Below are 57671 nucleotides of genomic sequence, written 5' to 3'. Positions count from 1 at the left end.
ATTCATTATCGGCGTATGCATCAGTCGATAACGTGCGGCAGAATGCGCCGGTGCGAACCCCGGCAGCATAGCTTGCCGGGTGTGTTGATAGGTCGCCCATTGCCCGAATTCGTGGAGCGACGGGATGGTTACCGGTTCGCGGCGATCAAAACCAACCAGCGCGGTATCCACCAGTTCCTCTACTGCCATCACCTCGGGAAGCGTATTAATATCAGTGCCTGAGCACTCCCCAATCTCCGTGTACGTCACGTCAGGAAGCACAGCCTGAACGTAGACACCTCTGGGAGCCAGCTCAAGACTGAGTCCCTGAGACAGAAACAGCACGAATGCCTTGGTCGCGCCATAAACGGTCAACCCGAACTCCGGTGCCATGCCGATCACTGAGCCAATATTGATGATGGCTCCCCCACCTACCTCCGCCAGCCGTGGGGCAATCGCGCTGGTAAGCCGGACAAGCGCCGTCGTGTTGAGTGTGACCAACCGCTCGACATCGTCCGCCTCCTGTTCAATGAAGTTCCCACCGATATTCATCTCCGCGTTATTCACGAGGATCCCAATACGACTGTCTTCGCGCAGTCGCGCCTCCACCACAGCAAGATCGTCGGATCGGGTCAGATCAGCCGACAGAACATCGACAGTGATGCCATTCTTCTGGCTCAGATCGGTTGCCAGGGCATCCATGCGTACATGATCGCGAGCAACCAGCACCAGATCATGGCCACGGCTGGCGAAACGTTCGGCATAGACAGCGCCAATGCCGGATGAAGCGTCGGTAATGAGAACCGAAGGAGTCGTTGTCATACGTTTGCTCTTTTGTCAGGGCGATATAGATGATGATCATCATGCTTGCAATAGATGATGTATGACATATATTATAAATGTCAATCGACATTTATAATGTGAGGGTTAGCAACATGCACTACACCACGTTTGGCCGTAACACCGGTTTACGCGTATCCGAGCTGGCGCTCGGCACAGGCAACTTTGGTACCCGTTGGGGCTATGGTTCGGAAAAAGAAGAGGCAAAGCAGGTATTTGATCGTTATACCAATGCTGGCGGCAACTTTATCGATACGGCTGATGCCTATCAGTTCGGCCAGTCTGAGCAGATGGTCGGGGAGTTCATCGCCGCCGATCGCGATCACTTTGTCGTCGCGACGAAATACACCCTAAGCGCGATGCCGGACGCGGGCATCTCTCAAACCGGCAACAGCCGTAAGAACATGATTTCGTCGGTGGAAAACAGTCTTAAGCGACTGAAAACCGACCGTATTGATATACTGTGGGCACATTTTGACGACCAGTTAACCCCGCTGGAAGAGATCGTTCGCACCTTTGATGACCTGATCCGCGCAGGGAAAATCCAGTATGCCGGGCTATCCAATTTCCCGGCCTGGCGTATCGCCCGGGCAGACACGATGGCGGAACTGCGTGGCTGGTCGCGTATTGCCGGTATTCAGGTGGAATACAGCCTGGCACAGCGCACCGCTGAGCGGGAACTGCTGCCGATGGCGGAAGCGCTGGGGCTGGCGGCAACGCTTTGGTCTCCGCTGGGCGGCGGTCTGTTGACAGGAAAATACCGCCACAGCAGTGAAGGTCGCCTGCAGGGATTTGGCGGCAGGCTGGTGCACATCGAGCGGGATACCACGCTGCTGGATGAAGTCATCGCAGTGTCACAAGAACAACAGCGGCAACCGTTGCACATTGCCATTGCCTGGCTGCGGCAGAAAGCGGCCCATTCCAGCACCAGTCTGATCCCTATTTTGGGTTCCCGTACCCTGAATCAGTTGGATGATACTCTGGTGGCACTGGAGGTGACGCTAAGTGATGAACAGATGGCGCGCCTTGATAACGCCAGCGCCGTCTCACTCGGAACCCCGCACGATCAAATAGCAGGCAGTCTGCCCCGCGCTCAGGGCGGCGACACCGCGCGCATCGCCGCGCTACGACCGCCACGCGCCTGAGCCGTTTGATCATTATTGATGAAAGGCATCATCTATTGAGTCTGCTATTTTCATACACTAAGATGATGCCTGCCCGGTGATGAGGAGAAAGCAATGGCCCGTGTATCAAAACAGCAGATGGAGCGAAACCGCGAAGAAATCATCCACGTTTCTTCGCAGCTCTTTCGTGAACGCGGCCTGAACGGCGTCAGTGTGAATGACTTGATGGCGGCAGCGGGATTAACCCACGGTGGCTTCTATGGACACTTTGCTTCCAAGGATGAGCTAGTCGCAATTGCCAGCCGTAAGACGTTTGAAGACGTCAACATACAATGGCACGCAATCAGTCAACAGCCGGGGAAAAACAATCTGCACACACTGGTAGAAAGCTACCTGTCTGCCAGCCACCGTGATGACGTCAAGGACGGATGCGCAATCACCGCGTTAGCCAGTGATGTCGCTCGGGAAAGTGAAGAAAAACCAGTACGTGAGGTGTATCTCAATGGCGTGAAAGCCATGCTGGACAGGCTAGAGTCCCTTGCCGATACGCAAGACGACGAGCAGCGCAGGCAACAGGCGCTGACACAGACAGTCCTGTTAGTCGGCGCATTGATGCTGGCGCGCGCAACCGCCGGGGACCCGTTGTCGGATGAATTTCTCGCGGCGGCCAAAAAAGCGCTGCTGGGTGACGCGTAGCACGTCGCTCTGTCACCTCGCAGCTACCTCATACTCCTCATACTCCGCATCCAACAGCGTAAAATCATACTGTCGCTGCGAGGAGAGAATCACCCGCCGGTCTTTGGTGACGAAAATGGCTTCGATATGCGGTAACCGCGACAGGTACGCCAGCCCCTTTTCCACCCCCAGACCGTAAATCAGGGTGGTGTAGATGTCGCCGTCGATGGAGGCATCGGAAATGATGGTCACGCTGAACAATTCGTTATCCAGCGGGTAACCGGTTTTCGGGTCGAGAATATGGTGATACAGGCGGCCGTCGCACTCGAAATAACGCTCGTAAATGCCGGACGTCACCACCGATTTGTTCGCCACGTGAACCATGCCGATAAGCGCGCCGTTGTCGCCAAACGGTTTTTGCACGCCGACCGACCAGGCCGTCTGGCCGCCGTTCTGCGGTCTGCCAAGCGCCAGCACGTTGCCGCCCAGATTGATCAACGCATGATAGACATGATGCTGGTACAGGAATTGCCTGACGACATCGGCGATATACCCTTTGGCGATCGCCCCCAGATCGATTTCCATTCCTGTCTTTTCCAGCCATACCGAACGATGCTGCGCATTGAGCACGACGTGGTGCGGGTCGGTCAGCGCCAGTAACGCCCGCAATTCGTCAGCGGGTGGCACGCTGTGGCCCTGAAAGCCGATTTTCCAGCGTTTCACCACCGGTCCGATGGTGAAATTGAAGCAACTGTCGTCCAGCAGGCTGACCTCTCTGGCGCGCTTAATCAGATTGAACAGCGGCTGACTGACGACGACCGGGTGTTTACCTGCCGCATGGTTGATATCCATGACCTCGGAGTCGGCCCGGTTAACGGTCAACGCATCCTCCAGTTGTTTAATGCGACCAAACACCTGCGAGGCCAGATGTTCATTCGGCTCAAACAATTTGAGAAGAATCGGCGACCCCATGAGTACGGTGGAATAGGCGTAAACCCGATCGTCTGGCGGCATGGCGGATAACCCCGGAAGAGAAGCGAATCATGCCTGCGTCAGAAAGGCTTCTGACGCAGGCTGGCGTTAATTACAGCTGTACGTAGGATGCCGCGTTACGGCCCGCCTGAATACCAAAAACGATGATATCGGCGACGGCGTTGCCGCCGATGCGGTTGCCGCCGTGGATGCCGCCCACCACTTCACCGGCGGCGAAAGCGCCCCGGATTACCCGTTTCTTGTTATCCAGCACCGCGGTATCGGTGTTGATCACCACGCCGCCCATGGTGTGATGCACGCCGGGCGCGATGCGGATAGCGTAGAACGGCCCCTGATTGATGGGATGACGCAACGCGGTTTTACGGCCGAAGTCGTCGTCATGCTGTTTTTCGACAAACTGGTTATAGCGCTCCAGCGTCGCCAGCAAAGCGTGAGAGTCGATAGCCAGCTTGTCCGCCAGCTCGCGCGGAGAAGACCCACTCACCACAAAACCGCGAGACAGATACTCGTCCGCCGCCTTGTTTTTGGTTCTCACTTGCTCATCAAACAGGATATAGGCGTACTTCTCCGGCAGGTTGATGATCGCCGCCGATACCTTGTCGCGGGTTTCCATCTCGTTAAAGAAGCGATGCCCCTGCTGGTTCACCAGAATCGCGCCGCCGCCGCGAATGGATTCGGAGATCAGGTAAGACGTGGTTTGCTCGACCGTCGGGTGGATCTGAATTTCCCCCAGATCGACGGTATCGGCGCCCACTTTCTCCAGAATCGCGATACCGCTGCCGGTGGCGCCTTTATGGTTGGTGGTGACAAAGCCGTCCAGATCCGGGCGATACTTCACCACCATCTCACGGTTGGCGCTGAACCCGCCGGTGGCGACCACCACGCCTTTGGTGGCGATGATCAGCTGTTCATGGTCTTCGTTGAGCACCCGTACACCGGTAATCGCGCCGGCTTCATGGACGATATCAACTACCGACGTCTCCAGCATCACGTCGATATTGCGCTTGTTGATATTCTTCACCAGACCGCTGATCAGGAAGCCGCCGACCGCCGAGCCATCCGCCGGTCGATGGGTGCGATCCACGCTCATGCCGCCGGTAATGGTAATGTCGTTCAATTCGATGCCGCGCTCCGCCAGCCATTCGATCGCCATCGGCGCACCTTCCACGAATCGTTTCAGCAAATCGGGATTATTTTTTAGCTTACCGCCTTTCAGGGTCTCCTCGTAGAAGCGCTGCTTGTCGTCTACGATGCCTTTTATTTTCTGGAAGCGAGTTCCCGCCGCGTTCATGCCCACGGAAGCCTTGATGGTATTGCCGCCGATGCTCGACATCTTCTCGACAATCAGCACTTTGGCGCCGTCATCACACGCCTGAATCGCCGCGGCCAGACCGGCGCCGCCGCTGCCGATCACCACCACGTCGTAACGCTGCATATCCGCCGGGTCGCCGCCTTCCGCCATGATCGCCGCTTTGCAGGACTTGGCCAGCGCTTTGGACACCGCTTTTTTCACCGCTTCGCTTTGGGTAGTGGCGCCGGTGACCGCATCTACGTGCGGGCTGTTGGCGTCAAGAATGCGGGAACGGATAACCTCGAAGCTGCTGACGAAATCGGTATTCAGCTGCGGATTCGGCTCCAGCGTCACATCGGCGATGCGGTCCGTTTCCAGGCTGACGTTGATCACCAGTTCGCCGGCGTCGTCCTGCACTTTTTCCTGGAAGACGCCCGCCTTGAATTTTTTCGACGACAGGCTCATGTCGCGGATCATCGCTTCCACCAGCGAGAAACGCCACAGCGGTTCCGGGATGGTCAGGGCTTCACGTTGGGTGCTGTCGATAAACAGGTCGATCTTCTGCTGATTGATGAGGCGATCGGCCCAGTCCGGATAGGCGATACAGGCTTTCCCCACCGCCACCAGATCGTAACCGTGCTCCAGCGCCGCGTCGGCATCCGCTTTATTCACCACGCCGCCGACGCCGATAACCGGCACCTTCGCCAGCATGTCAGAGCGCATGGCGACATATTTGCCAATCAACGGGGTGGGATCGGTGGTATCGACGATGGACGAGCGCAGGGTGTACCCCATTGAGAAATGCAGATAATCCAGCCCGCGCGCCGCCAGTTTTTCCAGCAGGTACAGGGTGTCGTCAAACCGGATGCCCGGCTCTTCGATTTCCTCCGGCGAGAAACGATAGCCGATGATGAAAGACGCATCCGCATACTGACGCGCCATCTGGTGGGTGATTTCCAGCACGGCGAGCGGGAATCTGGCGCGGTTGTCGCGGCTGCCGCCCCATTCGTCGGTGCGCTGGTTGGAGTTCGGGGAGTAAAACTGCTGAATCAGGTAGGTATTGGCGCCGTGGATTTCCACGCCGTCGAAACCGGCTTCAATGGCCCGGCGCACCCCTTCGCCAAATTTGGCGATCATGGCTTCCACCTCTTCGCCCGTCAGCGCGATGGGAACCGCCGCCCCTTCCCGCGGCGCGGCGACGACGCTCGGCCCGACCGGCGACCGGCCGCCAATCAGTTTCGGCTCCACCATGCGGCCGCCGTGGTAAATCTGCAGGATGGCTTTCGAGCCTTTCTCCTTGATGGCCGACGCGACCTTCGCCAGCCCGGCGACCTTGTCGTCGTTGTCGATGCCTATCGCGCCCGGAAACGCCAGCCCTTTATCGTCGATAAAGCAGCACTCCACGATCACCGCGCCGATGCTGCCGGCACGCACCTGATAGTACTCCACCAGCTCTTTGGTGACGGTGCCGTCATAAAAGCCGGTACAGGTGGTCATGGGCGCCATCAGGAGACGATTTTTAAGCTCGACGCCATTGGGCAAGGTAAACGGACTGAGTACCTGGTTATTAACGCTCATAGTAGAGACTCCATAAATTACCAATGTTTTATATGCTTTAAATTTGTTATCGGTTTATTGTTTTTGATTTTGCTTAGCGGGCCGATGTCATAACGTTAATATGATTGCCTTTTTAGTTTATAAATAATCAAATTAGTTAATTAACTAATATTCCACTATTATGTCATCGCAATGTTTAAAGCGTGGTACAAGGGAAAATAATTTATTCACATTTATTTAAAATAAAGTAACGCTTTATTCACCTAAATAATATTCGTTCCCGACAGGCGTAATGGACGCAACCAGCATGGTTCCACACCCACAAAAACCTCATAAAAAACAAGGATAAGATGAGGATTATCAGTACGGTAAAAATATGACGAGTAGTACTTAAAAAATAAAACACCGGTTCATAATTATGCCCCGTAAAATAAAAACCCTCTTATGGGGATTAACATAAAATCATGAGGGTTCATATCCCGACGCTTTATTTTATCTGCCCTGTTCCCACAATAAAATGCCGACGCTACCGTGACACTTTTCCATAAAAACCCATCGACTAAGGCGAAATACCGTAGCCACGCATGAATACTTCTCGCAGATGGCTCCGACCCCGAAAGCCAGACTCACGAGCGATGATATCCGGCAACAGGCGGCTTTGCGCAACGCTCCATCGAAGGGCAGCGGTTCTATCTGGTGGCAACAAATACGGAAGGTGGCTGCCCGAATTGTTTGCTAAATGCCGTGCTGTAAGCACTGTGACTGTCGTAACCACTCGCCAGCGCCACCTGGGTGATCGGCATTCCTTGCATCAATAGCGTGAGTGATGACATTAACCGCAACTGCTGACGCCATCTGCCGAAGGTCATGCCAGTCGACTGGAGAAAGCGCCGGTGAAAGGTCTTATCGCCCATTGACAGCCGGTTAGCCCACTGTGTAGCGGTAGCGGCATCGCCGGGGTTATCCAACAGCGTTTGGCACACACGCAGCATCGGGTTGTTCTCCCCCATCGGCCACGGTAGATGCAGTGGAAGAACTGGCTGGGTATGCAGTTCTTCCACCAGCAGCGCACCGAGCAGACGCATGCGCCGGGAAGACGCAGTCGGGTCGTCGACTCGGCTCAACGCCATAATCAACTCACGCAGCAGACCCGAGACATGCACGACGCAGTCGACCGTCGGCAGACGATCGAAAACCTCCTCACGCACGAACAAACCGCATGCTTGCAGCGAAACGGGGACAACTAGCCGGTGTGCCACCCCCGGCCGCAACCAGACTGCCGCCGTGGGCGGCACCAGCCACTGACCACTTTCGGCTTCCACACGCAACAGGCCGCGATCCGCATAGATCACATGACCATACGGATGATGATGCAAAGGCACGACATGGCCTGCGGGGTAATGCACGGCGACACCAAATACTGGCAGACCACAGGCTTCGCCAGCACTCAGATCAAGCGCATGACCGCCGTCTTGGGGAGAAGAGAAACTCATGTCCGTGTATTTTGTCCAAACTGATAAAGGATTTGTCTATTTTTATGTAGATAGACTAAACGTGCAAGACCTAGAATCGGTGGTAAATCACTCAACAGGGTCTATTGCTCTCATGACTACACTTGCCCTCTCGCAACGACTACTACCGCTGATTTCCGGTCGGGGTCGGCGCGCGCGTGTTCGTGCCATGACCCATCCTGATTCCCCCTGACCCCGACCGTCGTCAGCTTGTCCCAGGCCAGGGGAGTCGGGTATCAACGATTCCTTTGGAGTGTTTTTCATGCTGATCGATCCTTCCCAGAAATACCGCCCGGCCCCGCTGGTCAATCTTGTCGATCGTCAATGGCCGTCACGTACCCTGACACAAGCCCCCATCTGGTTGTCCACCGACTTACGCGATGGCAATCAGGCGCTGTTTGAACCCATGAACCGCGAGCGCAAGCTGCGCTTGTTCCATGAACTGGTACGCCTTGGTTTCAAGGAAATTGAAGTGGGCTTTCCCGCCGCCTCGCGTACGGATTTCGAGATAGTGCGCCACCTGATTGACACAGAACAGATTCCCGAAGACGTCACCCCGATGGTCATGACGCAATTGCGCGAGGACCTGATCGCCGAAACGGTACGCTGTGTGGCTGGCGCACGGCGTGTCATCGTACATTTCTACAATGCCATTGCTCCCGTCTGGCGCGAAACCGTGTTCGGCATGAGCGTGCCGCAGATTATCGACATGGTGGAACGCCACATTGCGCTGTTCAAACGGCTAACGGCAGCCCACCCGGAAACCGAGTGGGTCTTGCAATACTCACCCGAGACCTTCTGCATGGCCGAGCTGGACGTTTCACTGTCCGTCTGCAACGCCGCCATTCACGCCTGGGATGCCGGGCCACAACGAACGATGATCATCAATCTGCCAACCACGGTTGAAGTTTCTACGCCTAACGTCTTCGCCGACCAAATCGAATGGATGGATCGGCGGCTGGCACGGCGTGAGCACATTGTGCTGTCGGTGCATCCACACAACGACAGGGGGACGGGCGTTGCCTGTGCCGAACAGGCTCTGCTGGCTGGTGCGCAGCGTGTCGAAGGTTGTCTGTTTGGCAATGGCGAGCGCAGCGGCAACGTCGATGTCGTCACGCTAGCGTTGAACCTGTATACGCAGGGTATTGCGCCGGGTTTGGATTTCTCTGACATTGCGGCGGTTGCTCGTGTCGCCGAAGAATGTACCGCGCTGCCCATTCACCCACGTCACCCGTATGTAGGCGACCTGGTCTTCACGGCCTTTTCCGGCTCGCATCAGGATGCCATCGCCAAGGGTTTCGCCGCACAATACTCACAACTCGCACAACAGGCCGACAGGCCGTGGTGCGTGCCGTATCTGCCGATTGACCCCAAGGACCTCGGGCGTACTTACGACAGCATCGTGCGCGTCAATAGCCAGTCGGGGAAAGGCGGTATCGCGTTCTTGCTACAACGCGACCACGGCATCGTCATGCCGCGTCGAATGCAGGTAGAGTTCAGCACTATCGTACAAGCGCTGGCCGACGCCAGCGAAACGGAACTGGCCAGCGAGCAAATATGGGCGCTGTTCGAACGCACATACCTTGTTCCGATGCAAGAACAACCCGGCTTTATCTATCGCCACCACCGCCTGTTCGATCATACCGACGGACAAGGTATCGCACTGGAACTGGTTCATACGGATAGCGACGTCAGGGTTGTCGAGGGAACAGGCAACGGCCCGATTGCCGCGACGGTGGCAGCGCTGGGCTTACCGCTACGCATAGACAGCTATGAAGAACGCAGCCTGGGCGCGGGCTCCAACGCGGTAGCACTGGCGATTGTCGAAGCGGCCATACCCGGTGTACCCGGTTCACGCTTTGGCGTAGGCCGACATACGAACATCACTACCGCGTCGATTCTGGCAGTACTGAGCGCAGCAGCCCGCTTCTCTGCGGACATGGCGGCAGTTGACTGACCGGGACACCGATGACCAGATGACGACCACATAGGGTACACCCCTATGTGGTCTTTACCGGTCTTTCAACGCGCGCCTATCGACAAGTATTACGGCGTCGGCAACAGAAACGCTTTGAACTGCGGCGTCATCATCGCCTCGAATCCCTTATCGGTTTTGGTAATTAAATAGACCGCCAAGCCCTGCTGCTCCGCCAGTTTCAACGCCTTTTCGGTGCCCAGCACCATCAGCCCGGTGTCCCAGCCGTCCGCCTCCAGCGCGGTTCTGGCAATCACGGTGGCGGAAACCAACTGATGCGTAATCGGCCGGCCGGTGGCCGGGTCAATGACATGGGAATAGCGTTTGCCGTCTTGCTCGAAATAGTTGCGATAGCTGCCGGAGGTACTGATACCGTAGCCTTGCAGATCGACGGCTGCCTGAATGGCGTTCTCCTTGTCGGTGGGTTTTTGAATCGCCACCCGCCAGGGCTGCCCCTGCCCGTTGACGCCGCGACTGGAAATCGCGCCGCCCACCGAAACCAGATAGTTGGTGATACCTTTGCGGGTCATCAGTTGCGCCAACAGGTCCGCGCCGTACCCCTCACCCAGCGTGGAGAGATCCACATACAGGCCCGGAAGATCTTTCTGCAACCATTCGCCCTGATGATCGCTGATTAGGCGAAGATGGTTCAGCCCGACTTTACGCCGCGCCTCATCAATCTGCTGCTGGCTGGGAATCGCTACCGGCTGCTTCTGCGGCCCAAATCCCCACAGGTTGACCAGCGGCCCCACGGTGATATCCATCGCCCCGCCCGTCGCCCGGCCGATACGCTGCGCGGCCAGAATGATATCCGCCATGCCATTGCTGATCGGCTGCGGGTCCGTGCCGGTGTCGCGGTTAAAGCGGGACAACACCGAGTCGTTACGATAGGTGGAAATCTCGTTGTTGGCCTGCTCCAGCAAGGCATCGATCTCCTGCTGTAATTGCTGACTTGTTTCCGGCAACGCCCCGCTGATCTTCACGCTGTAGAAGGTGCCCATGGTTTTGCCTTCAAACGTGGTAAACGGGCGAGAAACGTCCACTGTCGTTTCTTGCTTACAGGCGCTCAGTACGCTGATGAAACCGAGAAAAAGGACAGATTTGAGGGCGAAAGACGCCATGAGCCGCACTCCATGAATCACAATTGACGCGCTATTGATAGAGCAAGAGTGGGCGATTGAAAAGTGCTGATGGGAAAAAACCTGTCTGAACGCAAGAGATTCCGCCAAAAGTGATGTATTTCCCGGCAGGCAACGAAAACAGGGCGCGTCAGTTGACGCGCCCTGTTGATATCAGGCCAGGATTTATTGCGCTGCTTTCGGCGGCACCGGCTCTTTCTGGTGTTTGGCGAAGTTGTCGTTGAACTGTTTTTTCTGTTCCGGCGTCAACACGTTGTACATCTTGTTCTGGATTTCCAGACGTTTCAGCATATGCGCTTTGCCGGCTTCGGCCATTTTATTGACTACGCCTTCCGCCTTGGTTTTATCAAAGCTGTCGGCCGCAATCAGGCTGTGCCATTCAGTACGCGTCTCAGCCGAAGGCCGTTCGCGGTCCTTTTTGGCGTTCTCCATGATGTCGCGCATTTTCTGACGCTGCTCATCGGTCAGATTCAGCCCTTTAAACATCATGTCATGTTCCATGCCGCGCTCACCACGCTCGCCGTCATGATGTTTCATCATATGCGCGCCCTGATCCGGCGGGGTATTATCCTGAGCGTAGGAGAAGCCGACGCTACCCAGCGCCAGCGCAGAGGCAATCACAATCGCAGTTAATTTAGACATAAGACCTTCCTTCACGTTACGGTTTTAATTATTAACGCACCGGAATGCGTCAACCTTTGCGATGCAGTATAGGCCGGGGAATTTCAGTTAACCGGGGGCTAGGGTAAAGCTTTGCAAGGGAGATATTCACAATTGCGCCAATTGTGGAGAAAGCGGAAATATTCCGTAAGAGGCCGTTCAGGCGAAAGAGGAATAATAGCGATCCTCAACCGCCGCCGGCAACCTCGCCGGCGGCAGGAGCCATCAGGCAGCTTGCGTCTGGCGCAGGCGTTTTTCGCGGCGGATTTTGCGCTCTTCCATCATCGCCACCATCGCCATCAGGCAGATACAACCGATCGCGGCGGCATCCAGCGCGGCAAAGGTGCCCGCCCAACCGGTCAACCCGAAAATCGGGGTGCCGTCGGCGATCATCCCCAGCCCCAGCTTGGCGAAGCTGTCGCCAATCAGATAGGCGAACGTTCCTTTGATGCCGTCGGCGGCGCTGATGGCTTTCTTCGGCACAAAACCGACGGCGGCCACGCCAATCAGCAACTGCGGGCCGAACACTAAAAAGCCCAGCGCAAACAGCGACGAAAGATAGACATACTGGTTGCTGGCGTGCTGATAAACGCCAAGCGTGGCGATGATCAACGCCAGCGCGATACAAGCCACCAGCCCGCGACGACCGTTAGCGAGATCCGACAGCCAGCCCCACAGCAGCGTACCGACCAGCGCGCCGGCCTCAAACAACGTGAAGCCCTGAATCGCCACCGCTTTCGGCAGCTTCAATTCCTGATAGGCGTAAACCGTGGACCACTGGTCGATACCGATGCGCACCACGTACAGGAAGATGTTGGAGAAACACAGCAGCCAGATCACTTTATTCTTCAGCACATACTCGACGAAGATCTGCCATTTGGTCATGGCGCCGTCTTCCGCCTCCTTGTCCTCTTCCGAGATCGCCTCGTCGAACAGCTCTTCGGCTTTCCCCAGACCGTAGGCTTCCGGGGAGTCGCTGCCGAAACGCAGGCCGATGAAACCGACAATCAGCGCGATGATCGACGGGAAGATAAACATCCCGACGACATGGCCGTCAAACAGGTAGTTGGCGCCGAATAGCGCCACGCCCGCCGCGCCCGCGCCGCCGAGGTTATGGGAAATGTTCCACAGTCCCAGCCAGGTGCCGCGTTTGCGGCGCGGCGTCCATTTCGTGATGGTGGAATAGCTGCATGACCCGCCGGTGCTCTGGAAAAATCCGCTCAACGCATAAAACGCGATCATCAAAAACAGGCTGACGGAACCCGCGCCCATGCTGGCGCTGAAGCCGAGCATGCAAATGGCGGAGAGGATCAGCATAAACGGCAGGAACTGTTTGGTGTTTTTGCCGTCCGCATAATAGGACACCAGCGTTTTCCCCACGCCGTAGGTTATCGAAAAACCAAGGCCAATCATGCCGAGCTGCGTCATGCTCAACCCGTAGGTGCCGATCATGTCGTTCTGGGCGATGTTGAAGTTTTTACGGATCAAGTACATGGTCAGGTAGCCGATGAACACCACCAGATAAGATTGCATGAACGGCTTGAACCACATTTTACGCCGCGCATCGAGCGGCAGATCCAGCGTTGGCTTACGCACCTGGGTTAGAAAGTTGAGCATGATGTTTCCTCTTGCGGGACGTGACGGCCTGCGGCCTTATGTTTGCTCGCGCGGCCTTGTTTGCTCGCGCGGCCTTATGTTTGCTCGAATTGTAAGCAGCGCCGAAGAGACGGGCCTGAGGGAACGTCCTGCTTAAACTAGGAAATTTTCCCGGTTTTCGCCGATTCAGGGCAAAAGGGTGAAGCGAATCACGCTACATCGCTTGCAGCGCGCGGCGAGGAAGCGCGCAGGAAAGGCAACAGCAGCAGCGCCGAGATACCGGCCGCCACGGCGATCACCGCGAAAAAACCGCTCCAGTGCCACACATCCATGATGCGCGCCAGCGGCCAGCCGGACAGCGACGCGCCAAGATAGGCGAACAGCCCCACAAACCCGGTGGCGGCACCGGCGGCGTCTTTATGGGAACATTCGGCCGCCGCCATGCCAATCAGCATTTGCGGGCCGAAGACGAAGAAACCGGTAGTAAAGAAGCAGGCGGCCTGCATCACATAGCTGGCGAACGGCATCAGCCACAGCGAACCGACAGACAGCAAAATGCCGGCGGCAAAAATCAGGTTCATCGGGCCACGGTTACCGTTAAACAGCTTGTCCGACCCCCAGCCGGCCACCAGCGCGCCGATAAATCCGCCCAGTTCAAACATGGTCACCGCCGAGTTGGCGGTCACCAGATCGACCCCCAGCGTTTCCGACATGTAGAGGTTGCCCCAGTCGTTAATGGCGGCGCGCACCACGTACACCAGCACATAGCAACAGGCCAGCAGCCAGATGTACGGGTTGGTGAACACATATTTATGCAGGATTTCCCGGCGCGACAACCCGGCGCCCTCCTGCTGCTGGGCAATCTCCAGCGCATCCTGACGCCACTCGCCCACACTCGGCAGGCCAAGAGTCTGCGGCTTGTCGCGCAGCCGCCAGCATAAAAACAGCCCGGCCAGAATAGCCAGCGAACCGGCGATCATCATCCCGGCGCGCCAGCCGTAATGCAGCGCCGCCGCCCCCACCACCATCGGGATCAGCGCGCCACCCACGTTATGCGCGGTATTCCACAGCGCCCACCAGCCGCCGCGCTCGGTGCGCGAATACCAGCTGGTAAGCAGCCTGGCGCACACCGGCGCACCCCAGCCCTGAAAAAAGGCGTTCGCCATCCACAACGCGGCGAAGGCCCACAGCGACGAGGAAAATCCAAACAGAATATTCACCACGCCGGTCGCCAGCAGGCCGATGCCCATGAAATAACGGGCGTTGGAACGGTCGCTCACGATGCCGGAGAGAAATTTCGACGCGCCATAGGTCACGTAAAACAGCGTCGCCAGCAGCCCGATATCGGTACGCGCCATCAACCCGCTGGCGAGAATTTCCGGCACCGCGGCGTTAAAACTTTTGCGGGTGAAGTAAAACAGCGCATAACCCAGATACAGCGTAATCAGGATATGCCGACGCCAGTAACGGTAGGTTTCATCAATCGCCTGGCGGTCGGCCAGCGGCGGCGCGCTGGCGGGAATGGTCAGGAAACGAATGTTAGGGAAGCTGGACATCAAGACTCCTTGCCGGCGGGCAGCGGCAGGCTGACGGTTAAACGGGTGCCGTGAGTACAGGAAAGCTGCAGGGTGCCGCCCAGCGCGGTGACGCGCTCGCGCATGCCGAGCAGGCCAAAACCTTCGGCGCCGGAGCCAGGCGGTAGCCCGCCGCCGTCGTCCTCGATCACCAGCGTCAGCCGCTCGTGCTGTTGCCAGACCTGCAACGTCACTGCGCTGGCGTTGGCGTGTTTCACAATATTATTCAGCCCTTCCTGACAAACGCGAAACAGCGTTACCCGTAATCCTTCGCTGAGCGACGCTTCGTCAATGTGCCAGGCCAGATGGCTGACGATACCGTGCGCTTCCAGCTCCATCTCGCGCATCAACGAACGCACCGCCTGCTCCAGAGTGAGATCGTCCAACTGACGCGGGCGCAGACGGCCCATCAACCGGCGCACCGAATCATACACCCCGAGCGATAACTGCTCGATGAGCGCCCCGCTCTGCCGCACGCCACGGTGCTCCGGCGCCAGCCGCTGAAGAATACTCGCCTGCGTGCGAATGGCGGTGATGGTCTGGCCGATATCGTCGTGCAGCTCCCGCGCCACGTCGCGCCGCACGTCTTCTTCCGTCTCCAGCAGCCGCTCCGCCAGACGGCGATTACGCGCCAGTTGGTTTTGCAGCGACAGGTTAAGTTCGCGCAGGCGCTGAATACCCGCGCCGAGCAGCAACCCGGTCAGGCTCTGAGCCAACAGCGAGAGTAGTAGATCCACCGGATGTTCATGCCAGGTCTGGCTGGCGATGAGCGCAATGGCGTTCATCAGCGTGGCGATCAGCGCGCCCTGCCAGCCATAGTGCCAGGCGAGCGCGATGATCGGCAGCGCCAGACAGAACGGGGTAAACCGCGACAGCTCCGCCGGCAGCCCCAGTTGCAGCCACAGGCTGACCACAAACAGCAGCAGATACCACAGCAGATGGCGCCCGCGCCAGTTCACCGGCTGGGAAACCAGCGACGGCCCGAGCGGTAACCAGGTCGAGCTGGACAGGTAATGCCAGATCAGCAAACAGGTGGGCGAGAGCGTCAGTCCACCGGTCAGGGTCAGCAGCAGCACCGTAAGCGTATCTTCGCCGCGGCCGAGCCACGGCAGGGATTGCAGCAGCGCCGCCGCAATCAGCGCACCGCCCTGCAACAGCAGCGTGTGCCAGTCATCCTGACGCGGCCGCCGGGACACCAGCATTACCGGCAGCAACGCCAGCACGCTGCCCGTTAGCAGCAGCGGCAAATTCGCCAGCGCCACTTCCTGCGCCAGCCAGACCAGAAGCAGCCATTCGCTGCCCAGCAACACCGGCCAGAAACGACGCGGCGACTGTAGCATCAACCCCAGCCGTAAACCGAAAGGAAACAGCAGCGCGGCCAGATCCGGGCGCGTCACCAGGTGCAGGCTGATGCTCCACAGGCAAAACCACGCGGCGGAGAAGATAAAACAGCTGGCGAAGGCGGCGATAAGCCAGGTCGCAATCGGGCGCATCACCAGCCATCAAACATGCGGCGTGCCAACTCCACGTCGTTATTGACGCCCAGTTTTTCCATCAGGTTGGCCCGGTGAACGTGTACCGTTTTCGGCGACAGCCCCAATTCGGCGGCGATGGTTTTCACCACCATTCCCTGCGCCAGCTTTTCCGCCACCTGACGCTCACGGCGCGTCAACGGGTCTCGTCGGCCTGACGCCAGTTTCAGGGCAATGTCCGGCGTCAGATAACAGCCACCGCCCGCGACGGTACGCACCGCCGCAATCAGTTCATCCGGGCTACAGCGTTTTGAGAGAAAACCACGTGCCCCGGCGTTCAGCGCCTGTTCGATCAGCGCCGGGCTGTCGTGCACCGACAGCATAATCACCGCCATACCTGTCGGCAGTTGGGCGAGCAGCTCAAGCCCGGAAAGCTCCGGCATCGAGATATCGCAGATGCAAACCTGCACGCCTCGCCCCGGCAGCCCCGCCAGCGCCTCACGCCCGGAACCGAATTCCCCCACCACCTGCATATCGGATTCAAGCCCCAGCAGTTGGGCAAAGCCGGAACGGACAATAAGGTGATCGTCGATGAGCGCGAGGGTAATCATGCATGAACCTGGGGTGGCTGAGAGGCGCTTACCTTAGCGTTAAGCCCCGGCGTGTTCAAGGGTTGAGCAATCAGACATTGAGCTATCCGGCATTGAGCTATCTGGTAATGGGTAAAAACGGGCTGTCGCCAGCCCGTTCGGATTGCTGACAAAACCCTAAGTACAAGATGAAACATTTTTCCGGCGTCAAAAACTGCGCTGAGGTGAGCGACTTCGCCGGGTGAGCGACAGGACGTCGCGAAAGCCCGTGTCGTGTTGGGAACACGTCACGGGCGGCCCGAACAGCGAAGGCGAACGCCGAAGGTAGCGCGCAGCGCCGCAGTTTAGCCACCAGCCAGCGGTCAAGGAGAGGTGGCGTTTGAACCTCTTCTTGTCGTGCGTGCAATGGAGCGGCAAAGAAATTACACCGCTTATCCCGCACGAAACTATTCACTGACCGGACAAACGTCACCGTTCACAAGACAACATAGCTGTTTGTAAACAGCCTCAAAGGGCTGTCGCCAGCCCGTTCGGATAATTTACCCGCCGAAAGTCAGGCTGGCGCTTTGCGCACCGGCATAATTCTGGGTAAAGGTTTTAGCTTCAGAAACCGTCTTCAGCTTGTAGCTGTAATTGGAAGACGGCGTCCACTTGCTGGCCGACGAGGTTTGGTTGGTAATGGACGGCGTACTGCCGGTATCGGTAAAGGTCCCGGTCCCTTTGTCGTCCAGCATCCCTTTGTTACTGCTGGTGGTGGTGCCGAAATAGTTATACTCGGACACAATCTTGGCGTTCTGCGCCAGCGTAAAACCCAGCTGATACTTGTCGATGAAGTTGTTATAGGCGTGGTAATAGCCATAACGCATCAGTCCCGGCGCGCGCACGTAAATATTGCTGAAATAGCAGTGGCAAATAGTCAGGTGCGGGTAACCGTCGTAGGTGGAGCCATTACTGCTGCCGTCCTGCGGATAACCAAGGATCAAACCGTATTCATGGTTTTTGAACAGGCAGTTGCTGATGGTGACGTAATCGGCTTTTTCCCCGATATAAATCAGTTTATCCAGCCCGCCGTCGGTCAGCGTATAATCATGGCCGGGGAACGTGAGGTGATCCAGCCAGTATTTATTGCCGTGCGTGAGGTAAATCTGAATATCGTCATTACCGTTAATAGTGCTGGTATGCTTGAAGGTCAGGTTCTGAAAAATAATATTTTTCGAACTCGATGAACTACGAAAATGAATATTAGTCAGCGTATTACTGCTATAAGAGCCAATAATCGATTTATTCGCCCCCAGCGTTACCTTGGTTAATGCGCTGGCGCTGATATTAGCGTTAATCACCAGAATTTTCGTATCCGTTCCCGCCACATGGGTTTTCAGGTCGCTCAGACTGGTAATAGACACAACGGTGCCGCCTGTGCCGCCGGTGGTGCTACCCGATTTTGCAAAACCGACCATACCGGATGTACCCGTAGTTGGATAGGCCATAATAATGCTCCTGTAGAAATAGATGAATGAATAAATAAAAAGAGAGGGATTCTCTTTTTTCTCGCCTGATGCTTCAGACATATTCACCCTACAATAGGCATTTATTACTCTCATTATTTAGGTATTGTTTCACCCTCCACACAACGGCCAATATAATTTCTTTAAATAAAACAAACAGAAAAAAGACAAATAAAAAAAGGAAATTAAATTATAAATTAAATATCAATATCTGAAGGGTAAAATAAAAAAAGAATATAATTAACTCGAATAATAATACCGAAAATAAAATAAATTGGCCCTGACCGATCGTCAGGGCAGAGAACGATAAAACGCAGCGGCTTCTTTAGCCAGCGCATCAAGGTGGGCACGGATCAGATTGATTTTCTGCAGCAACGGATTGCGCTCGGGGGATTCATCCATCATGTTGACCCGGGTAACCAGCTCATTGATTCTTGCGCACAAATCCGCTTCGCGCTGGCGAGCCTGCGCCAGTTGCAAATGAAGCTGCTGATAATCGCGCTGCCAGATCTGTTGCTGTCGGCTAACACTGTCTTCCAACGCCTGCAGCGCGCTGTCTAACCGTGCTTCCAACTCTTCGATACACATAAGGTTTCCTTCGCTGACTTACCTTCGCTGACACAACCTGCGGATTATAATGACAGTCCCGCGCGACAACAAATGCCGCGCGGGGCAAACCGCCTAGCGGCTACGGGTTTTTACCGCACGCAGCACGACAAACTTCGCATTGCTGGCGACGTTTTCGCAATTGCCAAACAGCCGCTTCAGCTTGTGGAAGTAGTCCAGATGGCGATTGCCAACGATCCGCAACTCGCCGCCAACTGCCAGACAACGGCGCGCATCGAGAAACATCTGCCAGGCGATATCATCGGTAATCGCCTGTTGCTGATGGAACGGCGGATTACACAGCACCGCCTGCTGGCTGTCCTGCCCGACACCCGCCAGCGCATGGTTCACCACAAAACTGCTGCGCGCCATATCCTGCGGCCGGTTGACTTCCACATTGCGCTGACTTGACGCCACCGCCATATAGGACTCGTCGAAAAAGCTGACATAGGCCTGCGGGTTCAGCGCCAGCGCGGTCAGACCGATGACGCCGTTGCCGCAGCCCAGATCGACAATCTTGCCGTCCAGCTGCTGCGGCAAATGCTGCATGAAAAAACGGGCGCCGATATCCAGCCCACTGCGGGCAAACACATTGGCGTAATTGTGGATACGGTAGTTGTGGACAGGGGAATCGGCGCCGTCCAGCGTCCAGACCGACATCTGCGGCGGTTCGTCGATAGCGCGCGGTTGTTCGTCAATAGCGCGCGGTTCCGACTGGCAGTGAATCAGCCGGGCCTTTTTCCAGGCCAGCGAGGTACGAGTCGGCCCCAGAATCTGTTCAAACAGTTGCAGCGTGGAGGTATGAATGTCACGCGCTTTCGCACCGGCGATCACCACCGTTTGCGGCGTCACCACCGCGCGCAGCTGGCGTAACTGATGCTCCAGCAGCGCCAGCGTTTTCGGCACTTTCAACACCACCAGCGCCGGCGCGTCCGGCAACGGCGCCAGGCTGTCCAGCAGGGTGACCGACTCCGGTGCGAATCCATTGAGCGACAGATTATGCCGGGTCGCCAACTGGCTGAGGTACGAATCGCTGATGCCACAGGGCGCCTGCGCCTGTAAGCCACAGGCCAACGCCCCGAACGCGTCGTTGAAAATCAACCGGGGACCGGGCCCGATCGGCATCGCGGCCAGCTCCCGCAGCAGATATTCATCCGCCGCTTCCCATGCCTGCAACGGTGACTCGCGTTCAGACTGCGGATAGCGGACCAGCGTCAGGTGATGTGTTTCCAGAAAAAGTTGGCTCATGGCCTCTCCTGCAATACAAAATCTGGCGCTGTTTATCCCTTAAAACGGCGTCGCAGTAAATGCTTTTCCTGCCGGCCTCGGCTAGTTCTTCATGCTGGCAGCCTGTCTACCCGCTAATCTGCTGCATAGCCGCGCCGCCATCACACCGCGGCGCGCCTGCGCTACGGCAAGCGGAATTGTTTGACCCTGTACAGGAACTATCCTATCTTTGATTTTGCAAAGGGGAGTAACTTTTCGCTGGTCAATCGCCATTACAGTGCAGCCGCACTCGGTTACCAGGCAACCTAATGACGTTATCCGCATTAAGTTGTAAGTGAGACCTTGCCAGAAGGCGAGGTCTATTTGCAGCGTAATAGCAAACGGCCTGTGCCTTCTGACACAGGCCGTTTTGTTTTCTGACCAAGAGCCGATGACATCGCCCTAACGGGATAGGCTCTGAGGGATACTGTTATGGTAACTATAGGTACCCCCCTGATGTGGGGCAGCTTCGCAATCATTGTGGTGGTTATGTTGGCCATTGACCTGTTTTATCAGGGCAAGAAAGGTTCTACGGTGATGACTTTCCGGCAGGCCGCCGTCTGGTCGCTGGTTTGGGTCACGCTCTCAATACTGTTCAACGCCGTTTTTTGGTGGTATCTCACCGGCACCGCGGGCCGTGAGGTGGCGGATGCTCAGGCGCTGGCGTTCTTTACCGGTTATCTGATCGAAAAAGCGCTGGCCGTCGACAACGTGTTCGTCTGGCTGATGCTGTTCAGCTATTTCGCCATCCCCGCCCAGTACCAGCGCCGGGTGCTGATTTACGGCGTACTGGGGGCTATCGTACTGCGTACTATCATGGTGTTCGCCGGTAGCTGGCTGGTTTCCCAGTTCCAGTGGCTGCTGTATCTGTTTGGCGCGTTCCTGCTGCTCACCGGCCTCAAAATGGCGCTGGCTAAAGCGGACGACACCGCCATCGGCGATAAACCGGTGGTCCGCTGGCTGCGCAGCCACCTGCGGATGACCGACAACCTGCAAGGCGAGCACTTTTTTATTCGCCAGAACGGCCTGTGGTACGCCACGCCGCTGTTCCTGGTGCTGGTGATGGTGGAAATCAGCGACGTGATCTTCGCGGTAGACAGCATCCCGGCCATTTTCGCCGTCACCACCGACCCGTTCATCGTGCTGACGTCAAACCTGTTCGCCATTCTGGGGCTGCGCGCCATGTATTTCCTGCTGGCGGGCGTGGCGCAGAAGTTCTCGATGCTGAAATACGGGCTGGCGGTGATCCTCATCTTTATCGGCATCAAGATGATGCTGATCGATCTGTTCCACATTCCGGTCGCCATTTCGCTCAGCGTGGTGGCCGCGATCCTGCTGGTCACCATCCTGATCAACATCTGGGTGAATCGCCGCGCCGGGCGCTGATTCCATCGTCTGCTAACGCAAGCCCCGCAACGCGGGGCTCTTTTCTCAGGCGCTCTTGGTCGACGAATGCTCATCCATCTTGAACGGGTCAATGCCGTTACGCTGCATACGCCAGAAACGAACGATGTTGTATCCGTTCATCACCAGAAAGCTGGCTTCAATCAGCGACCCGCCGATCGACCCCAGCCAGATGTTATGCATCACCCACAATGAGGTTGAACACCAGATAATGCCGCGCATCGCCAATCCATGCGCCCGGAATAGCGCCCAGGTGCTGCACACGGTGCCGATGATCGGCAACAATTCCATCGGGTGTTTCACGCCCGGCAGACCCAGCGCCAGCGTCAGGATAATAAACACGAACATCACCGCGGTATTGTTGGTTTTCAGGGTGATCAGGGTACGACCCGAGTTCAGCATGGCGCTCATGCTGGCCGCGTTCGCCCCCATCAGGAAGAAGTGACAGGCGATAACCGCGCTGTAGGCGGAGAGCTGGATTTTAAATTTCTTTTCACTGCGGTTGAAAAACATGGTGATACCGACCAGAAAGGCCAGTACGCCAACTGCCTGAGCAAACACGTAAGATGTCATGATCCCTTCCCTGCCTTAAAAGCGCAATTACGAAAAAACGGCGCTCATAATAATGAAACGCCGTTTTATTTTATTTGGAATCGTTTGGATTTACAACGCCCGAGTCGATAACGATCGGGTTTATTACGATCCGCTTTACAAGGTCACGCCGCTTTTAAATATCGCCAGCTCGCGGAAGTCGTTGATCTCGTTTTTCGCCTGTTTACCGTTGGCGATCTCGACGATCAGATCGACAAACTGCGACAGCAGCTCGTCCATCGACATGCCGTGAATCAGACGACCGGCGTCAAAGTCGATCCAGTGCGGTTTCTTTTGCGCCAGTTCGGTGTTGGTCGCCAGCTTCACCGTCGGCACAAAGCCGCCGTAAGGCGTACCGCGACCGGTACTGAACAGCACCATGTGACAGCCGGCGCCCGCCAGCGCGCTGGTGGCCACCGCATCGTTGCCCGGCGCGCTCAGCAGGTTCAGCCCCGGCGTATGCAGGCGTTCGCCATACTTGAGCACGTCCACCACCTGGCTCTGCCCCGCTTTCTGGGTGCAACCGAGGGATTTCTCCTCCAGCGTGGTGATGCCGCCCGCTTTGTTGCCCGGCGACGGGTTCTCGTAAATCGGCTGGTTATGTTCAATGAAATACTGTTTGAAATCATTGACCATATGCACGGTTTTCTCGAATGTGGCCTCGTCGCGGCAGCGGCTCATCAGGATGCGTTCGGCGCCGAACATTTCCGGCACCTCGGTCAGCACGGTGGTGCCGCCGTTGGCGATGAGGTAATCCGAGAAACGCCCCAGCAGCGGGTTGGCGGTAATGCCGGACAGGCCGTCCGAACCACCGCACTCCAGACCAAACTTCAGCTCGCTGAGTTTGCCCGGCACGCGCCTATCGTCGCGCATCACCTGATACAGCTGGTGCAGCCGTTCCAGACCGGCTTCCACTTCATCTTCCTGCTGCTGGCAGATCATGAAGTCGACGCGATCGGCGTCGAACTCGCCCAGCGTGTCGCGGAATGCGGACACCTGATTGTTCTCACACCCCAGACCGATGACCAGCACCGCCCCGGCGTTCGGGTGGCGCACCATGTTCTGCAACATGGTGCGGGTGTTTTCGTGGTCCTGCCCCAGTTGGGAACAACCGAACGGATGAGTGAACAGATAAACGCCGTCGATACCTTCCGCATCGTTAGTTTCTTTGAGGAAACGCTGCTGGATCTGGCGGGCGATGCCGTTGACGCAACCGACGGTCGGCAGGATCCACAGTTCATTGCGAATCCCGACGTCGCCGTTTTTGCGACGATAGATCTCTACTCCGCGATCCGCCACCTGCGCCGGCAGTTCGATGAACTCCGGCTGGTACTGGTACTGATCCAGATCGCTCAGGTTGGTTTTGGCGTTCTGCGAGTGGATGTGCTCGCCGGACGCGATGGCGACCAGCGCGTGGCCGATGGGCAGCCCGTACTTGACGATCATCTCGCCGGGCGCAATCGGCTTGAGGGCGAACTTATGCCCACGCGCCACCGCCTGCGGCAACGTCAGGGAGATATCGCCAACCGACACCGTTTCATCCTGCGCCAGATCGCGCAGGGCGACGGCGACATTGTCCAACGAATGAATCTTGATGATGCTCTGCATGGATAAACCTTATGCGATTAGCAATAACCCGCCACCGCGTCACGCATGCCGCGCTCAACGATAGGTTGCAGTTGTTCGGTGACCAGCGCCGCCAGACCGGGCACCAGCGTCAAATCCTGCTCCCAGTGTTCCGCATCGCCCAGCACCGCGTTCACTACCTGCGCCAGCGACGTGGTGCCGGCACGCACGCCGCCCCACAGCACTTCGTAACGCTCCAGCCAGTGGGCGTCGTCCTGCAGCGGGTAGCCGTCGCCGTTGCGCTCGCCGCGATAGAACGCGATCAGCGCCGCCAGCGCGAAGGTCAGGCGTTTCGGCAAGGCGCCGTGGCGTTCGCGGTAGGTCAACAGCTGCGGCAGGATGCGGGTACGGAATTTGGTCATGCCGTTCAGGGCAATGGACAACAGCTGGTGCTGAATGAACGGGTTTCTGAAACGGCTCAGCACCGCCTGAGCGAACGACACCAGCTCGTCGTGCGACAGATCCAGCACCGGTACGATCTCATCGGCGATGGTGGTTTCGACAAACTTGCCGATCTGCGCATCGTTCAGAGATTCGCCCACGGTATCCAGGCCGGCCAGGAATGCCACCGGCACCAGCGCGGTATGCGCGCCGTTGAGGATCGCCACTTTGCGTTCTTTGTACGGCTTAATGTCGTCGACAATACGCACGTTCAGTTTCAGCTTGTTGAGGCGCAGTTCTTCCGCCAGCCATTGCGGCCCCTGAATCACGAACAGGTAGAAGTACTCGGCGGTATCCAGGAAGGTGTCCTGATAGCCCAGTTCCTGCTGCAACGCGTCCACTTCGGCGCGCGGGTAACCGGTCACGATGCGGTCAACCAGCGTCGAACAGAAGGTATTGTGTTCGTTCAGCCAGGCGGTGAACGCCGCCGGCAGTTCCCACTGCGCCGCGTAACGCAACACCAGCTCTTTCAGTTTTTCGCCGTTGTAGTCGATCAGCTCGCACGGCAGCAGCACCCAGCCTTTGTCGGCGGCGCCGTTAAAATGGTTGAAACGTTCGAACAACAGACGAGTCAGCTTGGCCGGGAAGCTGGCTGGCGGCGTGTCGGTCAGACGATCGTCAGCATGGTAGCTGATGCCGGCTTCCGTGGTGTTCGAAAACACGAAACGGATATTGGCGTCATGCGCCAGCGCCAGATAGTCATCAAACTGGCGGTAAACATTGATTTCACGGTTAACGGAGCGGATCAGGCGCGGTTCGCGTACGGCTTCGCCCTGCTCGTTCAGGCCGCGAATGATGGTGGTGTACAACCCATCCTGGGTATCCAGCGCGGGCGGGAAATCGGTATCAATCGGACGAACCACTACAATGCCGGCATCCAGATCGGTATGTTCATTCAACAGATCCAGTTGCCAGTCAATAAAGGCGCGAAGGAAATTGCCTTCGCCAAATTGGATGACGCGGTCAGGGTGACGACGGCCAGGAAAATCACGACGATTCAGCGTTTGCATTAACAAGCTACCTCAGAACACGACACTTCGGGACAAACGCCAGTCGGTATAATCATAAGATCATTACGACAGCGTCAGGTCAGCACGACAGCGTCAGGGCGGCGGATTCAGCACCCTGCGCCAGCCCGAAATCACACATTGGCAGACGGGCCCGTGACGGCGCCCGCCCTCCCTTTTCTTATATACCCGTCATACTTCAAGTTGCAGGTATGTTGGCTGCCCTTACTCACCCCGGTCACTTACTGATGTAAGCTCCCGGGGATTCCCTCGGTTGCCGCCTTCCTGCAACTCGAATTATTTTTGGTATAACTCGATGCCGAAATAGTTTTTGGCGTTATCGAAACAGATATTTTTCACCATCTCGCCCAGCAACGGCAGGTCGCCCGGCGCTTCGCCATCTTCCACCCAGCGGCCGATCATCTGGCACAGAATGCGGCGGAAGTACTCATGACGGGTGTAGGACAGGAAACTGCGGCTGTCGGTCAGCATGCCGACGAAACGGCTCAGCAGGCCCAGTTGCGCCAGCTGCGTCATCTGACGCTGCATGCCGTCTTTCTGGTCGTTAAACCACCAGCCGGAACCGAACTGCATCTTGCCCGGCATGCCTTCGCCCTGGAAGTTACCGATCATGGTGCCCAGCACTTCGTTATCACGCGGGTTCAGGCAGTACAGGATGGTTTTCGGCAGCAGGTTTTCTTCATTCTGTTTGCTGAGCAGACGGGACAGTTCCTGCGCCATCGGGCGGTCGTTGATGGAATCGAAGCCCACGTCCGGCCCCAGCAGATTGAACTGACGCAGGTTGTTGTTGCGCAGCGCGCCGATGTGGTACTGCTGCACCCAGCCGCGACGCGCGTATTCGGCGCCCAGCCATACCAGCACCGCGGTTTTGAACTGCGCCACTTCGTGTTCGTTCAGGGTGGCGCCGGACAGGCGACGGGCCAGAATGCCATCCAGCGTGGCTTCATCCGCATCGGCGTACAACACGACGTCCAGCGCGTGGTCGGACACTTTACAGCCGTGCGCGGCGAAGTGGTCCAGACGCTTGGTCAGCGCCGCCTGCAGGTCGCTGAAACGACGGATGTCGGTATCGGACACTTCGCCGAGCTTCGCCATGTAGTCGTTAAAGGTCGCCAGTTCGATATTGAATGCCTTGTCAGGACGCCAGCTCGGCAGCACCTTGATAGAGAAGGTTTTATCCTGGGCAACCGCTTTGTGATGCAGCAGGTCGTCGATCGGATCGTCGGTGGTGCCGACCATTTTCACGTTCATCTGCTGCATGATGCCGCGCGCCGTGAATTCGTCACGCTCCAGCAGGGCGTTGGTGCGGTTCCAGATGTCTTTAGCGGTAGACGGCGACAGCAGGGTACCGGTGACGCCGAACGGACGGCGCAGTTCCAGGTGCGTCCAATGATACAGCGGGTTGCCGATGGTATGCGGTACGGTGGCGGCCCAGGCTTCGAATTTCTCCCAGTCGCTGGCGTCGCCGGTACACAAACGCTCCGGTACGCCGTTGGTGCGCATGGCACGCCATTTGTAATGGTCGCCTTTCAGCCAGATGTCATACAGGTTTTTAAAGCGGTAATTTTCGGCAATCTGCGCAGGCGGTAAATGGCAGTGGTAATCAAAAATTGGCTGATCCGCTGCAAATTCATGGTACAGCCGACGGGCAAACTCGGTATCCAACAAAAAATCTTCACTTAAAAACTGGGGCATGTTCGCTTCCTCACACTACATTTGCCAACCAAATGCGGTCACGCTTACAAAGATATCACACCAATTATCCGCGATAACTGACATCATTAGTGAGGTCATGATCGCAAAAATGGCATAAATCGCTTCCCATCACACCATTTTTACGCTTTCACCTCGTCATACAGCCCTTCTTGTGGACCTGTTTATTTTATTCCCTATCAAAATAATGGTTTTGTGATATCACTCAACTTTTAAATTGGTATGACAAATTATTGTAGCGCTGCCTGATGAGGGGATTCAATCTCAATAACGTCAACAAGGTTGATATTTCCACCGGAAAACAATAACGCGCGCGGCGGGATCGCCGCCGCAGCCCGCCAGCCCTGCGGCGGCAGGGCAACCGGTCAGGCGGCAACTCCCGCAGGCTTTGACCGGGGCGCAGCAGCGCCCCGTCACTTTCGGCGTGGTCTACACCTATCGCGGCAGACCGATGACAGGTTCCGCTGTGGTAATTAAACTCGGAGAGATATTTAACATGTTCAAGATCAAAGGCTTGCGCTGGTACATGATCGGGCTGGTGACCATCGGTACCGTTCTGGGCTACCTGACGCGTAACGCAATTGCCGCAGCGGCGCCAACACTGCAGGAACAGCTTCATATCAGCACCCAACAATACTCCTATATCATTGCGGCCTATTCAGCCTGCTACACCATTATGCAGCCTGTCGCCGGCTATGTGCTGGACCTGCTGGGCACCAAAGTGGGTTATGCCATGTTCGCCGTCCTGTGGGCGCTGTTCTGCGCGGGCACCGCGCTGGCCAGCAGCTGGGGCGGCCTGGCTATCGCGCGCGGCGCGGTCGGCGCGGCGGAAGCGGCAATGATTCCCGCCGGCCTGAAAGCCAGCAGCGAATGGTTCCCGGCCAAGGAGCGCTCAGTCGCGGTCGGCTACTTCAACGTAGGTTCTTCAATTGGTGGCATGCTGGCTCCGCCGCTGGTGGTGTGGGCTATCATGGCGCACAGCTGGCAGATGGCGTTTCTGGTCACCGGCGCATTGAGTATGGTGTGGGCGCTGTGCTGGCTCTATTTTTATAAACACCCGAAAGATCAGAAAAAACTCAGCTCAGAAGAACGCGACTACATCCTGGGCGGCCAGGAAGCACAGCATCAGGCTGGCAACGCTAAGAAAATGTCCGCCTGGCAGATTCTGCGCAACCGCCAGTTCTGGGGCATCGCGCTGCCGCGTTTTCTGGCAGAACCGGCCTGGGGTACCTTCAATGCCTGGATCCCGCTGTTCATGTTCAAAGTCTACGGCTTTAACCTGAAAGAGATCGCCATGTTCGCCTGGATGCCGATGCTGTTTGCCGATCTGGGCTGTATTCTCGGCGGTTACATGCCGATGATGTTCCAGAAATACTTCAAGGTGAACCTGATCGTTTCCCGCAAACTGGTCGTTACCCTGGGCGCGCTGCTGATGATCGGCCCCGGCACCATCGGCCTGTTCACCAGCCCGTATATCGCTATCGCTCTGCTGTGCGTCGGCGGCTTTGCCCATCAATCCTTGTCTGGTGCGCTGATTACCCTGTCTTCCGACGTGTTCGGTCGTAACGAAGTCGCCACCGCCAACGGCCTGACCGGGATGGCCGCCTGGACCGCCAGTACACTGTTCGCCCTGGTCGTGGGCGCGCTGGCCGATACCATCGGCTTTAGCCCGCTGTTCGCCGTACTGGCTATATTCGACCTGTTGGGCGCGGTCGTTATCTGGACGGTACTGAAAAACAATCCGGCTTCAGAAGGAAGTAATGACGCCGAACTGAAAGCCGCGCAGCAACACTAACACTGACAGACAAATTTCTGCTTCACGCCATTCATCCGGTATCATGGGATACCGGATGAATCCTTTCCTCTGGGTTTATCACGACAGCTAACTGTGACGTGGGTGTTGGTCGCCGTCCGCTGTAAGTGGTATAACAAATCTATTCTGAATATCAGTCTATACCCTAATAATTCGAGTTGCAGGAAGGCGGCAAGTGAGTGAATCCCGATGAGCTTACTCAAGTAAGTGATTCGGGTGAACGAGCGCAGCCAACACACCTGCAACTTGTTGAAGTATGAAGGGTATACATTAACGAAATCATCATAACGAGATAGACGCAATGACGCACGTTGCCTCAGGGAGCGTCCTCTATCTTAAGAGTAGGCATCATGGCACTGACAGAATCCAGACGGCTCTACCAGCAGTTGGCCGCAGAATTGAAACAACGCATTGAGAACGGCGTGTATCCGGTGGGTGACAAGCTACCGGCCGAGCGCAATATTTCCGAAGAGATGAACGTCAGCCGTACCGTGGTACGCGAAGCCATCATCATGCTGGAAGTGGAAGGTTACGTGGAAGTCCGTAAAGGCTCCGGCATCCACGTCATGTCCAGTCAACAGCGCCATCTGCTGGCCGCCAACGGTAGCGACGCCGATTTTCTCACCGCCGGGCCGTTCGAACTGCTGCAGGCGCGCCAATTGATAGAGAGCAATATCGCGGAGTTCGCCGCCACTCAGGTCACCCGGCAGGACATCATCCAACTGATGGAAATTCAGGAAAACGCCCGTCAGGAAGATCGTTTCCGCGATTCGGAGTGGGATCTGAAATTTCACGTCCAGGTCGCGCTGGCTACCCAGAACTCGGCGATGGCCACCATCGTGGAAAAGATGTGGAGTCAGCGTATCCACAACCCTTACTGGCGCAAGCTGCATGAACATATCGACGATAAATCGATCGAAAGCTGGTGCGAAGAGCATGATCAGATTCTCAAGGCGCTGATCCGCAAAGATCCTTACGCCGCCAAGCTGGCGATGTGGCAACACCTGGAAAACACCAAGCAAATGCTGTTCCGCGCCACCACCGATGATTTCGAATTCAACGTCGATCGCTACATGTTCGCCGAAAATCCGGTCGTCCATCTCGATCACATCACCAACGGCAAATCCTGAATTTCTCCACACCTTTCCTGCATTTTGCCCCCACCATTCGGGGGCAAAAAAGTCATCCAGCGTCGAGTTCTGTCAGCAAGTGTAAAATATGACGGCAATCACAACCTTTTCCCTATAAACAGGTCGTTATACGTTTTCAGAACGTGATATTTTCCTATCTCACCTGCACCGCTTTTGTTACAGTTAGGATACTTTTTTTACGCTTAATTACTGGCAGAACGACCTGAAAGGCAAAATAACCGGAAAGGAACATGGTGAGTGGGGAAATGTGCGGAAAAGCGCCAGTATACCCCGGCAAGCCGGCCAACTGCCCGTATTGCAACGTTTGTCAGCGTAAAACGTTTATCAGCGTAAGCAGGACATGCCATCGGCCACACATGGATAATGACATCATTCTGTACCCAGAAATTCGAGTTGCAGGATATTTGAACCAGGCAAAGCGCGGGCCCTTCAGGGCAACCAGGTTGGCAGCGGCCCCGAAGGGGGAGGAACATGAAATGGTCCGAGTAACGCCGCTAACATGCCTGCAACTTGAAGCATGTAGGGTAGAAGCATGAAGGGTAATATGTGCAGGCACGTGAAGGAACACGCCGTCCGATGTACAGCAATGACCGCTCTGCATACCCGACTCATCAGCGCGCCGGTTCATGGTTTCGAACATTGGGCCATGTCAACGGCGGCGCCGCTGACGGGTCACAGGTTCTCAGCGTGGTTTCTTCAACGCCGCAGTACAGGAACACCAGATGGATATAGTTAAAGAACTGTTGTATGCGCTCTGGCACCAGAATTTCGACGTCCTGGCCAATCCCAAGCTGGTTTGGACGATTTACCTGCTGTTGTTTTTGATTTTGTTCCTGGAAAACGGTTTGCTGCCGGCTGCCTTCCTGCCGGGCGACAGCCTGCTGATTCTGGTGGGGGTGCTGGTAGCCAAAGGCACCATGAATTACCCGTTTACCATCGCACTGCTCACCACCGCCGCCAGTCTTGGCTGCTGGGTCAGTTATCTGCAGGGGAAATGGCTCGGAAATACGCGAGTGGTTCAAGGATGGTTGTCGCATCTTCCATCACATTATCACCAGCGGGCGCATCAGTTGTTTCACCGTCATGGGTTATCGGCGCTGTTGGTCGGCCGTTTCCTGGCCTTTGTGCGAACCCTGCTGCCGACCATCGCCGGGCTGTCCGGGCTGAACAGTGCCCGTTTCCAGTTCTTCAACTGGATGAGTGGTTTTTTGTGGGTCATCATTCTGGTTTCTCTCGGTTTTGCGCTGGGTAAAACCTCGGTATTTCGCAAATACGAAGATCAGTTGATGTTCTGTCTGATGCTGCTGCCGCTGGTTTTGCTGTTCATCGGGCTGGCAGGGTCACTGTTAGTGCTGTGGCGTAAAAAACGCATGATGGCACGTGAAAAAAGGAACTGATTGATGACCAACCGCAGGTTCAGGAAGCCCTCCGCCTGGCGTCTGTTGCTGCTGCTGTTGCCGCTGGTCGTGCTGCTGTCCATGTCGTCACGGCGCCTGCCGGACGAGGTGATGCTGCACATTACCCCGCTGCATCAGGGTGCGCCCTTGCCGGACGGCTTCTACATTTACCAGCGGCTTAACGAGCGGGGTATCGCCATCAAGAGCATTACTCCGGAAAACGACAGCATCATCGTGCGGCTGTCCTCGCCGGAACAAAGCGGCGCGGCCAGAGAAATACTGAGCACCGCGCTGCCGTATGCCATCGTCATCGCCCAACGTAGCAACGGCACCTCGCCGGTCACCAGAAGCTGATTCCCATGCGGGCACGCCCCGTTTCCGTTTTTTCACCGCCAGCTACGCCATTCCCGTCTTTTCGAAATAATTTCGCCAGTTTTACAGCGGGTTATCAGAATTATCCGTAGTCATTCCTTCAGCAAAGATGAAAATCTGCACTATAGTTAACACTGAAAGTGGTTAACACTATGATTCATCAAATAAAGGAGTGTTCACATGGCACAAGAACCCAATACAGAACAGTTGCGAGCAGAGCTGCGTTCTCTGGGAGACACACTGGAAGAGGTGTTACGCTCCTCCAGCGATAAATCCAAAGCCGAACTGGAAAAACTGCGCGATAAGGCTGAAACCGTGCTCAAAGAGTCGCGCGAACGCTTGAATGACACCGGTGAACGGATTACGGCACAAGCCCGCGAAGCGACCCAGTGCGCCGATGATTTCGTACATAAAAACCCCTGGACCGGGGTTGGCATCGGCGCCGCCGTCGGTATGGTGCTGGGCCTGTTGCTGGCTCGTCGTTAACTCATGGAGACAGAACCGCAACGCCAGGGCCCCGGCCGCTCCGCCGTTTCCACCGTGCAGCGTATTCTCGCCATTCTGGTCGGTATGGCGGAAACACGACTCAGGCTGGCGGTGGTAGAACTGGAACAGGAAAAAACCCTGCTGATTCAACTGTTGCTGATGGTGGGGTTGACCCTGTTGTTCACGGCGTTTGGCCTGATGAGCCTGATTGTGCTGATCATCTGGAGCCTTGATCCGGCCTTACGCCTGACGGCATTGTGCTGGATCACGGCTGCCCTGTTTGGGCTGGCGTTGTTCGGCGCGCTCTGGACGCTAAAACGCCTGCGCCGTTCCACGCTGTTGCGGGACACCCGTAAAGAGCTGGCGACAGATCGCTCGCTGCTGGAGGACGAGTCAAAATGAATCGTCACCAGCGTCTGGCTGCCGAAAAACAGCAACTGCTGCGCCAGATCCAACAGCAGCGACTGGATCTGGCGGCGAACAAAAACCGCTGGCTGGAGATCACCGCGCCCTGCGATGACTGCTGGCAGAAGTTGGCGCGGATACGCCGTTACCTGGTCGTGATCCCGCCAGTCGTCGCCATACTGGGGATACGCCACCCGCGGCGGCTGATGGGCTTTGTGCGTAAGGCGGCCAGCATCTGGAGCGTGTTGAAACTGATACGCTCCGCAGTACCATCACCGCCACGCCCGCCGCGGCGTTGAAGCACGGTTTCCCATCTTTTCGCCGCACGGTTCGTCCACCATGCACCCTTTTCACGTTTTATCGTCACCGTGGTCGGCACACCTACCGTTGGCACACCTACCGTTTCCCGGTTTTTTCGTTCATCAGTAGCCGGCATGGTCAATTTTTCTGACATAAAACAACAATTTTACTCGCTGGCACCGACACGCTTTCGCCTCTAGTATTCTTCCCATCTGTTGCACAAACGTTTTAAACAAGCCACGCCGGACGCGCCCCTGTCGATTTTGCTCCGGCAGCAAACACACTACTGGAGAATATCGATGAAAAATTTTGAGAATGCATTGCTGATGGTTGCCCGTATTCTGCTGCCGATTCTGTTTATCGTTGCCGGTTACGGCAAACTGGGCGCATCTTACGCCGCAACCCAACAGTATATGCAGGCGATGGGCGTTCCAGGTGCGCTGCTGCCATTGACCATTCTGCTGGAACTGGGCGGCGGTCTGGCGGTTCTGTTTGGCTTCATGACCCGCACCGCCGCGATTGCCACGGCGATCTTCACGCTGCTGACCGCATTCATTTTCCATACTGATTTCGCTCAGGGCGCCAACCAGTTGATGTTCATGAAAAACCTGTCTATCGCCGGCGGCTATGTACTGTTGTTCGTCACCGGTCCGGGCGCATTCAGCATCGACCGTCTGCTGAACAAAAAATGGTAATGGCAGTCTGAATAATCAGTTGAGCAGCACAGCCTGACTCTTATTTGATGGCGGTCGACAGCATGCTGTGACCGCCATTGTCATTATTTCTGGGAGGACGCGGCTATGGGATTATTGGTTGACGGCGTATGGCACGACACCTGGTATGAAACCCAGTCATCCGGCGGGCATTTCAAGCGGCCGCAGACATTTTTCCGCAACTGGGTCACCGCCGACGGCGAAGCCGGCCCGACAGGTACGGGCGGTTTCAAAGCGGAAGCCAGTCGCTACCATCTGTACGTATCGCTGGCCTGCCCCTGGGCCCATCGCACGTTGTTACTGCGAAAACTCAAAGGTCTGGAACAACACATTGATGTCTCGGTGGTGCACCCGCTAATGCTGGACCACGGCTGGACCTTCGATACCGACTTTCCACAGGCCACCGGCGACACGCTTTATCAGCACGAATTTCTCTATCAGCTTTATCTGCACGCCAAAGCCGACTACAGCGGGCGCGTCACCGTTCCCGTGCTGTGGGACACTCAGCAGCACACTATCGTCAGCAATGAATCCGCGGATATCATCCGTATGCTCAACAGCGCGTTCGACGGTTGCGGCGCCGCAACCGGTGATTACTATCCGCAGGCGCTGCGAGGACAAATCGACGAGCTGAACGAGTGGATTTACCACCAGGTTAACAACGGCGTGTACAAAGCCGGTTTCGCTACAACACAAACCGCTTACGACGAATCGGTCGGGCTGGTCTTTACCGCGTTGGACAAACTGGAAACGATCCTCGCTCGGCAACGTTATTTGGCTGGCGATCGCCTCACTGAAGCGGATATTCGTTTGTGGACGACGTTGATCCGTTTTGATCCGGTCTATCACACCCATTTCAAATGCGACAAACGCCGGATAAGCGATTACCCGAACCTGTATGGTTATCTGCGTGAAATCTACCAGTTGCCGGGTATATCCGACACCGTGGACATGGCGCATATCCGCCACCACTACTATCGCAGTCATAGCACCATCAACCCTCACGGCATCATATCCGTAGGGCCGGAGATGGACCTGAACGCGCCACACGGCCGGGATAAACGCTACCCGTAATCTATCCGCGGCGAACGCCGCGGACGATTTACCAGCACACTCCAGATATAACAACGCCGCCGGTTGATGTCAGCCAACCGGCGGCGTTGTCTATTTCATACCACCATCAAAACGCGTTGAATATGCGCGGAATTTCCCGTAAAAACCACGCTTTGGCTTCGCCCATACTGTCGCGCCGCCATGCCATGATGATTTGGCCTTCCATACTATTTTCCGGGCTTACTACCCGCAGACGGCCTTCGGCGACATCCTGAGCCACCCGTTCATACGGCATGGTCGCCACCCCCAAGCCGGCCAGCAACGCCCGACGTTTGTCATCCATCGAACTCACGGTCAAACGCGGCTGTTTATCCAGTAGCTGTACCGTCAGCACCGGGCGCTCGCGGGCGGTATCGGCAATCGCGATGCCGCGATATTTGATACGCGTAACCTCAGACAGCGGCTCCGGTTCGTCGTGAATCGGATGGTCCGGGCTGGCCACGTATACGTTCTTCATTGAATAAAGTTTACGGGTATTGATTTCCGAAGATGAGCGGAAGTGCATGTCCGGCGCGACAACGATATCCGCCCGCCCCTGCTCCAGCCGTTCCCACGCCCCGGCCAGCACTTCGGTCAATAACGACACCTGGGTATTGGCCTTGAGCGATAGCTTGTCCAGCAGCGGAAAAAAGCGCTCGGTCGGCACCAGCGCTTCCACCACGATGGTCAGGTGGGTTTCCCATCCTCGCGCCAGCGCTTCGGCATCCGTAGTCAGCTTGTCGGCAGCTTCCAGCAGAATTCGCCCGCGCTCCAGCAGCATTCGCCCAACATTGGTGAATTTGGTGCGATGGCCTGAACGGTCGAACAGCACCACATCCAGTTCATCTTCCAGTTTCTGCATGGTATAACTCAGAGCGGACGGAACCCGCCCCAGTTCATCTGCAGCGGCAGCAAAACTTCCCCGGCGATCGATGGCGTCCATGACCCGTAAAGCTTCTAGTGTTAATGCCCGTTCTTTTGCCATTTCTTCACTCATTCAGGATTTTTGAACGTACCGACCAGATTAACTGGCTAACAATCCATCGTCCAGACAATTACTATCGCTTTATCAATAATTCTCAGGGTCGAATACCATGATCATTAGCAGAGCAGCAGAACAGTGCGGCCAGGCTGACTATGGCTGGTTGCAGGCACGTTACACCTTTTCTTTCGGTCATTACTTTGATCCTGATCTACTGGGTTTCGCCTCGCTGCGGGTGCTCAATCAGGAAGTACTGGCCCCGGGTGCCTCTTTTCAGCCACGAACCTATCCGCGCGTCGATATTCTGAACATCCTGTTGCAGGGCGAAGCGGAATATCGCGACAGCAACGGCAACCATACTCGCGCCAGAGCGGGTGAAGCCTTGCTGCTGGCCGCCCAGCCCAACGTCAGCTACAGCGAACACAATATCGGCGACAACACGCCGCTGACCCGGCTGCAACTGTGGCTGGACGCCTGTCCAACGCGGGAAAACCAGTGTTTGCAGCGGTTAACGCTGAAAGACCAGCCTTACCAGTTGCTGGCATCGCCGGATGAGTCGGCCGACGCCTTCCATTTGCGCCAGCAGGTTTGGATTCACCATCTGGATCTGGCGGCTGGCGAGCAGCACAACCTGACGCTAAACGGCAACCGCGCCTACCTGCAATCGATTCACGGCACCAGCAGCATCAACGGCAATAGCGCTGCGATTCACAACGTATTGCGCTGCGGTGACGGTGCGTTTGTCCAGCAGGAAAACAGCCTTATCATTCGGGCGGAAACCGCCACACGGGCATTGCTGATCGACCTGGTTGTCTAGGCTGGCGCTCACGCCAGGACCCGCCACGTCTATTTCCTTACGCCCTGATAGCCACCTTTCAGGGCAGAGCCAGCGCCACGAATCAGGCCAGGCGCGGCCGGGAATTCGCTATAAAGAAAATCAATTGTCAGCCATGCGGTGTAACGAGAGCAGGCCCAGCGCAACCTTGCGGCAGCCATCTCGGCGTTTTTATTCAGTCATGGTAAGATGCCGCCATGATTTCACACTCGCTTCAGGGTTACTGCAATGGATTCAACCAATCCGGACAAACTTGTTGCCCAGGCTGAACAGCTTTGCCAGCAACGCAATGTGCGTCTGACGCCCCAGCGTCAGGAAGTATTGCGCTTAATGGCCCAGCAACCCGGTGCGATCAGCGCGTATGATCTGCTGGATTTGCTTCGCGTTTCCGAGCCTCAGGCCAAGCCGCCCACCGTTTATCGCGCGCTGGATTTTCTACTGGAACAAGGTTTTATCCACAAGGTAGAGTCCACCAACAGCTATGTGCTGTGCCATCATTTCGAAGAGCATAGCCATACTTCGGCATTGTTTATCTGCGACCGCTGCGGGCTGGTGACGGAACGCCAGACGGAAGGCGTTGAGGAAACGCTGCACCAGTTGGCGAAACAGTCAGGTTTCGCCCTGCGTCATAGTGTGGTAGAAGCCCACGGTTTGTGTGGCGAATGCCAGAAGGTGGAGTCCTGCGAGCATCGGGACAGCTGTAATCATGATCACAGCATACTGGTGAAGAAACGCTGAGTGTGAAGCCGTTGCTTCACACTACTCTGTCGAAATACGTACTCGTTTAAAATACGTACTATTTCGAAATACGTACTCTTTCAAAATACGTGACGCTTTCTAAACACATATTCTTTCTGAATACGTTATTCGTCCTGAATACGTCACGCTTCCCTCAATTCATACACCACTTATGCACTACGTTCGGCCCGGACCATCAAAGTACCGGACGGTACAGGTGTTCATCCAGACAAGCTGAACACCTGCATGGGCGGAAGCCTACATCCATCAAAAGCGGACTAAAGCAGGGGCGTTAGCTCCAGTCGCTGTTGCGGATCACGCCAACCGCCAATCCTTCAATGGAGAAATTTTGCTCGCGCAGATCGACAACGATCGGCGCGAATTCTTTGTTTTCCGCCAGCAGTTGCACAACATTGCCCTGCTTTTTCAATCGTTTGACCGTTACTTCATCTTCAATACGCGCCACCACCACCTGGCCGTTGCGCACATCCTGCGTTTTATGCACCGCCAGCAGGTCGCCGTCCAGAATACCGATATCCTTCATCGACATTCCGCTGACCCGCAGCAGGAAATCGGCGCTAGGCTTGAACATCGCCGGGTCGACCTGATAGTGGCATTCGATGTGCTGCTGAGCCAGCAACGGTTCGCCGGCGGCGACGCGGCCAATCAGCGGCAATCCCTGATCTTCTTCTTCCATCAACAGGCGAATACCGCGGGAAGCGCCGGTAACGATCTCAATGACGCCTTTGCGCGCCAGCGCCTTGAGGTGTTCCTCAGCCGCATTCGGCGAACGGAAGCCAAGCTGACTGGCGATTTCGGCCCGGGTGGGCGGCATACCGGTTTGTGAAATATGATCGCGAATCAGATCATAAACCTGCTGTTGTCTGGTAGTTAGCGCTTTCATTCCGCCCCCTGGTTGTTTATACAGTTTCGCTGTGAGTATATACAGGGAAAGTGCCGATGGGAACCGCGATATCGCTATTGCGCGGATTTTTCTGCGATTATGCAAAGCGTCACGCAAAACGGTTCCACAGTATCGCTCCCCATACTCCCGCCGCCAGCAAACAGGCGACAAATACCGCCGCCGAGCCAATGTCCTTCGCCCGGCCGGACAATTCGTGGTAATCCATGCCGATTCGATCCACCACCGCTTCAATAGCGCTATTGACCAGCTCAAACAGCACGATCAGCACCACGGAACCGATCAACAACAGCCGCTCCACCATTGCAACCGGCAGCCAGCAGGCAATAATAATGGCGGCAAGCGTGAGTAGTGATTCCTGGCGAAATGCGGCCTCATGCCGCCATGCCTGTTGCAACCCTTGCAGCGAATAACCCGCCGCTTTGATGATGCGGGTTATCCCGGTTGTTTTGTTCATGCTTACTCCACCTTTAATTTGTCATTGGCCGCAATTTTAACGCGTCGTCATGGTCTCATCACCACAGATATCCTGCCGGGTTTCTGGTATCCTTGGCCCGCATTGCTAACAAGAGGCTTCTGGTTGTTATGTCAGGTTGGCGTAGAATCTACTATAAACTACTGAATTTCCCACTAAAACTCTTGGTAAAGAGTAAAGTTATCCCACAGGATCCCGTTAACGAACAACGTCTGGATCCGGCGCGACCGATCTTCTATGTGCTGCCCTACAACTCCAAGGCAGACCTGCTGACGCTGCGCACCAAATGTCTGGAGCTCAGTCTGCCCGATCCGTTGCAGCCGCTGCAGATCGACGGCAAAATTCTGCCGAGTTACGTATTTGTCAATGACGGCCCACGCCTGTTCCGTTATTACGTGCCCAAACAGCAGTCGATAAAGCTGTTTCACGACTATCTGGATCTGCATCGCAACAATCCGGAACTCGATATACAGATGGTGCCGGTGTCGGTCATGTTCGGCCGCTCCCCCGGCCGCGAGGGGCAGAATCAGGACACGCCGCATCTGCGGTTGCTCAACGGCATAGAGAAATTCTTCGCCGTTCTGTGGCTCGGTCGCGACAGTTTTGTGCGCTTTTCCGTTCCCGTCTCGCTGCGTTACATGGCGACCGAACACGGCACCGACAAAACCATCGCCCACAAGCTGGCGCGCGTAGCACGTATGCACTTCTCCCGTTTGCGGCTGGCGGCCGTCGGACCGCGTTTGCCGGTTCGTCAGGAGTTGTTCAACAAGCTGCTGTCTTCCCGCGCCATCGCCAAAGCGATTGATGATGAAGCACGGGTCAAAAAGATTTCCCACGACAAGGCACAGCAGAACGCCATCACGCTGCTGGAAGAGATCGCCGCCGACTTCTCCTATGAAGCCGTCAGGCTATCCGACCGGGTGCTGAGCTGGACCTGGAATCGTCTGTACCAGGGCATCAACGTGCATAATGCCGAACGGGTACGCCAGTTGGCGCAGGACGGGCATGAAATCGTCTATGTTCCCTGCCATCGCAGCCACATGGACTATCTGCTGCTCTCCTACGTGCTCTACCATCAGGGCTTGGTGCCGCCGCACATCGCCGCCGGCATTAACCTTAACTTCTGGCCGGCCGGCCCGATCTTCCGTCGTCTCGGCGCCTTTTTCATCCGCCGGACCTTCAAAGGCAACAAGCTCTATTCCACTCTGTTCCGCGAGTATCTGGGCGAGCTGTTTACCCGCGGCTATTCGGTGGAGTACTTCGTCGAAGGCGGCCGTTCCCGCACCGGCCGTTTGCTGGAGCCGAAGACCGGCACGCTGGCGATGACCATTCAGGCGATGCTGCGCGGCGGTACCCGCCAGATCACGCTGGTGCCGATTTACATTGGCTACGAACACGTGATGGAAGTCGGCACCTACGCTAAAGAGCTGCGCGGCGCCACCAAGGAAAAAGAAGGCTTCCTGCAGATGGTGCGCGGACTGCGCAAGCTGCGTAATCTCGGTCAGGGGTACGTTAATATCGGTGAGCCGCTGTCGCTGACCACCTACCTCAACAACCGTGTGCCGCAGTGGCGCGACGCTATCGATCCTATCGATCCGCAACGCCCGGCCTGGCTGACGCCTACCGTGCAGGATATCGCCGACGACATCATGGTGCGCATCAACAACGCGGCGGCGGCCAACGCCATGAACCTGTGCTGTACCGCGCTGCTGGCTTCCCGCCAGCGGGCGTTGACGCGTGAGCAGATGGAAGAGCAGTTGGAGTGTTATCTGCAACTGCTGCGTAACGTCCCTTACAGCAGCGATATCACCGTGCCGAAAAAAACCGCCGCCGAGTTGCTGGAACACGCGCTCGGTATGGACAAGTTCGAGGTGGAGAAGGACAACGTCGGCGACATTATCATCCTGCCGCGCGAGCAGGCGGTGCTGATGACGTACTACCGCAATAATATCCATCATATGCTGGTGCTGCCGTCGCTGGTTGCAAGCATCGTGATGCATTACCGCCGGATCTCCGCCGGGGAATTGCTGCGCCAGATAACGCTGATTTATCCGCTGCTGCAGGCCGAATTATTCCTGCACTACAAGCAGTCCGAGCTGTCTGACGTGCTGGACGCGCTGGTGGCCGAGCTGGCGCGCCAGCAACTGATTCTGATCAAGGATGACGGGCTGGAACTGAACCCCGCGCGTATCCGCGCCCTGCAACTGCTGGCCGCCGGTGTCCGCGAAACGCTGCAACGTTATGCCATTACCCTGGCGTTGCTGAACGCCAACCCGACCATCAGCCGCGGCGCGCTGGAAAAAGAAAGCCGCAGCATGGCGCAACGTCTCTCGGTGTTGCACGGCATCAACGCGCCGGAGTTTTTCGACAAGGCGGTGTTCTCAACGCTGGTCAACACATTGCGTAACGAAGGGTATGTCAGCGACAGCGGCGAAGCGGTGCTGGAACACGTCCAGGCGATTTACGCTATTCTGGGAGAACTACTGAGTCCGGAAGTGAAGCTGACGATTGAAAGCGCCAGTCTGGCGCAGGAGAGCGGCGATGGCGACAGCGAATCCGTTGTCGTCGATGTCGATGTCGAGAAAGAAAAAGAAGAAGTAGAGTAACGTTCAGCCCTGCGGAGCCGCTCCGCAGGGCTGCATTTATTACGAAGAAAACAGCTACATTTATGACAAAGAGAACAGCTACAAACCGAACAGGATGCCGAAAAACAGCACCATCCCGACATAATTGTTATTGTTGAATGCCCGAAAACAGTCATCGCGCTCACGCCCGGCAATCAGTTTCTGCTGATAAGCGAACAACGCGGCAGCCGCCAGCACCGACCAGTAAAAAATCTGACTCAGCCCCATCATCCGCCCCAGCGCCAGCATCGCCACCAGCGTCACCAGTTGCAGTACGCCGACAATCAACGTGTCGTGACGACCAAACAGGATAGCGGTGGACTTTATCCCGATCTTGAGGTCGTCGTCGCGATCCACCATGGCGTATTCGGTGTCGTAAGCGACGGTCCAGCAGATATAAGCAAAAAACATCAGCCAGCAGGTGGCAGGCAATGATTCGCTGACAGCGGCATAAGCCATCGGGATCGACCAGCCAAACGCCGCGCCCAGCACCAGTTGCGGCAGGTGGCTGACGCGCTTCATGAACGGGTACACCCAAGCCAGCGCCAGCGCGGCGACCGATAACCAGATGGTCAACGGATTCATGGTCAGCACCAGACCGAACGCCAGCAGCACCAGCACCACAAACAGCACTTTGGCAGCTTGTTCGCTCACTAAACCCGCCGGCAGCGGACGCGCGGCGGTACGTTTGACATGACCGTCAAAATGGCGGTCGGCATAATCATTGATCACACACCCTGCCGCACGCATCAGGAACACGCCCGCCACGAACACCAACAGCGTCCAGGGCGCCGGCGTTCCACGCCCTGCCAGCCACAATGCCCACAGTGTCGGCCATAACAACAACAGGGTGCCAATCGGGTTATTGATACGCATCAGGCGACAATACGCGCCCCAGCGTTCTGACGTTAACAGTCTTTCCAACGCCTGGTTCTCCTTCTGCACTCAGCCCTGATGGGCGTCGGGGTAATAAATGGGGGCATCCGGCAAAAATAGCTCGGTGATCAGCAACGGATTGCCCGACAAAAGCAAACGTGAACGCCGCACCCACAGCGCCCCGCTTCGGCCGGTCTGAATAACGTCACGCGGCGGCGGTCCCTGCAGAAACAGATAGCGCCCCAACGGCGTATTGCCGACCTGCGTCAGGTCAATATCAGCCTCTTCCAGCGTCTGCTCCGGTATCACTGTGCGACCAAATAACCAAGGTTTGCCATCACCCAGCAGCGTCACCTCACGCAGCCAATAGCGCTCACTCAGCGGCAGCAGCGCCGATTCGCCAGCCACATCCAGCGACGACACAAACAGCTCTTCGCTGACCTGTACGGTCAGCCGCAGGCAATGCCGTTCCAGACGGCGCGTCATAGAATCGCGGTAAAGCAGCCAGTCCACTACTGACGCGGGTAAATTTTCAGGCGTGCACCACTCAACCGAGTGCAGTCTAGCCAACGCCTCATCAGACATGTATCCCATTCCACCCGGTGTTTAATAAATAAAATAAAACGCGCTTATTGTAGCGCAGATGCTCATTGTAGCGAAGAATCGTACGCTGGTAACAGGTTCCGAACCGCGTGTTAACGACTTGAGCGATTTTTACACAACCTATCAGCGAGGCTCACACCCTGTTGCAAACGAGTGGATAGACAAGCCTTATCACACATGGTGTACGTTCTTGCGGTTAACCATGCTTCCTGCGGTCCTTAAAAAAAACTACCCGGCCGAAGCCGGGTAGTTTTTACAGTGCGACAGGCACCACAACGAGGATATCGCTGTGGTCGCGCGGCAGATGTCGGGTAGCAGCAGCGCATTACTGCGCCGCCGCCCCCCTAAGAACCGTACATGCAAGTTTCCCCGCATACGGCTCAAGCCTTTATAAGCCCGCACTACTGTTTGGGCCGGCAACGTTAATTACTATTTAGATGAAGATTCGCTTTCAAGAGTGAATAGGATCGAGCCATCAATCGACTTACCGTGTAAACCATCCATAAAACCAAGTAATTTACAAGGTATATCAAGAGAATAGATCTCTTCACCATCTATCCTGCACAACAATTTATTAGCTTTTGAACGGATAAACTCATCACCGATGATAGTTCCAAGTAAATCGCCGCTATGATCATAAACGGTATAGTCTTTTCCGTATACGAACCCCATTATTACCTCCGGATAGCTAGTCATCTACTCAGATTACTTTCATCGTAAAAAAACATGAAAGCAATAACTTCACTTAAAGTAGATAAAATCATCATGTAATCAAACCATTATATGGATTGACATCAGCATCAGTTAATTTAAAATCCCTCCAGTTTCGACGCTCTCATGTGCGGTTGGAAAAAGTAGTGTTATCAGGCCATATCTGCCTAGCACTTAGTTCCCCTAGCGTTTGTGATTTAAAGGTTCGACTAAAAAGTCTCACTTTTGAACACATGCTAACGAACTGAAAAATAAAACGGTTTTCCGTTTTTATTTTCTTACTTTACCCACCAACCTAAGGAGCACCTATGACTATCACGTTAAAAGTCGAAATCGACCCCGTGGTTATCATACTGGCGATGAAAATCGTCTTTATGCTAATCCGGTAAGTCCGAGGAGGGGGATTGGCCCCCCCAACTCACCCTTACCACCATGATGAATTAATCTGTGGCAGTTAGGATGCAGCATCATTAAATTATCGGCCTCATCTCCACCTCCATCTACTCGTCTGATAATGTGATGGACATCCCAATCATCATTATCTCTGAATATCTGGTGGCAGATCGGACATCGATGGCCCTGTCGCTCCCAAATTAATCTCAGTTTTCCTCGCTGCATTTTACCTTCTTTCCAGCGCTTAACTTGCCGCTGCTCGAAGTACAACTCGTCAACTGGATCGTATGGATTAGCCTCAGACCTGATTTTAATGTGACGTTTAATCGGGATATCTTTGCAAGACACCAACCTTTGCAGGCCGTTTTCCGCATCGACACTCTGAAATACCCAGTTATCGCTCCCGACAGAGTGAAAATATCTCTGCTTCACCCAGTATTTGTTGCGATTCCCGTGCCGTCGGCATGACCAGCGCCAGAGTAATTTCCAGACGCGATAGTCGATATAGCTAAACGTTTCTTTGGCCACAATGTGACGATGATAATTAGCCCAACCCCGTAGTACCGGATTAAGTTGTCTTATCAGGTCACCCTGTTTTGACGCCGCATTACGTTTCACTATTTGCCGGACTTTCTGAAGATGATTACGCAGTCCCTTGGCAGCAGGCTTTATCAGCATTTTGCCGTGGTACTTGCGCACATTCTGCCCCAGAAAATCAAACCCATCGGAAATATGCGTTATCACAGTTTTTTCGGGTGATAATTGCAGCCCTCGTTCCGCCATAAAGGCCTCAACAAGGGGTTTGACTTCATTTACAAGCAACTCTATCGAGATACCCGTAATGATGAAATCATCTGCATAACGCACAAAATTGGTCTTGGTTTTATAACTGGCTTTGGTGTTTTTCTTCCCAAAATGGGTTTCTAACACCGCTTCCAGTCCATCCAGTGCCATATTAGCCAGTACGGGAGAAATAATGCCTCCCTGTGGTGTACCAGCCTCCGTTGGGTATAACCGACCGGACTCCATGAATCCCGCTTTAAGCCATTTCCCGAGTACCTGTTTATCCAACGGAATGTTGGCAAGTAACCAGTCATGGCTGATATTGTCAACACACTCTTTTATATCGCCTTCCAGTACCCATTCAGCAGAGCTTTTACGACTGAGATTAACAAAACATTGCTCAATCGCATCTGCCGCTGAACGCGCCGGACGGAAGCCATAACTGTTGCGATCTGCCCTAGTTTCCGAGACGGGGTCAAGTGCTAACAGGTATAACGCCTGCATCGCTCTGTCTTTCATCGTCGGTATGCCCAGGGGACGGCGTTTGCCGTTGCTCTTGGGTATGTAAACACTCCTTAACGGAGACGGCTTATAACCTGTCCGTTTTAGCTGACCTATCGCCTGCCACTTACTTCCGGGAGTGTTCCACAACTGGCGATCCACTCCGGCTGTCTTTTTGCCTCGATTTTCGGTAACCCGCCTGACAGCCAGTGCCTTGGCTGCAAACGAGCGCATCAGCATCCTTTGCAGAGCTTTCACTCTGCGCCAGCGCTTCTGCTCCGTTGCCTTTGCGATTCGTATCTGTAGCCCTCTGACATGGCGGTGAACCTGACTCCAATTGATACGGTGCCAGTTCTCCGCCTTGCCGGAGGACGCAGATACGCTAACTAACGTACTCATCTTGCTACCCTCCACTGTGCTTTGTTCAGAAAGCCCGGTGTGGTAACAGATAGACAGCCCCCTGCGGGAGTGTCATCGGCTCCCGCAGGGGTAAAAATAGAGGCGTTGACTACCGCCCTTAATCTCTTTCTGTCACGTTAGATTGCTTTACATTACTGCACGCAATTAAAGACCAGTCGGAAGTCTGCCCCGTTTCCGGTGGAGGAACCTTTAACCCCCTATCCATTCCATTACAGAATGGCATTCGCTTTCTCCAACCTCCTTTACCCGCATTTTCAACAGCTCGTCTTACGACTCACCTGCCACGAGGGCAAAAATACGGGCTTACCGAGCTCCATACTAATGACACGAATCACTGAGGTTCTGCCTATACACCGAAGATCTAATGGCAACGTATTCCCAGATGTAAAAGGAATAGCCGACCTTGTACCTTTTGGTCGCAGCATATCAGTAGCTTTTGCTGCTTGCGGCTGACGGTGCTTATGGCAGTTCACTTAACGTTAACCCTATGATCCAGCCTTGCCTCTCATTCACCTACTACTGGCGAAATCCATTGCTCACCTCACGGTGAAACAACACCCGAAAAACAGGGAGTACGTTGTCAGAGCGCTCTCACACCCCACCATTGCTGGTGACGCGCTGCTCCTAGGCTACTGTTAGTTGCATAACAGGTCTGTCTCTGCACCAAACATAGATACAGTCAGACAATCATCAGCACAGCTTCACACCGGTAGGTGCTAGTGCGCATAATTTAGATAAAGGCGATGTTAGCCCCGCTGCATCACAAACCAATCGATAGCGGCTTGCTTCGGCGTGCACCTTTCTTGACGTTAAATAGTTTTAAACAGTTTAAGTATTTGTTTGAAAATCAAACAATTTAAAAAGATAAAATATTTAAACAGATTAGAACGGATACTGACTTTAAAGTCGCATCCAGAGATTAGCCTTCGCTTTGCGAAGGGCCAATGTTCCGGATGAATTTAAAGTCCGGAACATCGGACATTTATCACATTCATGCTAATTTAGCGGGAAATAGTGAACGTATACAGTCGCATACGTTCACTACGGAAGTAGTCCGCTCGGCTAGCTACCTACACGACTCTCGTCGCACTACATCATGCCGCCCATACCACCCATGCCGCCCATGCCACCAGCGGCGCCTAAATCAGGCGCGTCGCCTTTCGGCAGCTCGGTCACCATACATTCGGTGGTGATCATCAGGCCAGCGACGGAAGCCGCGTACTGCAGCGCAGAACGGGTTACTTTGGTCGGATCCAGGATACCCATGTCGATCATGTTGCCGTACTGTTCGGTCGCAGCGTTGTAACCGTAGTTACCTTCGCCCGCTTTCACGTTGTTGGCAACCACAGACGGCTCTTCGCCGGCGTTGGACACGATCTGGCGCAGAGGCGCTTCCATCGCACGCTGAGCAACTTTGATACCTACGTTCTGCTCTTCGTTATCGCCTTTCAGGCCGTTGATAGCAGTAGCAACGCGGATCAGCGCCACGCCGCCGCCGGCAACTACGCCTTCTTCAACAGCAGCACGAGTCGCATGCAGCGCATCTTCAACGCGAGCTTTCTTCTCTTTCATTTCCACTTCGGTAGCGGCGCCAACTTTGATAACGGCAACGCCGCCTGCCAGTTTGGCTACGCGCTCCTGCAGTTTTTCACGATCGTAATCGGAAGTGGCTTCTTCGATCTGCTGACGAATCTGAGTCACGCGGCCCTGAATAGTGGCTTCATCGCCCACACCGTCAATGATGGTGGTGGTGTCTTTGTTGATAACCACGCGTTTAGCCTGGCCCAGATCTTCCAGGGTGGCTTTTTCCAGTTCCAGACCGATTTCTTCGGAAATCACGGTACCGGAGGTCAGGGTAGCGATGTCCTGCAGCATGGCTTTACGACGGTCGCCGAAGCCCGGCGCTTTCACCGCGGCCACTTTCACGATGCCGCGCATGGTGTTGACCACCAGCGTCGCCAGCGCTTCGCCTTCCACGTCTTCAGCGATGATCAGCAGCGGTTTGCCTGCTTTGGCAACGGCTTCCAGCACCGGCAGCATTTCGCGGATGTTGGAGATTTTCTTGTCAGCCAGCAGAATGAACGGGCTTTCCAGCTCGACAGAACCGGTTTCCGGCTTGTTGATGAAGTACGGAGACAGGTAACCGCGGTCGAACTGCATACCTTCCACCACGTCCAGCTCGTCCTGCAGACCGGAACCTTCTTCAACGGTGATCACGCCTTCTTTACCCACTTTTTCCATGGCTTCGGCGATCAGTTTGCCCACGGTTTCGTCGGAGTTGGCGGAGATGGTGCCTACCTGGGCGATGGCTTTGGTATCAGCGCAAGGAACAGACAGTTTCTTCAGCTCTTCCACTGCGGCGATAACGGCTTTGTCGATACCGCGTTTCAGATCCATCGGGTTCATGCCCGCGGCAACGGCTTTCAGACCTTCGTTAACGATAGCCTGAGCCAGTACGGTCGCGGTGGTAGTACCGTCGCCTGCCGCATCGTTGGCTTTGGAGGCAACTTCTTTCACCATCTGGGCGCCCATGTTCTCGAACTTGTCTTCCAGTTCGATTTCACGTGCAACGGATACGCCGTCTTTGGTGATGGTCGGCGAACCGAAGGATTTGTCCAGTACCACGTTGCGGCCTTTCGGACCCAGCGTTACTTTTACTGCATCAGCCAGCACATTAACGCCACGCAACATTTTTACCCGAGCGTCATTACCGAATTTTACGTCTTTAGCTGCCATTGGTAGTTTCCCTTGAATTCGTTTCGTTCAGTTCAGATGATTACGTGAGATTAGGCTTCAACAATCGCCAGAATGTCGCTTTCAGACATGATCAACACTTCTTCGTTGTCGATCTTCTCCGTCTTCACGCCATAGCCATCATTGAAAATGACGATATCGCCAACCTTCACGTCCAGCGGTTTCACTTCACCGTTTTCCAGGATACGGCCATGGCCAACAGCCAAGACTTCACCACGGGTGGATTTACCCGCTGCAGAACCGGTCAGAACAATGCCGCCAGCAGATTTTGACTCGACTTCTTTGCGCTTGACGATCACGCGGTCATGCAATGGACGAATTTTCATTGATAGCTCTCCTTTGAGAAAGTCCGTATCAGTTTAGGTTAAACGCCGGATGCGCTCTGGCATCCGGCCTTGTGGTGAACTAAGTGGGGACGTTTCACGACGCTTCAAGGGAAAAAAGAAATTTTTTTTGCGTTAAGTGAAATTTTTCCGCCGGCCTGCGCCCGGCGCCGTTCCGCGCCCCTTCCGACCGGAGTCAACGCGGTGAAGAACCGCTGGGCGGATTGCCGTTGTGAGAGTTGCCGTCGTGATGATGGTCGTCATCGGATTTGGATTGGTCCAGCCGCTCATGGTCGTCTTTGCGCTGAAACTCGCCTTCAAACACATTGCCCTGCCCGCCGTGACCGCCCGGCCCCGGACGGCCGCGCCAGATTTGCAGGTGCGGCATCAGCTTGAGCGTCAGGTGCTTCTGCACTGGCGGCAGCAGCAATAACAAGCCGAGAAAGTCGGTGAAAAATCCCGGCACCACCAGCAGGAAACCGGCCAGAATCAAAGATACGCTTTTAACCAGCTCGGCCGCCGGGCTTTCCCCCGCTTGCAGGCGCTGCTGCATCAGCATGATGTTTTTCACACCCTGATTACGCACCATGGAGATCCCGATACAGGACGTCAGCACCACCAACAGCAGGGTAGGCGCCACGCCCAGCACTTCGGCCACCCGAACGAAAATGGAGACTTCGATGTAAACGAACAGAAAAATCAGCAAAAGCGGTAACCAGCGCACCCAAAGCTCCTGTGGTTGATATGTAACCCGTTGATAAAAATGTTTACCCGGCAACACGCGGTAATACTCCTTACCTCGCGTTGTCATCACGATCAGGTATGAAGATACGACCAGTTAGCGTGGTACAGTACCTTATACTTGAACACGCCATTTACCCATACCGGCGGACGCTAATCAGGAGATGGTAGTGCAAATGCCATTTTTCAACCATGATGGGGATGTATCCGTTTATTCCCGCACCACGGTCATGACCCTCATCACAGTTCACACAGTAGGAGAGAGATGACCGCCCATATGTGATCGGGGCAACGGAAATCCCGCGTAACAACAGAATATCATAACAACAACAGCCAGCATGATGGTTAAACATTCTGCTGCTGTCCTCCACGGTAAGACGATACATCCTATAAATTCTAATCGACAGAAGTAAGAGAAGGCTCTCATGTCAGATAACATTCGTATTGAAGAAGATCTGTTAGGTACCAGAGAAGTTCCTGCTGATGCCTATTACGGCGTCCACACCCTGCGCGCGATAGAAAACTTCTATATCAGCAACCAGAAAATCAGCGACATTCCGGAATTCGTACGCGGCATGGTAATGGTCAAAAAAGCCGCGGCCATGGCTAACCGTGAACTTCAGACCATACCGCGCAAGATTGCCGACACCATCATCAAAGCCTGCGATGAAGTACTGGTCAACGGCAAATGCCTGGACCAGTTTCCGGTCGACGTGTTTCAGGGAGGCGCGGGCACGTCCGTCAACATGAACACCAACGAAGTGCTGGCCAACATTGGTCTGGAACTGATGGGCCATAAAAAAGGCGAATATCAGTACCTTAACCCCAATGATCACGTCAACAAATGCCAGTCCACCAACGATGCCTACCCCACCGGTTTCCGCATCGCGGTGTACAACTGCATTCTGAAACTGGTCGAAGCCGTAACCGTACTGGGCGATGGCTTTGAGCAGAAGGCGAAAGCATTCGAAAACATCCTGAAAATGGGCCGTACCCAGTTGCAGGATGCCGTACCGATGTCGCTGGGCCAGGAGTTCCACGCTTTCAACGTCCTGCTGAAAGAAGAGAACAAAAACCTGCTGCGCACCGCGGAACTGCTGCTGGAAGTGAACCTCGGCGCCACCGCTATCGGCACCCGTCTGAACACGCCGGAAGGCTATCAACCGCTGGCGGTACAAAAACTGGCGGAAGTCAGCAAACTGGCGTGCGTGCCGGCGGAAGACCTGATCGAAGCCACCTCCGACTGCGGCGCCTACGTGATGGTGCACAGCACGCTGAAACGTCTGGCGGTCAAACTGTCCAAGATCTGTAACGACCTGCGCCTGCTCTCTTCCGGCCCGCGCGCCGGTCTGAACGAAATCAACCTGCCGGAGTTGCAGGCCGGTTCCTCCATCATGCCCGCCAAGGTCAACCCGGTGGTGCCGGAGGTGGTCAACCAGGTGTGCTTCAAAGTCATCGGCAACGACACCTGCGTCACCATGGCGGCTGAAGCCGGCCAGTTGCAGTTGAACGTGATGGAACCGGTCATCGGCCAGGCAATGTTCGAATCCACCCAGATTCTGACCAACGCTTGCTACAACCTGCTGGAGAAATGCGTCGAAGGCATCACCGCTAACAAAGACGTTTGCGAATCCTACGTGTTTAACTCCATCGGCATCGTCACGTACCTGAACCCGTTCATCGGTCACCACAACGGCGACATCGTCGGCAAGATCTGCGCCGAAACCGGCAAGAGCGTGCGTGAAGTGGTGCTGGAACGCGGTCTGCTGACCGAAGCCGAACTGGACGACATCTTCTCGGTGCAAAACCTGATGCATCCGGCTTACAAAGCCAAACGCTACACCGAAGATCAAGACGCGTCGTAATTCCGCGCTGTCTTCTCTGTGAGGCACGTCAGTCCTGTCCGGGCTGCGTGCCTTTATTCTATCCGCTATTTTATCCGCGCCGCAAAAGGCCAGGCTTTCGCCATAATCATAAGAAAAAGATATGGAAAGACGTTTTGCAATGTCACGGACAACAAAATCAGAAGGAACATCAACATGGTTATTCTGGAACTGTTTATCGTACTCCTCGCTATTTATCTGGGCGCCAGACTCGGCGGCATCGGCATCGGTTTCGCCGGCGGGCTGGGCGTACTGGTTCTGACGCTGGGGTTTCACATCAAACCGGGCGCGATCCCGTTTGACGTAATTGAAATCATCATGGCGGTCATCGCCGCCATCGCCGCCATGCAGGTAGCGGGCGGCATGGATTATCTGGTCAGTCTGGCGGAAAAGCTGCTGCGCCGTCAGCCGCGTTACGTCACCTTTCTCGCCCCGCTGGTGACCTACTTCATGACGCTGCTGGCAGGCACCGGCCACACCGCGTTCTCCACCCTGCCGGTTATCGCCGAGGTGGCGAAGGAACAGGGCATCCGCCCGTCCCGCCCGCTGTCGATCGCGGTGGTCGCCTCGCAGATCGCCATTACCGCCTCGCCGATCTCCGCCGCCGTGGTCTTCGTCGCCGGTCTGCTGGAACCGAAAGGCGTGAGCTATCTGGCGCTGCTCGGCATCTGCATCCCCAGTACGCTGATCGCCATCCTGCTGACCGCCGTGCTCACCAACTTTCTCGGCAAAGAACTGAAAGATGACGAGGTCTATCAGGAGCGCCTGCGCAAAGGCGAAGTCGCCCTGCGCGGACACGGTCAACTGATGCTGAAACCGGGCGCCAAACGGTCGGTCGGGCTGTTTCTGGTCGGCATCATCGCCGTGGTGCTGTACGCCACCGCCATCAGCGACACCGTCGGGCTGATTCAGAACCCGGTGCTGCCGCGCAACGAAGCGATCGTGGTATTCATGCTGACCATCGCCACGCTGATCTGCCTGACTTGTCAGGTCGATACCTCCCACATCCTTAGCGCCAGCACCTTCAAGTCCGGCATGAGCGCCTGCGTGTGCGTGATGGGCGTCGCCTGGCTGGGCGATACCTTCGTCAAAGCGCACCTTGCCGATATCCAGAGTACAGCGGGCTCGCTATTGCAGAGCCATCCGTGGATGCTGGCGGTGGTGCTGTTCTTCGCCGCAACGTTACTCTATTCGCAGGCCGCCACCGCGAAAGCGCTGATGCCTGCTGCGCTGCTGCTGGGCGTCAGCCCGGTGACGGCGATCGCCTCGTTTGCCGCGGTATCGGCGCTGTTCGTGCTGCCCACCTACCCCACGCTGCTGGCGGCGGTGGAAATGGATGACACCGGCTCGACCCGCATCGGCAAGTACGTGTTCAACCACGCGTTCCTGATCCCCGGCGTGGTGGCGATTTCGCTGTCGGTGACCTTCGGCTTCGTCATTGGTCATCTGGTGCTGTAACGCACCGCCGAATCGTAAAGTTTTTTCGGATCGGCGTTCCGGCGCCGATCCGGCCTTACGATTGCCGACCCCGCACGGTATAGTGTGTCAACCGTTACCGCTATCGAGGTCACGATGTCAGACTCCAACGACTGTGCGTTATCAAACGATAATCCGTTATCAATCGATAATGCGTTATTAAACAGTAATGCGTTATTAAACAACGCCGCGGTAGTAATACTGTGCACCGCGCCCGATGAAAACTGCGCCCGACAGTTGGCCCAATCTGCGCTGGATGCGCGTCTGGCCGCCTGCGTCACCTTATTGCCGGGCGCAACTTCCCTGTATCACTGGGAAGGCAAACTGGAACAGCAGACGGAAATTCAACTGCTGCTTAAAAGCGACAGGGAACATCAGTCCGCACTGCTGACTCACCTGAAACAACAGCATCCTTACCAGACACCAGAACTGCTGGTGCTGCCGGTCGAGGGTGGCGACAGCGATTATCTCTCATGGCTCAACGCATCTTTACGCTGACGGTTCTGTGCCTCAGCCTGTTTTTCAGTACCCTGGTGCCGGCGCAAAACCCTTTCGGTCGCAGCGCACAGCCTCAGTTCCTGCCGGTAGATCAGGCTTTTGCCTTCGATTTTCAACAGCGCGGCGATCGGCTGATGTTAAACTGGCAAATTCACCCCGGTTATTACCTGTATCGCCAGCAAATCAAGCTGGATAGCGCGCTCATCGCGCCGCCGGGCCTGACGTTGCCGCCCGGAGAACAACATCGGGATGAATTTTTCGGCGAGGTGGCAATCTACCGCCAGTCGCTGACGCTCAATGTCCCCTTGCGCGACGTGCCGCCCGGCGCCTCGCTCAGCATCACCTATCAGGGCTGTGCCGACGCCGGTTTCTGCTACCCGCCGGAAACCCGTTCGGTGCCGCTCAGCGCCATCAGTAGCGGGACACCCAAGGTGCCGGCCGCCGTCACGCCGCAGCCGGACCGCGCGTATACCCCGCAGTTGCCGTTCTCGCCGCTATGGGCGCTGCTCATCGGTATTGGCGTTGCCTTCACCCCCTGCGTACTGCCGATGTACCCGCTGATTTCCGGGCTGATTCTCGGCCGCCAGCAACGCCTGTCCGCCGGCTGCACTCTGCTGCTGACGCTGGTGTATGTGCAGGGGATGGCGCTGACCTACACCCTGCTCGGCCTGGTAGTGGCGGCGGCGGGTCTGCGTTTTCAGGCGGCGCTGCAACACCCTTACGTTCTGATCGGGCTGTCGGTGATGTTTGTCGCGCTGGCGCTGTCGATGTTCGGCGTTTATAGCCTGCAGTTGCCGTCATCCCTGCAAACGCGTCTAACTCTGTGGAGCAATCGCCAGCAGAGCGGCTCCGCTGCCGGGGTATTTGCGATGGGCGCGCTGGCCGGGCTGATTTGCTCGCCCTGCACCACCGCGCCGCTCAGCGCGTTGCTGTTGTACATCGCCCAGAGCGGCAACCTGCTGGCCGGCGGCGGCTCACTGTACTTGTATGCGCTGGGCATGGGGCTGCCGCTGATGGCGATTACCCTGTTCGGTAATCGGCTGCTGCCCAAACGCGGCCCCTGGATGACTCACGTCAAGGAAGGTTTCGGCTTTGTGATTCTGGCACTGCCGGTATTTCTGCTGGGCAGGGTGCTGGGCGACACCTGGGAGTGGCGCTTATGGGGGCTGCTCGGCGTGGCGTTTTTCGGCTGGGCGTTTGCCCTCAGTCTGCGCAGTCATGCCGGCGGCATGCGAGCCGTGCAGATTCTGCTGTTTTTGGGCGCGTTGCTGGCGGCCCGACCGCTACAGGACTGGGTGTTCGCACCGGTACAGGCGGAACCGACCAGCGGCAGCCAGTTGCACTTCACGCCGACCAACACGCTGGATCAGTTGACCACGGCGCTGAACCGCAGCGACAACCGCATCACCATGCTCGACCTGTACGCCGACTGGTGCGTGGCCTGCAAAGAGTTCGAAAAATACACCTTCCGCGATGCGGCGGTGCAGCAGTCGTTGTCCGCCATGCAACGGCTGCAGGCGGATGTCACCGCCAACAACGAGACTCAGCGAGCGCTATTGCAGCACCTACAGGTGCTGGGGCTACCGACTATTCTGTTTTTCGACGCCAGCGGCCGGGAAATTCCAGGCTCGCGGGTGACCGGCTTCATGGACGCCGCCGCGTTTACCGCGCACTTACAGACGCTGGCGCGCTAATATCGCCCTATCGAGGCAGTCGTTCATAAACTTGAAAGATAACGGGGATACACCACACTGGTTAGTGATGGTTGATAAGCAGGAGGAACATGATGCAACGGGAAGAAGTTCTGGAGCAGGCGCTGGCCTTGCTGGAACGGCGCGGATTCGCCGACACAACGCTGGAAATGCTGGCCGACCAGTTGGGCGTCTCTCCGGCCGAACTGCTGCCCTTCTGGCCCGACCGTGAAGCCCTGCTGTACGACAGCCTGCGTTACCACAGCCAGCAGGTGAATACCTGGCGTAAGCAGGTGCAACTGGATGAACAACTCGGGCCGGAACAGAAATTGCTGGTGCGCTACCAACGGCTACAGGACGCCGTCAGCCAGCATCGTTTTCCCGGCTGCCTGTTCATTGCCGCCTGCAGCGCGTTTCCGGACCCACTCCACCCTATTCACCAGATTGCGGAACAACAGAAACAGGCCTCATACCAATATACCAAAGCGTTGCTGGAAGAACTGGAAACCGACGACACGGACATGGTGGCATTACAGCTGGAGCTGATTCTGGAAGGCTGCCTGAGCAAGTTGCTGGTAAAACGCCAGTTGTCCGACGTGACCGTGGCGAAACGGCTGGCGGAAGACGTCCTGCGCGTGGCAATGTGCCGGAAACACGGCGCGCTGGCGTAACGCTTTCACGCCCGGCGAATCGCGCCCGACAACCCCATCAGCCATAGGTTGTTGCTTATTTACGCAAAAAGCGCATAAACGCCGAAAAAGCAGTCAAACCGTCAAAAAGTGGGTGAATTCACGTTGACGAAGCCGCCTGAATCCGGTTTAATGCGCCCCGTTGCCCGGATAGCTCAGTCGGTAGAGCAGGGGATTGAAAATCCCCGTGTCCTTGGTTCGATTCCGAGTCCGGGCACCACCTTTCCTTTTTCATGCTTCCTTATCAATCCCTATATTGTTGCGATTCAATAAGTTGGCGTGAAAATCTTTTCCGATGCGTTTTGATTTATCCCTTCGTATCGGGGAATTTGTGGGTCAGATTGCGGGTCATTCAGTTCGATGAACGGGAGTGACCCTCATATGTTAACTGACAGCAAAGTCCGATCCGCGAAACCTCTCGCAAAATCTTACAAGCTCACTGACTCGCAAGGCCTGTACCTCACGGTATCACCCAGCGGCGCTAAGCTATGGTATTTCCGCTATCGCTTCGGCGGTAAAGAAAGCCGTCTGGCCTTTGGTCCCTACCCCCAAACCACACTGGCAGAAGCCCGCGAAAAACGCGATGCGGCGCGTAAATTGCTGGCATCCGGCATCAGTCCCTCTCAGCTTCGCAAGGCGAACACCCCCACCGTTGAGGAATCCCGCACCTTTCAGTATGTCGCTCAGGCGTGGCACACCAGCAGCCTCAAGCTCTGGTCGGACGCGCACGCCGATAAAATCCTCACCTGCCTGAAACGCTACGTTTTCCCTGCGATTGGCGCGATGGATATCGCACAGGTTGAAACCCGCCATCTGGCGCAGTTGGTTAAGGCGATTGACGATAAAGGCGTGCATGACGTCGCCGGACGGGTGCGCCAGCATCTGACCAAAATCATGCGCCACGCCGTCCAGCAGGGCGTAATCAAATACAATCCGGCTTACGATTTGGACGGCGTCGTGACCCCGGTCGCGACCCAACATCATCCCGCCCTACCGCTAAAACACCTGCCTGAACTACTGGAGAAGATGGAGAACTACAAAGGCCGGATGCTGACCCGTCTGGCGCTGGAGCTGAATCTACATGTTTTCCTGCGCTCCAGTGAGCTACGTTTTGCGCGTTGGGATGAATTCAATCTCAAGGCGCATATCTGGAGCGTGCCCGCCCAGCGCGAGGCGGTAAACGGCGTGCGGTTCTCAGAGCGTGGCGCAAAAATGAAGGATGAGCATCTGGTGCCGCTGTCACGGCAAGCGGTCGCCCTGCTGAAACAGATTCAGGCGATTTCTGGCGAATCAGTCTTCGTTTTTCCCGGCGCACATACCCTGAACAAACCTATGAGTGAAAACACCATCAACAAGGCGCTGCGCGTAATTGGCTATGACACCAAAAGCGAGGTGTGCGGCCACGGTTTCAGAACCATGGCCTGTAGCGCCCTGAACGAGTCCGGGCGCTGGTCAAAGGATGCCATTGAGCGGCAGATGAGTCACAAAGAGCGCAACGGCGTACGGGCTGCCTACGTGCATAAAGCGGAGCATCTGGAAGCCAGAATCGAAATGATGCAGTGGTGGTCGGATTATCTGGACGTAAACCGCGAAGGATATGTCGCACCGTATATTTATGCGAGAAGTTACAGAAGAGAAGATTGATTGCGGCTAACGCGCTGCGCTTGTTGGCTCCTGACGGGCTTTCTATGTGATAGAAAACCCGTCAGGAGCGTTGTCTTAAAACCATCCGGGCATTCTGCCAAACGTCTTTTGCTACGTTAGGATTTGCTATATCACTGGCTAAAACCACTGTTCAGCCTTTTGGTTCAATACCGCGTGTCTGGAGTTCCTTACGCAGAACACGCTTGATCTGTAAGTATCCCGGT

General features: G+C 55.9%; 49 protein-coding genes and 1 tRNA gene (1 of these 50 cut by a window edge). 23 read left to right on the top strand and 27 right to left on the bottom strand.

Annotated elements, in window-relative coordinates; genetic code table 11:
* On the bottom strand, positions 1-801 hold the 5' portion of the coding sequence (locus DDA898_RS03320) for an SDR family NAD(P)-dependent oxidoreductase (protein WP_038910215.1). It extends 63 nt beyond the left edge of the window; only the first 801 of its 864 coding nucleotides appear in the window; it begins with the start codon at positions 799-801; the stop codon falls past the left edge of the window.
* A 113-nt stretch (positions 802-914) separates the two neighbouring features.
* Between DDA898_RS03320 and DDA898_RS03315 the strand changes: the two genes are divergently transcribed.
* Positions 915-1964, top strand: a complete 1050-nt coding sequence (locus DDA898_RS03315) for an aldo/keto reductase (RefSeq protein WP_038910214.1) — start codon at positions 915-917, stop codon at positions 1962-1964.
* Positions 1965-2057: 93 nt separating this feature from the next.
* Positions 2058-2639, top strand: a complete 582-nt coding sequence (locus DDA898_RS03310) for a TetR/AcrR family transcriptional regulator (RefSeq protein ID WP_038910213.1) — start codon at positions 2058-2060, stop codon at positions 2637-2639.
* A gap of 12 nt (positions 2640-2651) precedes the next feature.
* On the opposite strand, the gene DDA898_RS03305 is transcribed toward DDA898_RS03310, so the two are convergent.
* From DDA898_RS03305 to DDA898_RS03295, 3 genes are all read right to left on the bottom strand, one after another.
* On the bottom strand, positions 2652-3632 hold the full coding sequence (locus DDA898_RS03305) for an FAD:protein FMN transferase (RefSeq protein WP_038910212.1): 981 nt from the start codon (positions 3630-3632) through the stop codon (positions 2652-2654).
* Between the two features lie 70 nt (positions 3633-3702).
* Positions 3703-6480 carry a flavocytochrome c gene (locus tag DDA898_RS03300; RefSeq protein WP_038910211.1) on the bottom strand — a complete coding sequence of 926 codons (2778 nt, stop codon included), beginning with the start codon at positions 6478-6480 and terminating at the stop codon, positions 3703-3705.
* Between the two features lie 668 nt (positions 6481-7148).
* A complete protein-coding gene (locus DDA898_RS03295) occupies positions 7149-7865 on the bottom strand; it encodes an AraC family transcriptional regulator (RefSeq protein WP_236616702.1) in 717 nt (238 codons plus the stop codon).
* 367 nt (positions 7866-8232) lie between these two features.
* Between DDA898_RS03295 and DDA898_RS03290 the strand changes: the two genes are divergently transcribed.
* Complete coding sequence (locus DDA898_RS03290; protein WP_038912412.1) at positions 8233-9927, top strand: 2-isopropylmalate synthase; 1695 nt, start codon at positions 8233-8235, stop codon at positions 9925-9927.
* An 89-nt stretch (positions 9928-10016) separates the two neighbouring features.
* Here the strand turns inward: DDA898_RS03290 and apbE are convergent, their stop codons facing one another.
* The 9 genes from apbE to rlmG form a co-directional block, all read right to left on the bottom strand.
* The gene (gene apbE / locus DDA898_RS03285; protein ID WP_038910208.1) at positions 10017-11066 is read right to left on the bottom strand and encodes an FAD:protein FMN transferase ApbE; all 1050 of its coding nucleotides are present in this window, start codon (positions 11064-11066) and stop codon (positions 10017-10019) included.
* A gap of 183 nt (positions 11067-11249) precedes the next feature.
* Complete coding sequence (gene spy / locus DDA898_RS03280; RefSeq protein ID WP_038900246.1) at positions 11250-11726, bottom strand: ATP-independent periplasmic protein-refolding chaperone Spy; 477 nt, start codon at positions 11724-11726, stop codon at positions 11250-11252.
* Positions 11727-11969: 243 nt separating this feature from the next.
* A complete protein-coding gene (uhpT, locus tag DDA898_RS03275) occupies positions 11970-13361 on the bottom strand; it encodes a hexose-6-phosphate:phosphate antiporter UhpT (protein ID WP_038910207.1) in 1392 nt (463 codons plus the stop codon).
* Positions 13362-13549: 188 nt separating this feature from the next.
* The gene (locus tag DDA898_RS03270; RefSeq protein ID WP_038910206.1) at positions 13550-14896 is read right to left on the bottom strand and encodes an MFS transporter; all 1347 of its coding nucleotides are present in this window, start codon (positions 14894-14896) and stop codon (positions 13550-13552) included.
* On the bottom strand, positions 14896-16407 hold the full coding sequence (gene uhpB / locus DDA898_RS03265) for a signal transduction histidine-protein kinase/phosphatase UhpB (protein ID WP_038910205.1): 1512 nt from the start codon (positions 16405-16407) through the stop codon (positions 14896-14898). The genes DDA898_RS03270 and uhpB overlap by 1 nt, the downstream gene beginning before the upstream one ends.
* Positions 16407-16997: a response regulator transcription factor UhpA gene (gene uhpA / locus DDA898_RS03260; protein ID WP_038910203.1), complete on the bottom strand. Its 591-nt coding sequence runs from the start codon at positions 16995-16997 to the stop codon at positions 16407-16409. Before uhpA ends, uhpB begins: the two co-directional genes overlap by 1 nt.
* Positions 16998-17515: 518 nt before the next feature.
* Entirely contained in the window at positions 17516-18463 is a 948-nt protein-coding gene (locus DDA898_RS03255) for a pectate lyase family protein (RefSeq protein ID WP_013316284.1), read from the bottom strand.
* Between the two features lie 309 nt (positions 18464-18772).
* Positions 18773-19069 carry an MbeD/MobD family mobilization/exclusion family protein gene (locus DDA898_RS03250; RefSeq protein WP_013316283.1) on the bottom strand — a complete coding sequence of 99 codons (297 nt, stop codon included), beginning with the start codon at positions 19067-19069 and terminating at the stop codon, positions 18773-18775.
* A 93-nt stretch (positions 19070-19162) separates the two neighbouring features.
* Entirely contained in the window at positions 19163-20335 is a 1173-nt protein-coding gene (gene rlmG, locus DDA898_RS03245) for a 23S rRNA (guanine(1835)-N(2))-methyltransferase RlmG (protein WP_038910202.1), read from the bottom strand.
* A gap of 450 nt (positions 20336-20785) precedes the next feature.
* Here rlmG and DDA898_RS03240 point away from each other — a divergent pair, with 450 nt between their 5' ends.
* Positions 20786-21739: a TerC family protein gene (locus tag DDA898_RS03240; protein ID WP_038910200.1), complete on the top strand. Its 954-nt coding sequence runs from the start codon at positions 20786-20788 to the stop codon at positions 21737-21739.
* A 45-nt stretch (positions 21740-21784) separates the two neighbouring features.
* On the opposite strand, the gene DDA898_RS03235 is transcribed toward DDA898_RS03240, so the two are convergent.
* From DDA898_RS03235 to uxaC, 4 genes are all read right to left on the bottom strand, one after another.
* The gene (locus DDA898_RS03235; protein ID WP_038910199.1) at positions 21785-22330 is read right to left on the bottom strand and encodes a YgjV family protein; all 546 of its coding nucleotides are present in this window, start codon (positions 22328-22330) and stop codon (positions 21785-21787) included.
* Between the two features lie 135 nt (positions 22331-22465).
* The gene (locus DDA898_RS03230) at positions 22466-23956 is read right to left on the bottom strand and encodes a UxaA family hydrolase (RefSeq protein WP_038910198.1); all 1491 of its coding nucleotides are present in this window, start codon (positions 23954-23956) and stop codon (positions 22466-22468) included.
* Between the two features lie 17 nt (positions 23957-23973).
* Entirely contained in the window at positions 23974-25425 is a 1452-nt protein-coding gene (locus DDA898_RS03225; protein ID WP_038910197.1) for a tagaturonate reductase, read from the bottom strand.
* 294 nt (positions 25426-25719) lie between these two features.
* A complete protein-coding gene (gene uxaC, locus DDA898_RS03220; protein WP_038910195.1) occupies positions 25720-27138 on the bottom strand; it encodes a glucuronate isomerase in 1419 nt (472 codons plus the stop codon).
* A gap of 514 nt (positions 27139-27652) precedes the next feature.
* On the opposite strand from uxaC, the gene DDA898_RS03215 reads away from it, so the two are divergent.
* The 9 genes from DDA898_RS03215 (at position 27653) to DDA898_RS03175 (ending at position 34867) form a co-directional block, all read left to right on the top strand.
* On the top strand, positions 27653-28951 hold the full coding sequence (locus tag DDA898_RS03215; protein ID WP_038902534.1) for an MFS transporter: 1299 nt from the start codon (positions 27653-27655) through the stop codon (positions 28949-28951).
* Between the two features lie 368 nt (positions 28952-29319).
* Entirely contained in the window at positions 29320-30099 is a 780-nt protein-coding gene (gene exuR / locus DDA898_RS03210) for a transcriptional regulator ExuR (protein WP_022632078.1), read from the top strand.
* A 743-nt stretch (positions 30100-30842) separates the two neighbouring features.
* Positions 30843-31517 carry a DedA family protein gene (locus DDA898_RS03205; RefSeq protein ID WP_013316274.1) on the top strand — a complete coding sequence of 225 codons (675 nt, stop codon included), beginning with the start codon at positions 30843-30845 and terminating at the stop codon, positions 31515-31517.
* 3 nt (positions 31518-31520) lie between these two features.
* On the top strand, positions 31521-31871 hold the full coding sequence (gene mzrA, locus DDA898_RS03200) for an EnvZ/OmpR regulon moderator MzrA (RefSeq protein WP_033111582.1): 351 nt from the start codon (positions 31521-31523) through the stop codon (positions 31869-31871).
* A 198-nt stretch (positions 31872-32069) separates the two neighbouring features.
* Positions 32070-32375 (top strand): ElaB/YgaM/YqjD family protein, encoded by a 306-nt coding sequence (locus DDA898_RS03195; protein ID WP_013316272.1) that lies wholly within the window; start codon positions 32070-32072, stop codon positions 32373-32375.
* A 3-nt stretch (positions 32376-32378) separates the two neighbouring features.
* Positions 32379-32777: a phage holin family protein gene (locus DDA898_RS03190; protein WP_038910194.1), complete on the top strand. Its 399-nt coding sequence runs from the start codon at positions 32379-32381 to the stop codon at positions 32775-32777.
* Positions 32774-33079, top strand: a complete 306-nt coding sequence (locus DDA898_RS03185; protein WP_038910193.1) for a YqjK-like family protein — start codon at positions 32774-32776, stop codon at positions 33077-33079. The genes DDA898_RS03190 and DDA898_RS03185 overlap by 4 nt, the downstream gene beginning before the upstream one ends.
* A 300-nt stretch (positions 33080-33379) precedes the next feature.
* Positions 33380-33775: a DoxX family protein gene (locus DDA898_RS03180; RefSeq protein ID WP_033111581.1), complete on the top strand. Its 396-nt coding sequence runs from the start codon at positions 33380-33382 to the stop codon at positions 33773-33775.
* A gap of 105 nt (positions 33776-33880) precedes the next feature.
* The gene (locus DDA898_RS03175; RefSeq protein ID WP_038910191.1) at positions 33881-34867 is read left to right on the top strand and encodes a glutathione S-transferase family protein; all 987 of its coding nucleotides are present in this window, start codon (positions 33881-33883) and stop codon (positions 34865-34867) included.
* Between the two features lie 106 nt (positions 34868-34973).
* Here DDA898_RS03175 and DDA898_RS03170 read toward each other — a convergent pair whose 3' ends face one another.
* Positions 34974-35870 (bottom strand): LysR family transcriptional regulator, encoded by an 897-nt coding sequence (locus DDA898_RS03170; protein WP_013316267.1) that lies wholly within the window; start codon positions 35868-35870, stop codon positions 34974-34976.
* 109 nt (positions 35871-35979) lie between these two features.
* On the opposite strand from DDA898_RS03170, the gene DDA898_RS03165 reads away from it, so the two are divergent.
* Positions 35980-36684 carry a pirin family protein gene (locus DDA898_RS03165; protein ID WP_038910190.1) on the top strand — a complete coding sequence of 235 codons (705 nt, stop codon included), beginning with the start codon at positions 35980-35982 and terminating at the stop codon, positions 36682-36684.
* A gap of 246 nt (positions 36685-36930) precedes the next feature.
* Positions 36931-37440: a zinc uptake transcriptional repressor Zur gene (gene zur / locus DDA898_RS03160; protein WP_013316265.1), complete on the top strand. Its 510-nt coding sequence runs from the start codon at positions 36931-36933 to the stop codon at positions 37438-37440.
* Positions 37441-37732: 292 nt separating this feature from the next.
* On the opposite strand, the gene lexA is transcribed toward zur, so the two are convergent.
* Complete coding sequence (gene lexA, locus DDA898_RS03155) at positions 37733-38344, bottom strand: transcriptional repressor LexA (protein ID WP_022632067.1); 612 nt, start codon at positions 38342-38344, stop codon at positions 37733-37735.
* 109 nt (positions 38345-38453) lie between these two features.
* Entirely contained in the window at positions 38454-38819 is a 366-nt protein-coding gene (locus tag DDA898_RS03150; RefSeq protein WP_013316263.1) for a diacylglycerol kinase, read from the bottom strand.
* A gap of 128 nt (positions 38820-38947) precedes the next feature.
* On the opposite strand from DDA898_RS03150, the gene plsB reads away from it, so the two are divergent.
* The gene (gene plsB / locus DDA898_RS03145; RefSeq protein ID WP_038910189.1) at positions 38948-41443 is read left to right on the top strand and encodes a glycerol-3-phosphate 1-O-acyltransferase PlsB; all 2496 of its coding nucleotides are present in this window, start codon (positions 38948-38950) and stop codon (positions 41441-41443) included.
* 78 nt (positions 41444-41521) lie between these two features.
* Here plsB and ubiA read toward each other — a convergent pair whose 3' ends face one another.
* The 7 genes from ubiA to DDA898_RS03110 all read right to left on the bottom strand — a co-directional run bounded on the left by ubiA (position 41522) and on the right by DDA898_RS03110 (position 49549).
* Positions 41522-42385, bottom strand: a complete 864-nt coding sequence (gene ubiA, locus DDA898_RS03140) for a 4-hydroxybenzoate octaprenyltransferase (RefSeq protein ID WP_013316261.1) — start codon at positions 42383-42385, stop codon at positions 41522-41524.
* A 21-nt stretch (positions 42386-42406) separates the two neighbouring features.
* Entirely contained in the window at positions 42407-42922 is a 516-nt protein-coding gene (gene ubiC, locus DDA898_RS03135) for a chorismate lyase (RefSeq protein WP_038910188.1), read from the bottom strand.
* Positions 42923-43369: 447 nt separating this feature from the next.
* Positions 43370-43612 (bottom strand): hypothetical protein, encoded by a 243-nt coding sequence (locus DDA898_RS03130; protein WP_038910187.1) that lies wholly within the window; start codon positions 43610-43612, stop codon positions 43370-43372.
* A 411-nt stretch (positions 43613-44023) separates the two neighbouring features.
* On the bottom strand, positions 44024-45727 hold the full coding sequence (ltrA, locus tag DDA898_RS03125) for a group II intron reverse transcriptase/maturase (protein ID WP_050570173.1): 1704 nt from the start codon (positions 45725-45727) through the stop codon (positions 44024-44026).
* Between the two features lie 1110 nt (positions 45728-46837).
* Positions 46838-48484: a chaperonin GroEL gene (gene groL / locus DDA898_RS03120; RefSeq protein ID WP_013316259.1), complete on the bottom strand. Its 1647-nt coding sequence runs from the start codon at positions 48482-48484 to the stop codon at positions 46838-46840.
* Between the two features lie 50 nt (positions 48485-48534).
* On the bottom strand, positions 48535-48828 hold the full coding sequence (locus DDA898_RS03115; RefSeq protein ID WP_013316258.1) for a co-chaperone GroES: 294 nt from the start codon (positions 48826-48828) through the stop codon (positions 48535-48537).
* Positions 48829-49021: 193 nt separating this feature from the next.
* Positions 49022-49549, bottom strand: coding sequence for an FxsA family protein (locus tag DDA898_RS03110; protein ID WP_013316257.1), 528 nt, complete (start codon positions 49547-49549; stop codon positions 49022-49024).
* A 442-nt stretch (positions 49550-49991) separates the two neighbouring features.
* Here DDA898_RS03110 and aspA point away from each other — a divergent pair, with 442 nt between their 5' ends.
* The 7 genes from aspA to DDA898_RS03075 all read left to right on the top strand — a co-directional run bounded on the left by aspA (position 49992) and on the right by DDA898_RS03075 (position 57447).
* Positions 49992-51431 carry an aspartate ammonia-lyase gene (gene aspA / locus DDA898_RS03105; RefSeq protein WP_013316256.1) on the top strand — a complete coding sequence of 480 codons (1440 nt, stop codon included), beginning with the start codon at positions 49992-49994 and terminating at the stop codon, positions 51429-51431.
* Positions 51432-51605: 174 nt separating this feature from the next.
* Positions 51606-52907 carry an anaerobic C4-dicarboxylate transporter gene (locus DDA898_RS03100; RefSeq protein ID WP_013316255.1) on the top strand — a complete coding sequence of 434 codons (1302 nt, stop codon included), beginning with the start codon at positions 51606-51608 and terminating at the stop codon, positions 52905-52907.
* A 114-nt stretch (positions 52908-53021) separates the two neighbouring features.
* Positions 53022-53423, top strand: coding sequence for a divalent cation tolerance protein CutA (cutA, locus tag DDA898_RS03095; protein WP_081441328.1), 402 nt, complete (start codon positions 53022-53024; stop codon positions 53421-53423).
* On the top strand, positions 53399-55117 hold the full coding sequence (locus DDA898_RS03090; RefSeq protein WP_038910186.1) for a protein-disulfide reductase DsbD: 1719 nt from the start codon (positions 53399-53401) through the stop codon (positions 55115-55117). The genes cutA and DDA898_RS03090 overlap by 25 nt, the downstream gene beginning before the upstream one ends.
* A 92-nt stretch (positions 55118-55209) precedes the next feature.
* Positions 55210-55785 carry a division control transcriptional repressor DicD gene (gene dicD / locus DDA898_RS03085; protein WP_038900225.1) on the top strand — a complete coding sequence of 192 codons (576 nt, stop codon included), beginning with the start codon at positions 55210-55212 and terminating at the stop codon, positions 55783-55785.
* 162 nt (positions 55786-55947) lie between these two features.
* Positions 55948-56023: transfer RNA gene (locus DDA898_RS03080), tRNA-Phe, on the top strand.
* 161 nt (positions 56024-56184) lie between these two features.
* Positions 56185-57447 carry a tyrosine-type recombinase/integrase gene (locus DDA898_RS03075; protein ID WP_038910185.1) on the top strand — a complete coding sequence of 421 codons (1263 nt, stop codon included), beginning with the start codon at positions 56185-56187 and terminating at the stop codon, positions 57445-57447.
* The last annotated feature ends 224 nt before the right edge of the window (positions 57448-57671 follow it).

This window comes from Dickeya dadantii NCPPB 898 (genome assembly GCF_000406145.1).
In the GTDB taxonomy this organism is placed as follows: domain Bacteria; phylum Pseudomonadota; class Gammaproteobacteria; order Enterobacterales; family Enterobacteriaceae; genus Dickeya; species Dickeya dadantii.
The sequence above is the reverse complement of the archived record's forward strand: the minus strand, read 5'-3'. Positions and strand labels throughout refer to the sequence as shown.

Excerpts from the sequence above, each read along its gene's own strand:
- dicD (WP_038900225.1), top strand. The coding sequence starts at position 55,210 with ATGCAACGGGAAGAAGTTCTGGAGCAGGCGCTGGCCTTGCTGGAACGG.
- DDA898_RS03225 (WP_038910197.1), bottom strand. The coding sequence starts at position 25,425 with ATGCAAACGCTGAATCGTCGTGATTTTCCTGGCCGTCGTCACCCTGAC.
- zur (WP_013316265.1), top strand. The coding sequence starts at position 36,931 with ATGGATTCAACCAATCCGGACAAACTTGTTGCCCAGGCTGAACAGCTT.
- DDA898_RS03195 (WP_013316272.1), top strand. The coding sequence starts at position 32,070 with ATGGCACAAGAACCCAATACAGAACAGTTGCGAGCAGAGCTGCGTTCT.
- ubiC (WP_038910188.1), bottom strand. The coding sequence starts at position 42,922 with ATGTCTGATGAGGCGTTGGCTAGACTGCACTCGGTTGAGTGGTGCACG.
- DDA898_RS03130 (WP_038910187.1), bottom strand. The coding sequence starts at position 43,612 with ATGGGGTTCGTATACGGAAAAGACTATACCGTTTATGATCATAGCGGC.
- spy (WP_038900246.1), bottom strand. The coding sequence starts at position 11,726 with ATGTCTAAATTAACTGCGATTGTGATTGCCTCTGCGCTGGCGCTGGGT.
- DDA898_RS03300 (WP_038910211.1), bottom strand. The coding sequence starts at position 6,480 with ATGAGCGTTAATAACCAGGTACTCAGTCCGTTTACCTTGCCCAATGGC.
- DDA898_RS03250 (WP_013316283.1), bottom strand. The coding sequence starts at position 19,069 with ATGTGTATCGAAGAGTTGGAAGCACGGTTAGACAGCGCGCTGCAGGCG.
- DDA898_RS03165 (WP_038910190.1), top strand. The coding sequence starts at position 35,980 with ATGATCATTAGCAGAGCAGCAGAACAGTGCGGCCAGGCTGACTATGGC.
- DDA898_RS03205 (WP_013316274.1), top strand. The coding sequence starts at position 30,843 with ATGGATATAGTTAAAGAACTGTTGTATGCGCTCTGGCACCAGAATTTC.
- lexA (WP_022632067.1), bottom strand. The coding sequence starts at position 38,344 with ATGAAAGCGCTAACTACCAGACAACAGCAGGTTTATGATCTGATTCGC.
- ltrA (WP_050570173.1), bottom strand. The coding sequence starts at position 45,727 with ATGAGTACGTTAGTTAGCGTATCTGCGTCCTCCGGCAAGGCGGAGAAC.
- DDA898_RS03185 (WP_038910193.1), top strand. The coding sequence starts at position 32,774 with ATGAATCGTCACCAGCGTCTGGCTGCCGAAAAACAGCAACTGCTGCGC.
- DDA898_RS03190 (WP_038910194.1), top strand. The coding sequence starts at position 32,379 with ATGGAGACAGAACCGCAACGCCAGGGCCCCGGCCGCTCCGCCGTTTCC.
- uxaC (WP_038910195.1), bottom strand. The coding sequence starts at position 27,138 with ATGCCCCAGTTTTTAAGTGAAGATTTTTTGTTGGATACCGAGTTTGCC.
- rlmG (WP_038910202.1), bottom strand. The coding sequence starts at position 20,335 with ATGAGCCAACTTTTTCTGGAAACACATCACCTGACGCTGGTCCGCTAT.
- uhpB (WP_038910205.1), bottom strand. The coding sequence starts at position 16,407 with ATGCGCCCGATTGCGACCTGGCTTATCGCCGCCTTCGCCAGCTGTTTT.
- DDA898_RS03305 (WP_038910212.1), bottom strand. The coding sequence starts at position 3,632 with ATGCCGCCAGACGATCGGGTTTACGCCTATTCCACCGTACTCATGGGG.
- DDA898_RS03090 (WP_038910186.1), top strand. The coding sequence starts at position 53,399 with ATGGCTCAACGCATCTTTACGCTGACGGTTCTGTGCCTCAGCCTGTTT.
- DDA898_RS03235 (WP_038910199.1), bottom strand. The coding sequence starts at position 22,330 with ATGACATCTTACGTGTTTGCTCAGGCAGTTGGCGTACTGGCCTTTCTG.
- DDA898_RS03315 (WP_038910214.1), top strand. The coding sequence starts at position 915 with ATGCACTACACCACGTTTGGCCGTAACACCGGTTTACGCGTATCCGAG.
- DDA898_RS03150 (WP_013316263.1), bottom strand. The coding sequence starts at position 38,819 with ATGAACAAAACAACCGGGATAACCCGCATCATCAAAGCGGCGGGTTAT.
- exuR (WP_022632078.1), top strand. The coding sequence starts at position 29,320 with ATGGCACTGACAGAATCCAGACGGCTCTACCAGCAGTTGGCCGCAGAA.
- mzrA (WP_033111582.1), top strand. The coding sequence starts at position 31,521 with ATGACCAACCGCAGGTTCAGGAAGCCCTCCGCCTGGCGTCTGTTGCTG.
- DDA898_RS03240 (WP_038910200.1), top strand. The coding sequence starts at position 20,786 with ATGGTAACTATAGGTACCCCCCTGATGTGGGGCAGCTTCGCAATCATT.
- cutA (WP_081441328.1), top strand. The coding sequence starts at position 53,022 with ATGTCAGACTCCAACGACTGTGCGTTATCAAACGATAATCCGTTATCA.
- DDA898_RS03175 (WP_038910191.1), top strand. The coding sequence starts at position 33,881 with ATGGGATTATTGGTTGACGGCGTATGGCACGACACCTGGTATGAAACC.
- DDA898_RS03290 (WP_038912412.1), top strand. The coding sequence starts at position 8,233 with ATGCTGATCGATCCTTCCCAGAAATACCGCCCGGCCCCGCTGGTCAAT.
- uhpA (WP_038910203.1), bottom strand. The coding sequence starts at position 16,997 with ATGATTACCCTCGCGCTCATCGACGATCACCTTATTGTCCGTTCCGGC.
- DDA898_RS03115 (WP_013316258.1), bottom strand. The coding sequence starts at position 48,828 with ATGAAAATTCGTCCATTGCATGACCGCGTGATCGTCAAGCGCAAAGAA.
- DDA898_RS03215 (WP_038902534.1), top strand. The coding sequence starts at position 27,653 with ATGTTCAAGATCAAAGGCTTGCGCTGGTACATGATCGGGCTGGTGACC.
- plsB (WP_038910189.1), top strand. The coding sequence starts at position 38,948 with ATGTCAGGTTGGCGTAGAATCTACTATAAACTACTGAATTTCCCACTA.
- DDA898_RS03180 (WP_033111581.1), top strand. The coding sequence starts at position 33,380 with ATGAAAAATTTTGAGAATGCATTGCTGATGGTTGCCCGTATTCTGCTG.
- DDA898_RS03230 (WP_038910198.1), bottom strand. The coding sequence starts at position 23,956 with ATGCAGAGCATCATCAAGATTCATTCGTTGGACAATGTCGCCGTCGCC.
- DDA898_RS03075 (WP_038910185.1), top strand. The coding sequence starts at position 56,185 with ATGTTAACTGACAGCAAAGTCCGATCCGCGAAACCTCTCGCAAAATCT.
- apbE (WP_038910208.1), bottom strand. The coding sequence starts at position 11,066 with ATGGCGTCTTTCGCCCTCAAATCTGTCCTTTTTCTCGGTTTCATCAGC.
- DDA898_RS03310 (WP_038910213.1), top strand. The coding sequence starts at position 2,058 with ATGGCCCGTGTATCAAAACAGCAGATGGAGCGAAACCGCGAAGAAATC.
- groL (WP_013316259.1), bottom strand. The coding sequence starts at position 48,484 with ATGGCAGCTAAAGACGTAAAATTCGGTAATGACGCTCGGGTAAAAATG.
- DDA898_RS03100 (WP_013316255.1), top strand. The coding sequence starts at position 51,606 with ATGGTTATTCTGGAACTGTTTATCGTACTCCTCGCTATTTATCTGGGC.
- DDA898_RS03270 (WP_038910206.1), bottom strand. The coding sequence starts at position 14,896 with ATGTCCAGCTTCCCTAACATTCGTTTCCTGACCATTCCCGCCAGCGCG.
- DDA898_RS03170 (WP_013316267.1), bottom strand. The coding sequence starts at position 35,870 with ATGGCAAAAGAACGGGCATTAACACTAGAAGCTTTACGGGTCATGGAC.
- aspA (WP_013316256.1), top strand. The coding sequence starts at position 49,992 with ATGTCAGATAACATTCGTATTGAAGAAGATCTGTTAGGTACCAGAGAA.
- uhpT (WP_038910207.1), bottom strand. The coding sequence starts at position 13,361 with ATGCTCAACTTTCTAACCCAGGTGCGTAAGCCAACGCTGGATCTGCCG.
- DDA898_RS03255 (WP_013316284.1), bottom strand. The coding sequence starts at position 18,463 with ATGGCCTATCCAACTACGGGTACATCCGGTATGGTCGGTTTTGCAAAA.